The sequence below is a fragment of the Kitasatospora purpeofusca genome (genome assembly GCF_000718025.1).
GTDB lineage: Bacteria > Actinomycetota > Actinomycetes > Streptomycetales > Streptomycetaceae > Kitasatospora > Kitasatospora purpeofusca.
The window spans coordinates 1-57,671 of record NZ_JODS01000042.1 but is presented as its reverse complement, the minus strand read 5'-3'; the positions used below and the strand labels follow the sequence as shown (position 1 = coordinate 57,671).

At 74.3% G+C, this 57,671-nt stretch carries 42 protein-coding genes, 1 tRNA gene, 3 pseudogenes and 1 riboswitch (1 of these 47 running past the window's edge); of the genes and pseudogenes, 34 read left to right on the top strand and 12 right to left on the bottom strand.

From position 1 onward, the window contains the following. Together IF01_RS0137130 and IF01_RS0137125 are read left to right on the top strand one after the other, a co-directional pair. On the top strand, positions 1 to 121 hold the end of the coding sequence (locus IF01_RS0137130) for a LuxR C-terminal-related transcriptional regulator (RefSeq protein ID WP_030398045.1). 917 nt of this gene lie to the left of the window's left edge; only the last 121 of its 1,038 coding nucleotides appear in the window; its start codon lies beyond the left edge, outside the window; its stop codon occupies positions 119 to 121. 66 nt (positions 122 to 187) lie between these two features. Continuing rightward, on the top strand, positions 188 to 1,819 hold the full coding sequence (locus IF01_RS0137125; protein ID WP_233290195.1) for a polysaccharide biosynthesis protein: 1,632 nt from the start codon (positions 188 to 190) through the stop codon (positions 1,817 to 1,819). Positions 1,820 to 1,880: 61 nt separating this feature from the next. Here IF01_RS0137125 and IF01_RS0137120 read toward each other — a convergent pair whose 3' ends face one another. Beyond that, entirely contained in the window at positions 1,881 to 2,375 is a 495-nt protein-coding gene (locus IF01_RS0137120; protein WP_030398043.1) for a MarR family winged helix-turn-helix transcriptional regulator, read from the bottom strand. Positions 2,376 to 2,484: 109 nt separating this feature from the next. Here IF01_RS0137120 and IF01_RS0137115 point away from each other — a divergent pair, with 109 nt between their 5' ends. After that, positions 2,485 to 3,279 (top strand): methyltransferase domain-containing protein, encoded by a 795-nt coding sequence (locus IF01_RS0137115; RefSeq protein WP_030398042.1) that lies wholly within the window; start codon positions 2,485 to 2,487, stop codon positions 3,277 to 3,279. A gap of 102 nt (positions 3,280 to 3,381) precedes the next feature. Here IF01_RS0137115 and IF01_RS0137110 read toward each other — a convergent pair whose 3' ends face one another. Beyond that, complete coding sequence (locus IF01_RS0137110) at positions 3,382 to 3,984, bottom strand: TetR/AcrR family transcriptional regulator (RefSeq protein ID WP_030398041.1); 603 nt, start codon at positions 3,982 to 3,984, stop codon at positions 3,382 to 3,384. Positions 3,985 to 4,157: 173 nt separating this feature from the next. Beyond that, positions 4,158 to 5,207 (bottom strand): acyl-CoA desaturase, encoded by a 1,050-nt coding sequence (locus IF01_RS0137105; RefSeq protein WP_078880646.1) that lies wholly within the window; start codon positions 5,205 to 5,207, stop codon positions 4,158 to 4,160. Between the two features lie 244 nt (positions 5,208 to 5,451). Here IF01_RS0137105 and IF01_RS0137100 point away from each other — a divergent pair. The 8 genes from IF01_RS0137100 to IF01_RS0137060 all read left to right on the top strand — a co-directional run bounded on the left by IF01_RS0137100 (position 5,452) and on the right by IF01_RS0137060 (position 11,970). Beyond that, positions 5,452 to 5,525: transfer RNA gene (locus IF01_RS0137100), tRNA-Gln, on the top strand. Positions 5,526 to 5,697: 172 nt separating this feature from the next. Continuing rightward, positions 5,698 to 7,167, top strand: a complete 1,470-nt coding sequence (gene glmU, locus IF01_RS0137095) for a bifunctional UDP-N-acetylglucosamine diphosphorylase/glucosamine-1-phosphate N-acetyltransferase GlmU (protein WP_078880645.1) — start codon at positions 5,698 to 5,700, stop codon at positions 7,165 to 7,167. Positions 7,168 to 7,370: 203 nt separating this feature from the next. After that, positions 7,371 to 8,348 (top strand): ribose-phosphate diphosphokinase, encoded by a 978-nt coding sequence (locus tag IF01_RS0137090; protein WP_030398038.1) that lies wholly within the window; start codon positions 7,371 to 7,373, stop codon positions 8,346 to 8,348. 284 nt (positions 8,349 to 8,632) lie between these two features. After that, a complete protein-coding gene (locus tag IF01_RS0137085) occupies positions 8,633 to 9,223 on the top strand; it encodes a 50S ribosomal protein L25/general stress protein Ctc (RefSeq protein WP_030398037.1) in 591 nt (196 codons plus the stop codon). Positions 9,224 to 9,410: 187 nt separating this feature from the next. Next, positions 9,411 to 9,992 carry an aminoacyl-tRNA hydrolase gene (gene pth / locus IF01_RS0137075; protein ID WP_030398036.1) on the top strand — a complete coding sequence of 194 codons (582 nt, stop codon included), beginning with the start codon at positions 9,411 to 9,413 and terminating at the stop codon, positions 9,990 to 9,992. A gap of 228 nt (positions 9,993 to 10,220) precedes the next feature. After that, positions 10,221 to 10,511 (top strand): hypothetical protein, encoded by a 291-nt coding sequence (locus tag IF01_RS0137070; RefSeq protein ID WP_030398035.1) that lies wholly within the window; start codon positions 10,221 to 10,223, stop codon positions 10,509 to 10,511. A 99-nt stretch (positions 10,512 to 10,610) separates the two neighbouring features. Beyond that, complete coding sequence (locus IF01_RS0137065) at positions 10,611 to 11,132, top strand: SigE family RNA polymerase sigma factor (protein ID WP_149030402.1); 522 nt, start codon at positions 10,611 to 10,613, stop codon at positions 11,130 to 11,132. Then, complete coding sequence (locus IF01_RS0137060) at positions 11,122 to 11,970, top strand: hypothetical protein (RefSeq protein ID WP_030398033.1); 849 nt, start codon at positions 11,122 to 11,124, stop codon at positions 11,968 to 11,970. Before IF01_RS0137065 ends, IF01_RS0137060 begins: the two co-directional genes overlap by 11 nt. 97 nt (positions 11,971 to 12,067) lie before the next feature. Here the strand turns inward: IF01_RS0137060 and ppc are convergent, their stop codons facing one another. Beyond that, positions 12,068 to 14,866, bottom strand: a complete 2,799-nt coding sequence (ppc, locus tag IF01_RS0137055; RefSeq protein ID WP_030398032.1) for a phosphoenolpyruvate carboxylase — start codon at positions 14,864 to 14,866, stop codon at positions 12,068 to 12,070. A 345-nt stretch (positions 14,867 to 15,211) separates the two neighbouring features. Between ppc and IF01_RS0137050 the strand changes: the two genes are divergently transcribed. Beyond that, positions 15,212 to 16,483: a histidine kinase gene (locus tag IF01_RS0137050; protein WP_037782606.1), complete on the top strand. Its 1,272-nt coding sequence runs from the start codon at positions 15,212 to 15,214 to the stop codon at positions 16,481 to 16,483. Positions 16,484 to 16,517: 34 nt separating this feature from the next. Here the strand turns inward: IF01_RS0137050 and IF01_RS0137045 are convergent, their stop codons facing one another. Beyond that, a complete protein-coding gene (locus tag IF01_RS0137045; protein ID WP_051756933.1) occupies positions 16,518 to 17,063 on the bottom strand; it encodes an SUKH-3 domain-containing protein in 546 nt (181 codons plus the stop codon). Positions 17,064 to 17,143: 80 nt separating this feature from the next. Next, complete coding sequence (locus IF01_RS0137040) at positions 17,144 to 17,608, bottom strand: YwqJ-related putative deaminase (protein ID WP_051741262.1); 465 nt, start codon at positions 17,606 to 17,608, stop codon at positions 17,144 to 17,146. Between the two features lie 429 nt (positions 17,609 to 18,037). On the opposite strand from IF01_RS0137040, the gene IF01_RS0137035 reads away from it, so the two are divergent. The 7 genes from IF01_RS0137035 (at position 18,038) to IF01_RS0137005 (ending at position 28,741) form a co-directional block, all read left to right on the top strand. After that, entirely contained in the window at positions 18,038 to 19,318 is a 1,281-nt protein-coding gene (locus IF01_RS0137035) for a Gfo/Idh/MocA family protein (protein WP_078880644.1), read from the top strand. Further along, a complete protein-coding gene (locus IF01_RS0137030; RefSeq protein ID WP_030398027.1) occupies positions 19,315 to 20,295 on the top strand; it encodes an NAD-dependent epimerase/dehydratase family protein in 981 nt (326 codons plus the stop codon). The genes IF01_RS0137035 and IF01_RS0137030 overlap by 4 nt, the downstream gene beginning before the upstream one ends. Positions 20,296 to 20,454: 159 nt before the next feature. Next, positions 20,455 to 21,567 (top strand): DegT/DnrJ/EryC1/StrS family aminotransferase, encoded by a 1,113-nt coding sequence (locus IF01_RS0137025; protein ID WP_030398026.1) that lies wholly within the window; start codon positions 20,455 to 20,457, stop codon positions 21,565 to 21,567. Positions 21,568 to 21,714: 147 nt separating this feature from the next. Continuing rightward, positions 21,715 to 22,830 carry a DegT/DnrJ/EryC1/StrS family aminotransferase gene (locus IF01_RS0137020; protein WP_030398025.1) on the top strand — a complete coding sequence of 372 codons (1,116 nt, stop codon included), beginning with the start codon at positions 21,715 to 21,717 and terminating at the stop codon, positions 22,828 to 22,830. A 260-nt stretch (positions 22,831 to 23,090) separates the two neighbouring features. Continuing rightward, on the top strand, positions 23,091 to 24,092 hold the full coding sequence (locus IF01_RS0137015) for an HNH endonuclease (protein ID WP_030398024.1): 1,002 nt from the start codon (positions 23,091 to 23,093) through the stop codon (positions 24,090 to 24,092). A gap of 102 nt (positions 24,093 to 24,194) precedes the next feature. Beyond that, the gene (locus tag IF01_RS0137010) at positions 24,195 to 27,011 is read left to right on the top strand and encodes an SUKH-4 family immunity protein (RefSeq protein ID WP_030398023.1); all 2,817 of its coding nucleotides are present in this window, start codon (positions 24,195 to 24,197) and stop codon (positions 27,009 to 27,011) included. A 287-nt stretch (positions 27,012 to 27,298) separates the two neighbouring features. Then, the gene (locus tag IF01_RS0137005) at positions 27,299 to 28,741 is read left to right on the top strand and encodes a coiled-coil domain-containing protein (RefSeq protein WP_030398022.1); all 1,443 of its coding nucleotides are present in this window, start codon (positions 27,299 to 27,301) and stop codon (positions 28,739 to 28,741) included. 132 nt (positions 28,742 to 28,873) lie between these two features. On the opposite strand, the gene IF01_RS0137000 is transcribed toward IF01_RS0137005, so the two are convergent. Then, the gene (locus tag IF01_RS0137000) at positions 28,874 to 30,190 is read right to left on the bottom strand and encodes a nucleotide sugar dehydrogenase (protein WP_030398021.1); all 1,317 of its coding nucleotides are present in this window, start codon (positions 30,188 to 30,190) and stop codon (positions 28,874 to 28,876) included. Positions 30,191 to 30,896: 706 nt separating this feature from the next. Between IF01_RS0137000 and mfd the strand changes: the two genes are divergently transcribed. Then, positions 30,897 to 34,526 (top strand): transcription-repair coupling factor, encoded by a 3,630-nt coding sequence (gene mfd, locus IF01_RS0136995; protein ID WP_030398020.1) that lies wholly within the window; start codon positions 30,897 to 30,899, stop codon positions 34,524 to 34,526. 156 nt (positions 34,527 to 34,682) lie between these two features. On the opposite strand, the gene IF01_RS0136990 is transcribed toward mfd, so the two are convergent. Continuing rightward, the gene (locus IF01_RS0136990) at positions 34,683 to 35,345 is read right to left on the bottom strand and encodes a DUF4352 domain-containing protein (protein WP_051756928.1); all 663 of its coding nucleotides are present in this window, start codon (positions 35,343 to 35,345) and stop codon (positions 34,683 to 34,685) included. 216 nt (positions 35,346 to 35,561) lie between these two features. Here IF01_RS0136990 and IF01_RS0136985 point away from each other — a divergent pair, with 216 nt between their 5' ends. The 5 genes from IF01_RS0136985 to IF01_RS0136965 all read left to right on the top strand — a co-directional run bounded on the left by IF01_RS0136985 (position 35,562) and on the right by IF01_RS0136965 (position 42,778). Next, positions 35,562 to 37,799, top strand: a complete 2,238-nt coding sequence (locus IF01_RS0136985) for an N-6 DNA methylase (RefSeq protein ID WP_244215749.1) — start codon at positions 35,562 to 35,564, stop codon at positions 37,797 to 37,799. Positions 37,800 to 38,020: 221 nt separating this feature from the next. Then, positions 38,021 to 38,836, top strand: a complete 816-nt coding sequence (locus tag IF01_RS0136980; RefSeq protein ID WP_030398017.1) for a hypothetical protein — start codon at positions 38,021 to 38,023, stop codon at positions 38,834 to 38,836. Next, positions 38,833 to 40,512, top strand: a complete 1,680-nt coding sequence (locus tag IF01_RS0136975) for a protein kinase domain-containing protein (protein ID WP_279617291.1) — start codon at positions 38,833 to 38,835, stop codon at positions 40,510 to 40,512. Before IF01_RS0136980 ends, IF01_RS0136975 begins: the two co-directional genes overlap by 4 nt. Positions 40,513 to 40,611: 99 nt before the next feature. Then, positions 40,612 to 42,042, top strand: coding sequence for a sensor histidine kinase (locus IF01_RS0136970; RefSeq protein ID WP_051756926.1), 1,431 nt, complete (start codon positions 40,612 to 40,614; stop codon positions 42,040 to 42,042). A 7-nt stretch (positions 42,043 to 42,049) separates the two neighbouring features. Further along, positions 42,050 to 42,778, top strand: coding sequence for a response regulator (locus tag IF01_RS0136965; RefSeq protein ID WP_051741256.1), 729 nt, complete (start codon positions 42,050 to 42,052; stop codon positions 42,776 to 42,778). An 87-nt stretch (positions 42,779 to 42,865) separates the two neighbouring features. Here the strand turns inward: IF01_RS0136965 and IF01_RS51840 are convergent. Continuing rightward, positions 42,866 to 43,549 (bottom strand): annotated as a pseudogene (locus IF01_RS51840) (phosphatase PAP2 family protein); the annotation flags it as partial. A gap of 238 nt (positions 43,550 to 43,787) precedes the next feature. On the opposite strand from IF01_RS51840, the gene IF01_RS0136950 reads away from it, so the two are divergent. Together IF01_RS0136950 and IF01_RS0136945 are read left to right on the top strand one after the other, a co-directional pair. Further along, on the top strand, positions 43,788 to 44,465 hold the full coding sequence (locus IF01_RS0136950) for a hypothetical protein (protein WP_051756923.1): 678 nt from the start codon (positions 43,788 to 43,790) through the stop codon (positions 44,463 to 44,465). A gap of 109 nt (positions 44,466 to 44,574) precedes the next feature. After that, positions 44,575 to 45,630, top strand: a complete 1,056-nt coding sequence (locus tag IF01_RS0136945; protein WP_030398011.1) for a nucleoside triphosphate pyrophosphohydrolase — start codon at positions 44,575 to 44,577, stop codon at positions 45,628 to 45,630. A gap of 107 nt (positions 45,631 to 45,737) precedes the next feature. Here the strand turns inward: IF01_RS0136945 and IF01_RS0136935 are convergent, their stop codons facing one another. After that, a complete protein-coding gene (locus IF01_RS0136935; RefSeq protein ID WP_030398010.1) occupies positions 45,738 to 46,160 on the bottom strand; it encodes an SDR family NAD(P)-dependent oxidoreductase in 423 nt (140 codons plus the stop codon). Between the two features lie 297 nt (positions 46,161 to 46,457). Here IF01_RS0136935 and IF01_RS0136925 point away from each other — a divergent pair, with 297 nt between their 5' ends. The 7 genes and pseudogenes from IF01_RS0136925 (at position 46,458) to IF01_RS0136895 (ending at position 54,785) form a co-directional block, all read left to right on the top strand. Continuing rightward, positions 46,458 to 47,744: a cytochrome P450 family protein gene (locus IF01_RS0136925; RefSeq protein WP_030398009.1), complete on the top strand. Its 1,287-nt coding sequence runs from the start codon at positions 46,458 to 46,460 to the stop codon at positions 47,742 to 47,744. A gap of 231 nt (positions 47,745 to 47,975) precedes the next feature. After that, positions 47,976 to 48,124: riboswitch (cyclic di-AMP (ydaO/yuaA leader) on the top strand. A gap of 5 nt (positions 48,125 to 48,129) precedes the next feature. Then, the gene (locus tag IF01_RS51250; RefSeq protein ID WP_030398008.1) at positions 48,130 to 49,116 is read left to right on the top strand and encodes a LysM peptidoglycan-binding domain-containing protein; all 987 of its coding nucleotides are present in this window, start codon (positions 48,130 to 48,132) and stop codon (positions 49,114 to 49,116) included. A gap of 354 nt (positions 49,117 to 49,470) precedes the next feature. Next, positions 49,471 to 50,757, top strand: coding sequence for a phosphopyruvate hydratase (gene eno / locus IF01_RS0136915; protein WP_030398007.1), 1,287 nt, complete (start codon positions 49,471 to 49,473; stop codon positions 50,755 to 50,757). Between the two features lie 126 nt (positions 50,758 to 50,883). After that, positions 50,884 to 51,390: an FtsB family cell division protein gene (locus tag IF01_RS0136910; RefSeq protein ID WP_244215748.1), complete on the top strand. Its 507-nt coding sequence runs from the start codon at positions 50,884 to 50,886 to the stop codon at positions 51,388 to 51,390. Further along, positions 51,362 to 51,901, top strand: a pseudogene (locus IF01_RS42915) (DUF501 domain-containing protein); the annotation flags it as partial. The gene IF01_RS0136910 and the pseudogene IF01_RS42915, both read left to right, overlap by 29 nt. Positions 51,902 to 52,038: 137 nt before the next feature. Beyond that, on the top strand, positions 52,039 to 52,980 hold the full coding sequence (locus IF01_RS0136900) for a Ppx/GppA phosphatase family protein (protein ID WP_030398004.1): 942 nt from the start codon (positions 52,039 to 52,041) through the stop codon (positions 52,978 to 52,980). A 428-nt stretch (positions 52,981 to 53,408) separates the two neighbouring features. Next, positions 53,409 to 54,785, top strand: coding sequence for an NAD(P)/FAD-dependent oxidoreductase (locus IF01_RS0136895; RefSeq protein ID WP_030398003.1), 1,377 nt, complete (start codon positions 53,409 to 53,411; stop codon positions 54,783 to 54,785). A gap of 181 nt (positions 54,786 to 54,966) precedes the next feature. Here IF01_RS0136895 and IF01_RS0136890 read toward each other — a convergent pair whose 3' ends face one another. Both IF01_RS0136890 and IF01_RS47160 read right to left on the bottom strand, forming a co-directional pair. Next, on the bottom strand, positions 54,967 to 57,525 hold the full coding sequence (locus IF01_RS0136890; RefSeq protein ID WP_030398002.1) for an ABC transporter permease: 2,559 nt from the start codon (positions 57,523 to 57,525) through the stop codon (positions 54,967 to 54,969). A gap of 54 nt (positions 57,526 to 57,579) precedes the next feature. Further along, a pseudogene (locus IF01_RS47160) lies at positions 57,580 to 57,671 on the bottom strand (ABC transporter ATP-binding protein); the annotation flags it as partial.

The following is a 57,671-nucleotide window of genomic DNA, read 5'->3' as shown; positions in this document are numbered from 1 at the left end:
GGTGCACTCCACCCTGGCCGCCGTAGCGGTGGCCCGCCGGGCGGGCGTCAGTCCGTCCGAGCTCGCGGCTCCCGCTGTCCCGCCGTCCGTCGCCACGACCACCTCTCCCGGCCCCGGCTGATCCGCCCGTCCGTCACCCCAGCAACACCGGTTCGGCTCCGTCAGGTCAGGGAATTCCGGAGGACAGATGTCGCCGCACAGTACTTCCGCACGCCCGCAGCCGACGCCGCAGGGCGCCGACGAGAGCTCGGACACGAACGCGAACGCTGCCCCGGGCGCCCGCCCGGAGTCACCGGAGGGCGCGCCGGGCCCGGCGGCCGGCGGCCGCGCCGCGCTGCCGACGGGGATGCGCACCCTGGTGGTCGGCGCCGGGGCGGCCGGGACCGCGCTGGTGCGCGACCTCGGCCGGGCCCCGGAGTTCGGCCTCGACCCGATCGGCCTGCTGGACGACGACCCGGCCAAGGCCGGGCAGTCGGTGGACAGCGTGCCGGTCCTCGGCACGCTCGCCGATCTGACCGCGCTCGCGGTCGAGCACCGCGCCCAGGTGGTGGCACTGGCGATCCCCGGGCTGGCCCCGCAGCGGGTCCGGGCGCTGGCCACCGCCGCCGCGGCGGCCGGGGCGGCCGTCCGCTACCTGCCGTCCTTCCTCGCCGCGCTGCGCCGCGAGGTGGTCGGCTCGGACATGCGCAGCCTGGACGTCAACCGGCTGATCGGCCGGCACGAGGTGCACGTGGTCTCCGCCGACGTCCGGGACGTGATCGAGGGCCGGCGGGTGCTGGTGACCGGCGCGGGCGGCTCGATCGGCAGTGAACTCTGCCGCCAGGTGCACGCGTTCAACCCGAGCGCGCTCTACATGCTGGACCACGACGAGTCCAATCTGCACCGGCTCCAGCTGGAGATCTGGGGCGAGGCGCTGCTCACCGACGACTCGCTGGTGATCGCCGACATCCGGGACCGGCCGCGGATCCAGCAGATCTTCCGGGACCTGAAGCCCGAGGTGGTCTTCCACGCCGCCGCCCACAAGCACCTGCCGCTGCTGGAGCGCCATCCCAGCGAGGCGGTGAAGTCCAATGTGCTCGGCACCGACCACCTGGTGGAGGCGGCGCTGGCCACCGGCGTCGAGCGGTTCGTGCTGATCTCCACCGACAAGGCGGCCGACCCGACCTCGGTGCTCGGCGCCAGCAAGCGGCTGGCCGAGCTGATCGTCCAGGCCAATGCCAGGGACGCCCGCAACCTGGGCACCGGGGTGTTCTCCGCGGTGCGGTTCGGCAATGTGCTGGGGTCGCGCGGCTCGCTGCTCTCGGTCCTGGCCGAACAGCTGCGCAGCGGCGGGCCGGTGACCGTCACCCACCCCGATGTCACCCGGTTCTTCATGACCATCGAGGAGGCGGTCGGCCTGGTGCTGGAGTCCGGCCGGATGGCGCGCGGCGGCGAGGTGTTCGTGCTGGACATGGGCGAGCCGGTGCGGATCGTCGACCTGGTGCACAACTTCGCCGAGCAGGTGCAGCTGGCCCGGGACGAGGTGGAGATCCGCTACACCGGGCTGCGGGCCGGGGAGAAGCTCAACGAGGCGCTGTTCTCGGAGGACGAGGAGCGGCTGGCGACCGAGCACGCCCGGATCTACGCGACCGTCGCGGACACCGCGGGCGGCCCGGAGGACCTGGCCGGCGGGCTGACCGGGCTGTACGGGGCGGCGGCGGTGAACAGCGACGACGAGGTGCGCCGTCGGCTGGCCGAGCTGCTGCCGGGCTACCGGACGCCGGAGCCCGCACCCGCCCCGGTGCCGGCGCTCAGCACGCCCTACCCGGACGGTTTCTGACCGGACGGGGCTCCGGCCGGACGGCTGCGGGTCGTACGGCCGCCGGCCGGGCCGGGGCCGCTCAGGGGATGTTGTCGAAGGGGGCGACCAGCTGCCTGAGCAGTCCGGCGAGCTCGCCCTGCTGGGTGGAGGTCAGCTGGGCGAGCAGCTCGCGCTCGTGGGCGAGCAGTCCGGCGAGTGCCTGGTCGGCGCGGTCGCGCCCGTCGTCGGTGAGCCGGACCAGGACGCCGCGCCGGTCGTCGGGGTCGGGCAGCCGCTTGACCAGGCCCTTGCCGGTGAGCCGGTCGATCCGGTTGGTCATGGTGCCGGAGGTGACCAGGGTCTGGGTGAGCAGCTGGCCGGGGGAGAGCTGGTACGGGGAGCCGGCCCGGCGCAGGGCGGTCAGGACGTCGAACTCCCAGGGCTCCAGCCCGTGCTCGGCGAAGGCGGTGCGGCGGGCGCGGTCGAGGTGACGGGCGAGCCGGCTGACCCGGCTGAGCACTTCGAGCGGTTCCACGTCGAGGTCGGGGCGCTCTCTGCGCCATGCCGCGACCAGTCGATCGACCTCGTCCTCCATGGCGATCAGTGTATCGGGGGTTGTGTCGATGTGAAGTCTCTTGACATCGAGAAATCCAGCCTGAAAGCTGGGGATATATCTTGATGTCGAGATACTTGCGAGGCCGATCATGACTTCCCCCGTCTGGGACCCGCAGCAGTACCTGCGCTTCGCCGACGAACGGACCCGCCCGCTGCGCGACCTGCTCGCCCGCGTCCCCGCCCTCCCGCACGAACCGGCCGCCACCGTCCTGGACATCGGCTGCGGGCCCGGCAACTCCACCGCCGTCCTGCGCGAGCGCTGGCCCGGGGCCCGGATCACCGGGATCGACAACTCCGCCGAGATGCTCGACGCCGCCCGCCGCGAGGGCGAACCCGGCGCCGACTACCTGCTCGCCGACGCGGGCGACTACGACCCGGCCGGGGCGGCGCCCGACGCGATCGTCTCCAACGCGACGCTCCAGTGGATCCCCGGGCACCTCGGGCTGCTGCCGCGCTGGGCCGGGGCGCTCCGGGCCGGCGGGGTGATCGCCTTCCAGGTGCCCGGCAACTTCGGGGCGCCCAGCCACCTGGCCCTCGCCGAACTGCGCAGGTCCCCCCGCTGGCGCGGACTGCTCGGCGCGGACGCCACCCGGGCCGGCGTGCACGAGCCCGGCGTCTACCTGGACGCGCTCACCCGGGCCGGCTGCGCCGCCGACGTCTGGGAGACCACCTACAGCACCCTGCTCACCGGGCCGGACCCGGTGCTGGAGTGGGTCAAGGGCACCGCCCTGCGCCCGGTCCTCACCCGGCTCACCGACGGGGCCGAACGGTCCGCGTTCCTCGCCGAGTACGGGGCGCTGCTGCGCGAGGCCTACCCGGCCGGGCCGCACGGCACGGTCTTCCCGTTCCGGCGGATCTTCGCCGTCGGGGTGAAGCAGGTCTGACCGTCGGGGTCGGGCGGCCCCGGCCGCAGTGGTCGGGCGGGCCCGGCCCCGGGCGGAGCGGGGTGCTGCCGGCCTGGCCCCGGACGGCGCCGGGGCGGGGCCTCAGGCCTTGCGGTCGCCGACCAGCTTGGGGTGCCGCTCCATCCCCTCCAGGCCGTGCCAGGCCAGGTTCACCAGGTGGGCGGCCACCTCGGCCTTGTCCGGCTTGCGCACCTCCAGCCACCACTGGCCGGTCAGCGCGACCATGCCCACCAGCATCTGCGAGTACATCGGCGCCAGCCGCGCGTCGAAGCCCCGGGCCTTGAACTCCAGGCCCAGGATGTCCTCGACCTGGGTGGCGATGTCGCTGATCAGGGAGGCGAAGGTGCCCGTCGACTGGGCGACCGGGGAGTCCCGGACCAGGATCCGGAAGCCGTCCGTCGAGGTGTCGATGTAGTCCATCAGCGCGAACGCCGCCTGCTCCAGCAGCTCGCGCGAGTGCCCCCCGGTCAGCGCCCCCGTCACCATGTCCAGCAGCAGCTGCATCTCGCGGTCGACGACCACGGCGTACAGCCCCTCCTTGCCGCCGAAGTGCTCGTACACCACCGGCTTGGACACCCCGGCCCGCTCGGCGATCTCCTCCACCGAGGTGCCGTCGTAGCCGCGCTCGGCGAACACCGTGCGGCCGATCTCGAGCAGCTGCTCCCGGCGCTGCTTGCCGGTCATCCGCACCCGGCCGCCCCGCCGGCGCGGTGCCGACGCAGCGCCGTCCGCCCCGGCGGTGGCACGCGGACGGTTCTGCGCCGGGCCGGGCGCGGCGTCCGTCCGCGTGCCCCGGTGGCCGCCTGTGCTGTCTGCGCTGCTCCCGTTCACCCCTACATCATGCTGCAGGTGCGCCCTCATGCGGCGCGGCGGGCGGCGATCCGCTGCGCGTCCGGCCAGCGGACGTCCCGGACCCAGCCCGCCAGCTCGAACCAGCGGATCAGCCGGGCCGAGGAGTCGATCTGACCGCGCAGGACGCCGTGCCGGGCCGAGGTGGGGTCGGCGTGGTGCAGGTTGTGCCAGGACTCGCCGCAGGAGAGCACGGCCAGCCACCAGACGTTCCCGGAGCGGTCCCGGGAGCGGAACGGCCGGCTGCCGAGCGCGTGGCAGATCGAGTTGATCGACCAGGTGACGTGGTGCAGCAGCGCCACCCGGACCAGCGAACCCCAGAAGAAGGCGGACAGCGCCCCCTGCCAGGAGAGCGTGACCAGCCCGCCGACCAGCGGCGGCAGCAGCATCGACACGGTGGTCCAGAGCCAGAACAGCCGGGAGATCCGCCTTATGGCCGGGTCGTCGATCAGGTCGGGCGCGTACTTGAGCTGCGGGGTCTGCTCTTCGTCGAAGAGCCAGCCCATGTGCGCCCACCACAGGCCCTTGAGCAGCGCGGGGACGGTCTCGCCGTAGCGCCAGGGCGAGTGCGGGTCGCCGTCCTTGTCGCTGTACCGGTGGTGCTTGCGGTGGTCCGCGACCCAGCGCACCAGCGGGCCCTCGATCGCCAGCGAGCCGGCCACCGCCAGGGCGATCCGCACCGGCCGGTTGGCCTTGAAGGCGCCGTGGGTGAAGTAGCGGTGGTAGCCGACGGTGATGCCGTGGCAGGTGAGGAAGTACATGACGGTGGCGATCGCGAGATCGGTCCAGCCGAGGCCCCACCCCCAGGCCACCGGGACGGCGGCGACCAGGGCGGCGAAGGGAACGGCGATGAACAGCCCCAGCGCGATCCGCTCGGCGGCGCCCTGCCGCTCCCCGCCGCGGGTGGCGGAGAGCAGCTGCGGGTCGGTGCCGTCGGCCGGGGCGCCCGCGGGGGCGGCCGGGGCCGGTACGACGTGGTCGGGGTTGTCGGGTCCGGGGGGTGAGGTGTCGAGGGGGCGCGCGGAATCGGCGTGCGCCTCGCCGGCCTGGATGGTCATGGGTGTCCCTTGAAGGGGAGAGGACGGAGGCTACGTGTGCGTAACCTACGGAATCGTAGGTTGTTCGCCGCCGCCGAGGGAATACGCCGCCGGGCGGCGCTTGAGTGAATTCACCCGACTGGATGGATGACCTCCCGCGCGCGGGAGGGCCCCCGGGGGAGAGCCGCGAGGAGGTAGATGTGACGGCCCATACCCCGTAGTCTTGGCGCAGCGCGCCCCCCGGTGACGGGAGCGGATGCGCCGGTCCCGGATCGTCTAAGGGCAGGACAGCTGGTTTTGGTCCAGCTTATGGGGGTTCGAATCCTCCTCCGGGAGCCATCTGCGGGCCGGCCGGCCCGGCCCGGTTCGTGGCGGCTCCGTGACGACTCCCGGGGCCGGGGGGCCGGAGATCCTCCGCGCACTATCCTCGAAGCCGCCGGGTCGCCGACGTGCGGGTCCCGTCCCCGGCTGCTCTGCCCTCCCCGTGTAACCGAATGAGGAGCCTCCCCCCGTGAGTGCCAATTCGCCTGCCGCCGTTGTCGTGCTCGCCGCCGGTGGCGGGACCAGGATGAAGTCGAACCGTCTGCCGAAGGTGCTGCACGAGGTGTGCGGGCGGTCGCTGGTCGGCCACGCGGTGGCGGCGGCGGAGGAGTTGACGCCCGGGCAGCTGGTCGTGGTGATCGGGCACATGCGGGAGAAGGTGGCCGAGCACCTGGCGGCACATCACCCGGGTGCCCGCGCCGTGGTCCAGGCCGAGCAGAACGGCACCGGCCACGCCGTGCGCACCGCCCTGGAGGCGCTGGCGGCCGACGGGATCGAGCTCGACGGCACCGTGATCGTCACCACCGGGGACGCCCCGCTGCTGACCGGCGGGACGCTGCGCGCCCTGGCCGGGGCGCACGCCGAGCAGGGCAACGGCGTCACCGTGCTCACCGCCGTGGTGCCGGAGCCGTTCGGCTACGGCCGGATCCTGCGCGACGAGGCGGACGGCGCGGTCGCCGCGATCGTCGAGGAGAAGGACGCCTCGGACGCCCAGCGGGCGATCGACGAGATCAACTCCGGGGTCTTCGCCTTCGACGCCAAGCTGCTGGTGGGCGCGCTCGCCGAGGTCACCACGGACAACGCGCAGGGCGAGGAGTACCTCACCGACACCCTGGAGATCCTGCGCCGGGCCGGGCACCGGGTGGGTGCCGTGGTCGCCGCCGACTACCGGGACATCCTCGGCATCAACGACCGGGTGCAGCTGGCGCACGCCCGCCGGCTGCTGAACGACCGGCTGCTGGAGCGGGCGATGCGGGCCGGCGTGACCGTGGTGGACCCGGCGACCACCTGGTTCGACGTCCAGGTCTCCTACGAGCCGGACGCGGTGGTGCTGCCCAACACCCAGCTGCAGGGTGCGACCCACCTGGGCGAGGGCTGCGAGGTGGGCCCGAACTCCACCCTCAAGGACACCCGGATCGGCGCCGGCGCCCGTGTGAGCAACACCACCGCGGACAGTGCCGAGGTCGGCGAGCTGGCCACCGCCGGCCCCTACGCCTACCTGCGCCCGGGCGCCCGGCTGGCCCGCAAGGCCAAGGTCGGCACCTATGTCGAGGTGAAGAACTCGGAGCTGGGCGAGGGCGCCAAGGTGCCGCACCTCTCCTACATCGGCGACGCCACCATCGGCGAGGGCACCAACGTCGGCGCGGCCTCGGTCACCGTCAACTACGACGGCGTCAACAAGCACCGCACGGTGATCGGTGCGCACTGCCGGACCGGCTCCGACAACATGTTCATCGCCCCGGTGACGATCGGCGACGGCGCCTACACCGCGGCCGGTTCGGTGATCACCAACGACGTGCCGGCCGGCGCCCTCGGGGTGAGCCGGGCGCAGCAGCGGAACATCGCCGGCTGGGTCGAGCGCAAGCGCCCCGGGACCACGTCGGCGCAGGCCGCCGCGGCGGCGGCGGGGACCGGCGCCGAGGCCCCGGCGGAGGCCTGAGCGGAGGGGCGGTGGGCCGGCCGACGGTCCCGGGGCGGACGGTTCGGGCGCGGGCGCGTAACCTTGGGGTCATACGTGCGCCATAGGGCCTATCGCCCCTGTCCCGGCGTACCGACCATTCCCCCGACCCCACTCGCCGGCTGGCGGAAGCCTGCCCTCGGTGCGGTCGGGACCGGTGTCAGCAACGCGAGGAGACGGTGGCAGTGAGCGGGATCACGACGTCGGGCGAGAAGAAACTGAAGCTCTTCTCCGGCCGTGCCCACCCGGAGCTGGCGAGGGAGGTGGCCGCGTCGCTGGGGACCGAACTGGTTCCGACCAAGGCCCTCGACTTCGCCAATGGTGAGATCTACGTCCGCTTCCTGGAGTCGGCGCGTGGCGCCGACTGCTTCGTGATGCAGAGTCACACGGCTCCGATCAACCAGTGGATCATGGAGCAGTTGATCATGATCGACGCTCTGAAGCGGGCCTCCGCCCGGAGCATCACCGCGATCCTGCCGTTCTACGGGTACGCCCGCCAGGACAAGAAGCACCTGGGCCGCGAGCCCATCTCGGCCCGGCTGGTCGCCGACCTGCTGCGCCAGGCCGGCGCCGACCGGCTGATGGCCGTGGACCTGCACACCGCGCAGATCCAGGGCTTCTTCGAGGGCCCGGTGGACCACCTGTTCGCGCTGCCGCTGCTGGCCGACTACGTGGGCGAGCGGGTCGACCGCTCCAAGCTCACCGTGGTCTCGCCGGACGCCGGCCGGGTGAAGGTGGCCGACCAGTGGTGCGACCGGCTGGACGCCCCGCTGGCGATCATCCACAAGCGCCGGGACATCACCCAGGCCAACACCATCCTGTCGGCCGAGGTCGTCGGTGACGTCCAGGACCGGGTCTGCGTCCTGGTCGACGACATGATCGACACCGCCGGCACGATCTGCGCCGCCGCCGACGCGCTGTTCGAGAACGGCGCTGCGGACGTCCTGGTCGCCGCCACCCACGGCGTGCTCTCCGGCCCGGCCGCGGACCGGCTGAAGAACTCCCGGGTCAGCGAGTTCGTGTTCACCAACACCCTGCCGACCCCGGCCTCGCTGCAGCTGGACAAGATCACCACGCTGTCGATCGCCCCGTCCATCGCGGCCGCGATCCGCGAGGTGTTCGAGGAGGGCTCGGTCACGAGCCTCTTCGAGGGCGTGCACTGATCCCAGGCCCCAGGGCGGCGCCCCCGGTCCCCTCGGGGCCGGGGGCGCCGCCGATTTCGCGGGAGGCCTCGGTAGCGGTTAGACTCGTGAAACTGCTCGGCGAGGGATGCCGTGCGCCCGCTTCGCGGGTGCGCGATCCGTGATCGACGCGCTGCCGGCTCCGGTAATCCGGGCCTTCCGGCAGAGTCGTTGCGCCGCCGAGTGACCCCCGTTATGAGGGTGTGGTCCCGGCGGTTTTTCGCGTTGCCTGCACCCCCGCGCCAGCTTTCACGAGGAGTGCAGTCGTGTCCGAGATCCGCCTTGCCGCCGAGTCCCGCAACGAGTTCGGCAAGGGTGCCGCCCGTCGCGCCCGCCGCGCCGGCTTCGTCCCCGGTGTCGTCTACGGTCACGGCCACGCGCCGGTTCACCTGAACCTGCCCAGCCACGACCTGATGATGGCCCTGAAGACCCCGAACGCCCTGCTGGTCGTGCCGATCGACGGCAAGGACGAGTACGTGCTGCCGAAGGCCGTCCAGCGCGAGGCCATCAAGCGCACCATCGAGCACGTCGACCTGCTGCTGGTCAAGCGCGGCGAGAAGGTCACCGTCGAGATCCCGGTCCACACCGAGGGCGAGCTGGCCCCGGGCGGCAACCTGCTGGAGCACGTCCTGCAGGCCCTCCCGATCGAGGCCGAGGCCACCCACCTGCCCGAGTTCGTGACCGTCTCGGTCGAGGGCCTGGAGGCCGGTGCCTCGATCACCGCCGGTGACATCGAGCTGCCCAAGGGCACCACGCTGGCCGTCGAGGCCGACGCCGTCGTGCTGCAGATCATCGGCGCCCAGGCCTCGCAGGCCGACGCCGACGCCGAGGCCGCCGAGGCCGGCGCCGAGGCCTGAGCCTCCCGCACAGCTTGGTACCGCTGCCCCGGCCGCTCCTCTGGAGCGGCCGGGGCAGCGGCGTGTCCGGGATGATGGCGGTGAACATGACCACGAGGAGCGGTGGCCCGGTGAGCGGGCGCGGCGAGCGGACGGTCGAGAGGTGCGCGCGGGCGGATGCCCTCGCCGAGCGGAGCGGGACGGGCGCATGAGCGACGAATCGTACGAAGGGCCCTGGCTGGTGGTGGGCCTGGGCAACCCCGGGGAGCAGTACGCCCGGAACCGGCACAACATCGGCTTCATGGTGGTCGACCTGCTGGCCGAGCGGATCGGCGCCAGGTTCAAGGCCCACAAGAGCCGGGCCCAGGTCGCCGAGGGCCGGCTCGCGGGCCGGCGCGTGGTCCTGGCCAAGCCGATGACGTTCATGAACCTCTCGGGCGGCCCGGTCACCGCGCTGCGGGACTTCTACAAGGTGCCGGCCTCCGCGCTGATCGCCGTCCACGACGAGCTGGACATCGACTACGCGGCCCTGCGGCTGAAGACCGGCGGCGGTGACAACGGCCACAACGGGCTGAAGTCGATCACCAAGTCCCTCGGCCCCGACTACCACCGGGTGCGGTGCGGGATCGGTCGGCCGCCGGGCCGGATGGAGGTCGCCGACTTCGTGCTCAAGGACTTCTCCAGCACCGAGCGCAAGGAGCTGGACTGGTTCGTGGACCGCTCGGCGGACGCCGTGGAGGCCCTGCTCACGGAGGGCCTGGAGCGGGCCCAGTCGACGTACAACTCCTGACCGGGCGTCAAGGATCCGTTCGCCGGGGGACGGGCGGCGGTCCGGCCGCACAACAGTCGTGCAACTTCTGGCCGTCCAAACCTGAACAGGTGTGAGAAGTCGGGACGCATCGGATAGCGTCGGGACAGTACGCGAACGGGGTCTGGGGAGTTCTCGATGCGGAGTTTGCGGCCGGTCCGGCGGTTTCGGCGGATCCGGGTGGTACGGCTGAGGAAGCTCGGTCGGCGGGTGGGCACGGCCGGTGCGCTGGGCACCGCGGGCGCGCTCGGCGCCGCCGGGGTGCTGCTGGGCGGTGCCGGTCCGGCCCACGCCGACCCGGTGTCCGAACCCGGACCGGGTGTGGTGTCCCCGGAGCCGGTCTCGGCGCAGCTGGACCTCGACCTCGATCTCGGCCCCGTGCTCGGCGGCTCGGTCGGCGGTGACGCGGGCCTGCTGGCCGTCGGCGGCGGTCTGGTCGTGGCGGCGGGCGGCGCGGCCCTGTGGGTCCGGCGCCACCGCGCGGGCGACGCCGGGGAGTGACGAGGACCGGAGGGGCCGGGTCCGGGCGACGGACGCCGGCCCCTCCGGTATTTTCCCGGGGCTGTCATCCGTTTTCGCGGGCCGGTGCGTCCTGTGGACATGAAGCGCGAATCGATGCGGCCGGACGGCACCCGGAGTGACCCGTTCGACGATTTCGTCGCGGCGCGGTACCAAGCGCTGCTGCGGGGCGCGTTCCTGATCACGGGGGACGTCCACGACGCACGTGACCTCCTGCACGACGCCCTGGCCCGGGTGTACGCCCGGCGCGGCGCGATACGGGACCCGGGGGCGGCCGAGGGATACGTCCGCAAGGCGATGGTCCGCACCCACGTGTCGCGCTGGCGGCGGACCCGCCGGGAGGTGCTGACACCCCTGCTGCCGGAGACCCCGGTGGCGGCGGTCGACGCGCGGGACGAGCAACTGGAGGCGGCGCTGAGATCGTTGCCCCCGCGTCAGCGGGCGGCCGTGGTCCTGCGGTACTACACCGACCTGCCAGTCGCCCGGGTGGCCGAGGAGCTCGGCTGTTCGCCGGCGACGGCCCGGACCCACCTGGCCCGCGCGACGAGGGCGCTTCGGGAGCGGCTGGCACCGGAGAAGGAGGTTGTGGGTCATGGAGGTTGAGAGCGGGGACGGTCGGGGCGGCGGGGGCCGGTTCGAGGACGAGCTGGTCGTCCGGCTGGGGGCGCGCGCGCAGGAGGTGGGGGGGAGCCCGCCGCTGGCGGAGCTGAGAGCCGCCGGACGGCGCCGGGTGCGGCGGGGGACCGCGCTCCGGGTGGCCGCGGGGGCGGTGGTGCTGGCGGTCGGCGTGGGGGCGCTGACGCAGCTGGGGACCGGTGGGGGCGGGGGGCCGACGGTGCCGTCCGGGGCCGGGGAGAGTGAGTCCGCCTCCGTGAACAGCCTCTACGAGGTCTGTTCGTTCGGGCCGGGCTCGCTGCGGCTCTACACGTGGGAGCAGCAGCACAGTCTGGCGCCGACTCCCTCGCGCACGAACACCTACCCGCCGGAACTGGTCTCCCCGCGCCCGGGGATGAGTGCGAGCCAGGAGCAGGCCAACCGCGAAACGATGGCGGTGGCCGACGCCATCAGGCGCTTCGGGGCCCAGCGGTACCCGGACCAGTGGTTCGGTGCCTGCACGGATCAGGTGACCAGGACGGTCTACGTGATGCGGACACCGGGGAGCGACCTCGACACGGTGCTCCCGCAGTCCGTTCCGCACCCCGGTGTCGTCATCGAGTTCGTGGAAGCGGTCGGTTCGCGGAGGTTCTTCGAGGCGCTGGCGGTCCGGATCGAGGTGGAGGACGCCGCCTTCTGGGCGCAGCGGGGCGTGAAGATCTCCGGTGTCCGGATCTCGGAGGACGGCGCCGGGGTCGTCGTCGAGACCGAGCAGGCGACGACGGCCAGGGCCGACATCGTGGCCCGGTACGGGGACCTGGTGATCGAGGTGAGGCCGTACTACTGACGGGGGCACCTGGACCACGGGGGAGCACGGGGGCGAAGGGCCCCGCGGCACGCGCCGCGGGGCCCTTCGGTGTTCCGGCGGGTCGCCCCGCGGCCGGTCAGCCGGTGTTGCGCAGACCGGCGGCGATGCCGTTGACGGTCAGCAGCAGCGCGCGGGCGCGCAGCGGGTCCTCCTGGCGGCCGGTGGCGGCCTCCTCGCGCTGCCGGCGCAGCAGCGCGACCTGCAGGTAGGAGATCGGGTCGAGGTAGGCGTCGCGGACCGCGAAGGTCTGCTTGAGCACCGGGTTGTGCTCCAGCAGCTCGTTCTCCCCGGTCAGTCGCAGCACCTCGCGCAGGGTGAGGTCGTGCTCGGCCTGGATCTGCTCGAAGACGTGCTGCAGCTCGGCGGGCACCAGCTGCTCGACGTAGTGGCGGGCGATCCGCAGGTCCGTCTTGGCCAGCGTCATGGCGACGTTGGAGAGGAAGTTGCGGAAGAAGTGCCACTGGCCGTACATCTCGTCCAGCACGTCGCCCAGGCCCGCCTCGCGGGCGGCGGCCAGGCCGGCGCCGACGCCGTACCAGCCGGGGACGATCTGGCGGGACTGGGTCCAGCCGAACACCCACGGGATGGCCCGCAGGCCGTCCAGGCCGGCGCCCGAGTCGGGGCGGCGGGACGGGCGGGAGCCCAGGTGCAGCGAGGCGAGCTGGTCGACCGGGGTGGCGGCGAAGAAGTACTTCGGCAGGTCCTCCTGCTCGACCAGGGCCCGGTAGGAGGTGTGCGCGGCCTCGGAGACCCGGTCCATGGCGGCGTCCCAGCGGGCCAGCTCCTCGGGGGCCTGGCGCGGGGAGGTGTGCAGCGCGGAGGCGGCCAGCGTGGCGGAGATGGTGAGTTCGAGGTTCTCCCGGGCCAGCGAGGGCAGCAGGTACTTGTCGGAGATCACCTCGCCCTGCTCGGTCACCTTGATCTCGCCCTCCAGGGTGCCCCAGGGCTGGGCCAGGATGGCCTCGTGCGAGGGGCCGCCGCCGCGGCCGACGGTGCCGCCCCGGCCGTGGAAGAGCCGCAGCCGGATGCCGTACCGGTGGGCGACGTCGCGCAGCCGGCGCTGGGCGCGGTGGATCTCCCACTGGGAGGTGGTGATGCCGCCGAACTTGGAGGAGTCGGAGTAGCCGAGCATGACCTCCTGGACGTCGCCGCGCAGCGAGACGAGCAGCCGGTAGGAGGGGTCGGACAGCATCTCGTCGAGGATCCGGTCGGCCTGCTGGAGCTCGTCGGTGGTCTCCAGCAGCGGCACGATGCCGATCTTGGCGATCCCGGCGTGCAGGTCGATCAGGCCGGCCTCGCGGGCCAGTACGGTGGCGGCGAAGACGTCGTCGGCGCCCTGGCACATCGAGATGATGTAGGACTCGACGATCTCGTCGCCGAACCGCTCGAAGCCCTCGCGGACGGTGGTGAAGACGCCGAGGGTCTTGGCGCCGGCGGGGTCCAGCGGGGCCGGGCTGGGGGCGAGCGGGCGGCGCGAGCGCAGCTCCTTGGCGAGCAGCCGCTGGCGGTACTCGCGCGGCATGTCGGCGTAGCGCCAGGCCTCCTCGCCGAGCCGGTCGAAGAGCTGGCCGAGCGCGTGGTGGTGGGCCTCGGCGTGCTCGCGGACGTCCATGGTGGCGAGCTGCAGGCCGAACGCCTCGACGGTGCGGATGGCGCGGGCGAGCCGGCCGTCGGCGATCAGCCCGCCGCGGTGGGCGCGCAGCGAGTCCTGGATCAGCCGCAGGTCGGCGACGAGCTCGCGGGTGCCGAGGTAGTCGCGGCCCGCGACGTGCGGGGTGCCGCCGGCCAGCCGCTCGCGGGTGTTCTCCAGCTTGAGCCGGATGCAGGTGGCCTTGAGCCGGTACGGCTCCTCGGCGTTCATCCGCTTGTAGCGGGGGCTCAGCTCGGGCAGCAGCGCGAGGTCGGCGTTGAGCGAGGCGAGCAGCTCGGGGGAGGCGCCGGCCAGCCGCTCCGAGGTGGAGAGGGTGCTGCGCAGGTCGTCGATGGCGGCGAGGGCGTCCTTGATGCCGTACTCGTGCTGGAGGTTGAGGACGTCCCAGGTGACCTGCGGGGTGACGTTGGGGTTGCCGTCGCGGTCGCCGCCGATCCAGGTGCCGAAGGTCAGCGGGCGGACGCCCTCGGGCAGCTCCAGGCCGACCCGGGCGAGCTCCTCCTGGAGCTCCTCCAGCACCTGCGGGACGGCGTCGCGGTAGAGCTCGTCCAGGTAGTAGACGGCGTTGCGGGCCTCGTCGGTGGGCTCGGGGCGGGCGATGCGCAGCTCGTCGGTCTGCCACAGCAGGTCGATCACCTCGGCGAGGCGGCGGTCGGCCTGGCGGCGGGCGGAGGAGGTGCGGGCCGGGTCGGCGTGGGAGAGGCCGGCGGCGAGCTCCTCGCGGTGGATCCGGTCGAGCAGCTCGCCGATCCGGCGGAGCTTGTTGAGGACGCTGCGGCGGGCCGCCTCGGTCGGGTGCGCGGTGAAGACCGGGCGGACGGCGAGGTGGGCCAGGGTGTCCCGGAGGTGCTTGGGGTCGGCCTCGGCCAGCTGGTCGGCGGTCTGCGCGAGCAGGGAGCCCTCGCGGGCGCGGCGGGTGGCGAACTCGCGGCCGCGGTGCACCTGCTCGGTGACGTTGGCGAGGTGGAAGTAGGTGGAGAAGGCCCGGACCAGCTTGGCGGCGGTCTCCAGGTCGATGTCGGAGAGCAGTTCGGCAGTGGCCTCGCCGTTGGTGCGGCTGAGCAGTCGGACCTGTTCGACCAGGCCGAGCAGCTGGGGGCCTTCCTGGCGGACCAGGGTTTCGCCGAGCAGGTCGCCGAGGCGACGGATGTCCGCGCGCAGCGCGGCGTTGTCGGCGTCGACGGGGGTCGGGCTGTCCGCCGGGCTGGGGACCGGAGCGGTCACGGCTGGCTCCCTCGGGGTGGTGGGGTGTTCGGCAACGGCTCATCGTCACAGGGCCGTCCCGCGTGTGGCGGGTGTGACGCGTGCGGACCGCGCTGTCCGACGCGACCAGCATAGGTGTCGGGAGGTGCGCTGTCCGCGAAGTGGCCGGATGGCGGACAGCCATGCCCCGGGACCGTATGTGGTCTGGACCACTTGCGGTCGGGGCGGGGGCCACCGGGAGGCGGCGGGGGAGCGGTCCGGGAGGCGTCCGGGAGTGGCAGGGGGAGGCCCCGGGAGGCCGCCGCGGGGCGTGTCCGGCCGCGACCCGGTGGGGCCGCGGCAGGGGCGCGCCGTAGTCTGTGGGGCATGAGCAAGTCGCCTGGGGAGCGCGCGCGGGGCCGGTCGTCGTTCTTGTGGTGGCCGAGGCGGCGCAGCGCCCTCCTGGACGCCGGACTCGCCGCCGTGGCGGCGCTGGAGTGCACGGCCAGCTCGGTCACCTACATCGGCGGCCGGATCCACCTCAACCTGGCGGCCGAGCTCGGGATCGCGTTGTTCGGCGCGCTGGTCGGCGCCAGCCTGGTGGTCCGCCGGCGCTGGCCCGCCGTGCCGGTGGTGGTGGCGCTGATCGTGATGCCCGGGGTGCCCGGCATGGTGCTGCTGCTGGTGGCGCTGTACACGCTGGCCGCGACCTGGGAGTGGCCCTCGCGCCGGCGGCGGGTGGTGGCGCTCTCCGCGCTCGCCTACGCCGAGACCGCCGGGGTGATCCTGCTCTCGATGGTCGACCCCGGCGATCCGACGATCGAGCAGCCGCCGTTCTGGGGCCAGCTGGTGCTGGCGCTGCTGGTGGCCGCCGGCGCGACCGTGGCCCCGGTGGTGACCGGCCTCTACGTCGGGGCGCGGCGGCGGCTGATCGAGTCGCTGAAGGACCGCGCGCACGGCCTGGAGACCGAGCTGGACCTGCTGGCCGAGCAGGCCAGGGAGCGCGCCCGCCGGGCCCGGCTGGAGGAGCGCACCCGGATCGCCCGGGAGATGCACGACGTGGTCGCGCACCGGGTCTCGCTGATGGTGGTGCACGCCGGGGCGCTGGAGCGGATCGTGGCCAAGGACCCGGAGCGGGCGGCGCAGAGCGCCAAGCTGATGGGCGAGGTCGGCCGGCAGGCGCTGAACGAGCTGCGGGAGATCCTCGGCGTGCTGCGGATGTCCGAGGAGAGCGCGGTCGAACCGGACTCGCTGGCCGCGCTGCCGCGGCTGGTGGACCAGTCCCGGGCGGCCGGCATGGCGGTCACCCTGACGGTCAGCGGCAGCCGGCAGGAGTTCACCGGCGAGGCCGAGCAGACCGCCTACCGGGTGGTGCAGGAGGGGCTGACCAACGCGCACAAGCACGCGGACGGGGCCCAGGTGTCGGTGCTGCTCGCGTACGCGCCGAACGGCGTCCGGGTCAGCGTGGTGAACGCCTGTCCGGGCGGCGAGCGGACCGCGGCGGCGCTGCCCAGCGGCGGCAACGGGCTGGTCGGGATGCGCGAGCGGGTGGTCGCGCTCGGGGGCACCTTCTCGGCGGGGCCGGAGCGGGACGGCGGCTTCCGGGTGGAGGCGGTCCTGCCGTCCCGGCTGGCGGTCCGCCAGGACCGCCTGGTCTAGCGCGCCGTCCGGGCCGACCCTCGATCGGTCCGGATCAGCCCGCGTCCTCGGCGGTGCGCAGCCGTTCCGGGGCGGTGCCCAGGACCAGGGCGGAGATCGCCCGGTCGACGCTCTCGCCGAGGTACCACTCGCCGGTGTGGTCCAGGCTGAAGACCCGGCCCTCCTCGTCGATCGCCAGCAGCGCCTGCCCGTACGCCTCCTCGCCCAGCGGTGCGACCCGGGTGTCCAGGGCGCGGCCCAGGTCGGCCAGGGTGCGGGGCTGGTGCAGGCCGCACAGCGGGTCGACCAGGAACGGGGTGCGGGCGAGCTGCCGGCCGGGGCCGACCAGGTCGAAGGCGAGGCCGCCGAACTCGGCCCAGGCCTCCACCGCGGCCGGGAACACCGCGTGCGGGACGCCGGTCGGGCCGCCGTGCCCGGCCAGGGTGTCGGCCCACTCCTCGGCCTGCTGGATCTGCCAGCGCCCGGGGTGCCAGCCGGCCGCCTTCAGCTCGGCGGCGACGTCGGCCGGGAAGCGCGGGCGGGTCCGCGGCGCGGGTGCGGCGAGGGTGGCCGGGGGCGGGGGCGGGCTGGGCGGGTTCAGGACGGGCTCCGGTGGTGCGGGGACGGGGGACGGTCGGCGCGCCGGTCGGCCGGCGCGGGCCGGGCGCGGCGGCCGGCGGGTCAGCCGGCGGCGGCCGGGCCGACCGCGACGCTCTGGACGGTGAAGTGCTCCAGCAGCGGTGCGCAGGAGCGGCACGGCGGAGCGTGGGTGCCGTGGGCCGGATCGTGCTCCTCGCGGATCCGGACCGTGGTCAGCCGGGAGCCCTTGAGCGCCTTGCGGGCCTCGTGCAGGCTCATCGGCTTGCGGGCGGCGCGCTTGGAGCGCCGGCCGTCCACCGCGGCCAGGTACTGGGAGAGCAGGACCGCCTCGGGGCAGCGCCCGGTGAAGCGCTCGCGCTGCTCCAGCGGCAGCGCGGCGAGGAACTCGCCGACCAGCGGGTGCAGGGCGGGGCCGCGGTCGGACTTGGCGCCGGCCAGGGTGTGCACCTCGCCGCCCTTCAGCGACAGCGCGGCGGCGACGGCGGGCAGCAGGCTGTCGCGGTGGTGGCGCAGTAGTGGCGGTCCGGCCGGTTGCCCCGTGCTCATGGCGTCGTTCTCCTCCTCGTCTTCCCGCCGGCGTTCCCGTACGTTCTCCCGCTCGCCCTCCGCGTGGTGCAGGGGCCGACAGGGGTCAGCCTGTCAAACGACACTGACAACGTCACAACCGGGGTGCGGGGCACGGCCGGTCGGACCCGGTCCGGAGGCCCTGGCGGTGGACGGTCACGCAACGTTGGCCGGATCCGCACGGCATCGTCACGACTCGTCCCCGGGTTTCCCGAATCCGCCCCCGGGCGACTGTGGCGGCCGGTAGCGTTCCAGCAGGCGGGCCGAGGGGACGGGCGGTCCGGTCGGGGTCGCCGGTGGAAGTGGCAACTCCTTTGCCTGCCATGGTCGTTGTGGTCGGAGGGGCTGGGGGGCCCGGGCCGTGCGCCCGTGAGCCGGTGCCCTGCTCCACACAGCAAGGGGGGTCTTGCGATGACTGACACGGAAACCGCCAACGAGGCGCCCGGCGAACACGTACCCACACCCGGCGCGCCGCCGCAGCCCGCGCCGGAGCGCCGGATCGGGATCGCGGTGGTCGGGGCCGGCTACTGGGGCCCGAACCTGGTCCGCAACGCGCAGCAGACGCCGGCGCTGCGCCTGCACTGGCTCTGCGACCTCGACCCGGCGAAGTCCCGCCGGGTGCTCGGCGAGTACAGCACCGTCCGCTCCACCACCTCCTTCGAGGAGGTGCTGGCCGACGAGCGGGTCGCCGCGGTCGCGGTCGCCACCCCGGCCGCCGCGCACTACCGGCTGGTCAGGGCGGCGCTGGAGGCCGGCAAGCACGTCCTGGTGGAGAAGCCGATCACCACCTCCGCCGCGGAGGCCGCCGAACTGGTGGCGCTCGCCGAGGAGCGCGGGCTGGTGCTGATGTGCGACCACACCTTCTGCTACACCCCGGTGGTGCGCCGGATCCGCGAGCTCGTGCACGGCGGGGAGATCGGCGACGTCCAGTTCTTCGACTCGGTGCGGATCAACCTCGGACTGGTCCAGCCGGACGTCGACGTGCTCTGGGACCTCGCCCCGCACGACCTGTCGATCCTGGACTTCGTCCTGCCGCCGGGCGTGGAGGCGGTCGGCGTCTCCGCCCAGGGCGCCGACCCGATCGGCGCCGGCCGGGCCTGCGTCGCCTACCTGACCGTCCGGCTGAGCAACGGCGCGCTGGCGCACTGCCACGTCAACTGGCTCTCGCCGACCAAGGTCCGCACCACCATGATCGGCGGCTCGCGGCGCACCCTGGTCTGGGACGACCTCAACCCGCAGGCCCGGCTGGCGGTCCACGACCGGGGCGTGGACCTCACCCCGCCGGACGAACTGACCGACGCGATCCGCCACCAGGCCCTGATCTCCTACCGGGTCGGCTCGATGGTCGCCCCCGCCCTGGTCGAGCAGGAGGCGCTGCGCAATGTGATGGCCGAGTTCGCCGCCGCCATCACCGAGGGCCGGGCCCCGCTCACCGACGGCCGGTCCGGCCTGCGGGTGCTCCAGCTGCTGGAGGCGGCCTCGCTCAGCCTCGAACTCGGCGGCGCCACCGTACCGGTGGGCGTCGGCCTCGACTCCGAGCCGGCCGAGCCGCACACGCCGCACGAGTCGGCCGAGCCGCGCGAGCGGTCCGCCGGGCACGACCGGCCCGCCGGCCACGAACCGTCCGCCGGGCGCGACCTGCCCGGCACGTCCGCCATGTCCGAAGCTCAGGAAAGGGCCGCCGCGCGGTGAACGCTGTACAGATCGAGGGCTCCCGCTGCCTGGTGACCGGCGGGGCCGGCACCATCGGCTCCACCGTGGTGGACCAGCTGATCGAGGGCGGCGCCCGCGAGGTGGTCGTGCTCGACAACTTCGTCCGGGGCCGGCAGGCCAACCTCGCGTACGCCCGCGAGATCGCCGCCCCCGGGCAGCTGCGGGTGGTGGACGGCGACATCCGCGACCGCGCCCTGCTGCGCGAACTCCTCGACCCGGGCACCGACCTGCTCTTCCACCTGGCCGCGATCCGGATCACCCAGTGCGCCACCGAGCCCCGGCTCGCCCTGGAGATCATGGTGGACGGCACCTTCGACGTGGTCGAGGCCGCCGCCGAGGTCGGCGTCGGCAAGGTGATCGCCTCCTCCACCGCCTCCGTCTACGGCCTCGCCGAGGTCTTCCCGACGCCCGAGAACCACCACCCGTACAACAACGACACCCTGTACGGGGCGGCCAAGGTCTTCAACGAGGGCCTGCTGCGCTCCTTCCACGCCATGTCCGGCCTGGACTACGTCGCGCTGCGCTACTTCAACGTGTACGGGCCCCGGATGGACGTGCACGGCCGGTACACCGAGGTGTTCATCCGCTGGATGGAGCGGATAGCCGCCGGACAGCCGCCGCTGATCTTCGGCGACGGGACCCAGGCGATGGACTTCGTCTACACCGAGGACATCGCCCGGGCCAACCTGCTGGCCGCCGCCGCCCCCGTCACCGACCGGGTCTACAACATCGCCAGCGCCAGTGAGGTCTCGCTGCGCGGCCTGGCCGACGCCCTGCTCACCGCGATGGACCGGAGCGACCTGGACGTCGAGCACGGCCCGGCCCGGGGGACCGCCGGCGGCGTGGTGCGGCGGCTCGCGGACATCGGCGCCGCCGAGCGCGACCTCGGCTGGAAGCCCGAACTGGGCCTCGACGACGGTCTGCGCCGGCTGGTCGCCTGGTGGCGCGAGCAGTAGCCGTTCCGGGCCGCCGCGGTCCCGCGGTCCTCCGGTCCCGCTCGGGGCCGCCCCTGCTCGCGTCCGCGTCCGGCCGGGTGTCCGCGCCCGGCCGGGCGCCCCGTCGACCGATCACGTCCGCGCCACGTTCGGAGCACGCCTGTGTCCAGCATCCCCGTCATGATCCCCTGGCTCGGCGAGGAGGAGGCCGAGGCCGCCGCCGAGGCGGTCCGCTCCGGCTGGGTGGCCCAGGGCCCCCGGGTCGCCGCCTTCGAGCGGGCCTTCGCCGAGCACCTCGGCGTCGAGCACGCCGTCGCGGTCTCCTCCTGCACCACCGCGCTGCACCTGGCGCTGATCGGCGCGGGCGTCGGCCCGGGGGACGAGGTGGTCGTCCCCTCGCTCTCCTTCGTCGCCACCGCCAACGCCGTCACCTACGCGGGCGCGGTACCGGTGTTCGCGGACGTCGACCCGGCCACCGGCAACCTCACCCCCGCCACCGTCGAACCGCTGCTCACCGGGCGGACCAGGGCGGTGATCGCGGTCGACCAGGGCGGGGTGCCGGTCGACCTGGACGGCATCCGGGCCGCCGTCGGGCCGCACGGAGTCACCGTCGTCGAGGACGCCGCCTGCGGGGCCGGCTCCGTGTACCGGGACCGGCCCGTCGGCGCGGGCGCCGAACTCGCCGCGTACTCCTTCCACCCGCGCAAGCTGCTCACCACCGGCGAGGGCGGCATGGTCACCTGCCGGGACGGCGAACTCGCGGCCCGGCTGCGGCGGCTGCGCGAGCACGGGATGAGTGTCTCGGCGGCCGACCGGCACGCGGGGGCCGGCGGCGCGAGCGTGCTGGAGACCTACGACGAGATCGGCTTCAACTACCGGATGACCGACATCCAGGCCGCCATCGGCCTGGTGCAGCTGCGCAAGCTGCCCGCCATGGTCGCCCGCCGCCGCGAACTCGCCGCCCGCTACCGGGAACTGCTCGTCGGCACCGGTGTCCGGCTGGTCGACGACCCGCCGCACGGCACCACCAACTACCAGTCCTGCTGGGTGCTGCCGTCGGACGGCGCCCCCGAGCGGGCCGAGCTGCTGGTCCGGCTCGCCGAGGCCGGCGTCTCCGCCCGGCGCGGCATCATGGCCGCCCATCTGGAGGCCCCGTACAAGGGGACGGCCCGGGTCCCGCTGCCCGCCACCGAGCTGCTCACCCGGCGTTCGCTGATCCTGCCGCTGCACCACGCGCTGACCGAGGAGCAGCAGGACCGGGTGGTGGCCGCCCTGCGGTCGGCGCTCGGCTGAGGCCGCTGCACCTCTGTTCCGCTGTTCCTCTGCTCCGTCCGCTCCGCTGCTCGTCCGTACCTCCGCCCGTCCGCACCGCTGCTCGTCCGTTCCGCTGCTCGCAGGTTTCGTACCGACAGGTTCCGACCGGCCCAGGGAGACCACAGGATGACCACCGACCAGCCCGTTCCGCTCGTCGACCTCGCCGCCGCGCACGCCGAGATCGAGGCGGAGGTCAGGGCCGGCTTCGACCGGGTGCTCGCGAGCGGGGGCTACATCAAGGGGCCGGAGGTGGCCGGCTTCGAGGAGGAGTACGCGGCCTTCTCCGACGCCCGGCACTGCGTCGGCGCGGCCAACGGCACCGACGCCCTCGAACTGGCCCTGCGCGCCCTGGACCTGCCGCCCGGCGGCGGCGTGGTGCTGCCCGCCAACACCTTCGTCGCCACCGCGGAGGCCGTCCAGCGGGCCGGTCTGCGCCCGGTCCTGGTCGACGCCGACCCCGACCACCTGCTGATCGACCCGGCCCGGGTCGCCGAGGTGCTGGCGGACGCGGTCGCGCTGCTGCCGGTCCACCTCAACGGCCAGCTCGCCCCGATGGCCGCGCTGCTCGACCTGGCCGGCGACCGCCCGGTGGTGGAGGACGCCGCGCAGTCCCAGGGGGCCCGGCAGGACGGCCGCGCCCGCCACGGCCGGATCTCCGCCACCAGCTTCTACCCCGGCAAGAACCTCGGCGCCTACGGCGACGCGGGGGCCGTGGTGACCGACGACGACGACCTGGCCGCCGCCGTCCGGCTGATCGGGGACCACGGCTCGGCCCGCAAGTACGTCCACGAGCGGTTCGGCTTCAACTCCCGGATGGACGCGCTCCAGGCCGTCGTGCTGCGCGCCAAGCTGCGCCGGCTGCCCGCCTGGAACGAGGCCCGCCGGGCCGCCGCCGCCCGCTACGACGTACTGCTGGCGGGTCTGGACGGCGTGACCCCGCCGCGCACCGCGCCCGGCAACGAGCACGTCTGGCACCTCTACGCGGTCCGGGTCGGCGCGGGCGGCGAGCGCCGGGACGCCCTGCTCGCGGCGCTGAACGAGGCCGGGATCGGGGCGGGCGTGCACTACCCGGTGCCGGTCCACCTGCAGCCGGCCTTCCGGCACCTCGGCCACGGCGAGGGGGCGTTCCCGGTCGCCGAGCGGGCGGCGGCGGAGCTGCTGACCCTGCCGCTGTTCCCGCAGATCACCGCCCAGCAGCAGGAGCGGGTGGTGGAGGCGCTGGCCAAGGCACTGGCGGCCTGAGCCCGCGTCCTGTCCCTCCCACGCCGGTCCCACGTCCGTCCCGTACCCGTACCCGTACCCGTACCCGTACCCCGTTCCCCCCGCCCGCCTCCCCGCCCCGCCGGTGGCCGCCCCGTGCCCTGCCGGTGGCCGTCCCGTGTCCGGTCGGTGCCGGTCCGGGTCCGGTCCCACCGGGCGGGGGGCCGGGCCGCAGGGGTACCCCCTACGCTGGTTCCCAACAAGCGCACCGAGAATTTGCAGCAGCCAGTGGGGGCTCCCAGATGACGACAGGTCGGCCCGGCGTCGCCGCCGCACCGAACGCGGCGTACGCAGGTCAGGTGGTGCAGTTCCCGGATCCGGTCCGCGCCGAGCGGCACCCCGCCGGGGTCAGGGTGGACGAGCACGGCCACCCGGACTTCGGCCCCTACGCCGCCGCGGCGGCCGAGGTCGCCGACCCGCCGGCCGGTTTCGGCGTCGACGAGCTGCGGCTGACCGACTACGTCTCGGCGAACGCCGCGCTGTTCACCCAGGGCCACCCGCTCTGGGCCGACCTGGACACCGCCGTCGCCACCCCGCCCGGCTGGACCTGGCACCACGTGGTCGGCCGGGCCGCGCCCGGCTGGCGGCGGATGGAGCTGGTCCCGGTCGAGGTCAAGGCGCTGCTGCGGCACCACGGCGGACTGGCCACCTCCTCCGCCGACCACAGCCGGCGCGGCACCCGTCCGCTGCAGGAGAAGCGGGCGGTGCACTTCCCGCTCGCCCTGGACGGCAGCGACCCGATCGGCGTCCCCGAGGACCTCGTGCAGCGGGCCGAGCAGCGGTTGGGCTACCGGCTGCCCGGCGCCTACCGGACCTTCCTCAAGCTCGGCGGTGGCCGCGTCCCCGCAGGGGTGGCGCTCGACCCGGACCTCGGGCTGCTGGTCGACCAGCCGTTCCTGACGCTCACCGAGGAGTACGGCACCGAGGACGTCGTCTACGCCAACAAGTGCCTGCGGGACCACTTCACCAAGGACTACCTGGGCATCGCGTACGCCCAGGGCGGCATCCTGGCGCTGAAGGTGCGCGGCGACCGGGTCGGTTCGGTCTGGCTCTGCCTCTACGACGACGCCCGCGACACCGGCGCCGCGGAGTCCCCCGAGGACCGGGTCGAGCGGCTGCTGCTGCCCTGCGGCGACGACTTCGACGCCTTCCTGCTGCGGCTGGCCGGGAGCCCGCCGGAGCTGGAGACGGTCGCCGAGCTGATGGTGAACGGCGGGTTCGCCCGGGCCGTTCCGGTGGGCTGACGTGGCGTTCGCGGTGGAGCGCAGGACGGGCCGGCGGACGGACCGGCCGGTCGTCGACGGTGTGGAACGAGCGGGGACGATGGGGACAGGGGTGAACCGGGCGTGGTGACGTACGCGCAGGCGCAGGAGCTCGCCGAGGAGTGGATCAACGGCGGGGTGTCCCGGGAGCGGCAGCGCGAGGTGCGGGTCCGGGAGTTCGACCTCGGCTTCGTCTGCTGGGCGGTGCAGTCCGCCGAGGGCGGGACCGAGGCCGAGGGCGAGGCCCGGCTGGTGATCGCCCGCGACTCCGGCGCGAGCACCCTCTGGCCCGCGCTGCCCGTCAACGAGGTGGTCCGGCAGTACGAGGAGACGTACGGACGGCCGGTCGCGGCCAACCCGGCCGGAGCGGCCCGGCCCGCGCCGGGGCCGGTGGAGGCGACGTCCTTCCTGCTGAGCCCGCCGCAGTGGCTGCAGGAGGCCGGGCAGGCGGCGCTCGCCGCCGAGGCGGAGCGGCTGGGCGCACCGGCGGCCGCCGGGACGCCGGCCCCGGGGGTGCCGGTGGCCGCCGAACCCGCCGCTGCGGCGGTTCCGGCCGAGCCGGCCTTCCAGCCACCGGCGCAGCCACTGGTCCAGCCGGTGGCCCCGCCCGCCCCGCCGCTCGATCCGGCGCCCGCCGTGCCGCCGGCCCCGGGGGTCCGGTTCGGGCGCGCCGACACGCCCGGGCCCGCCGTGCTGACCACACCGCCGGTCTCCGAGCGCCCCGCCGGGGACGCGCCGACCATGCTCGCCCCGCCGCCCGGCCACGACGAGCCGGCCGGTCCGCCCGTGCCCGGCCCGGGTGCCGAGGCGGCGACCGTCCTGCTGCCCGACGGCCTGCGCACCAACGGCGCCGGGCTGTCCGGCGAGCCGCGGGCCGGTTCCGAGGCGGCCACCATGCTGCTGCCCGAGGGCGCTCGGCCGGGCCTCGCGGGTCTGCCGGGTGCGCCGGGTGGTCCGGGTACGCCGGTGCCGGGGACTCCGGTGCCGCCGTCGCTTCCGCCGGTGGTGGAGCCCGCGCCGACGCTGCTGGCGCCGCCGGACGGCCTGCCGGGTCTTGCGGGTCTGCCGGGTGCGCCGGGTGGTCCGGGTACGCCGGTGCCGGGTACGCCAGTGCCGGGGACTCCGGTGCCGCCGTCGCTTCCGCCGGTGGTGGAGCCCGCGCCGACGCTGCTGGCGCCGCCGGACGGCCTGCCGGGTCTTGCCGGTCTGCCGGGCGCGCCCGGCGGCCCCGGCACGCCCGCCCCGGGGACGCCCGTCCCGCCGCCCGCCGGGCCGGGGGTCGAGCACGCCGCCACCATGCTGGCCTCGCCCGACGGCCTGCCCGGTCTTGCGGGTCTTCCCGGCGCGCCCGGGGCCCCGGTCCCGCCGCCGGTCGGCCCGCCCGCCGAGGCCGCGCCGCCCGGCGCGCTCGGCCGCGCCCCGGGCTCCGCCCCGCCGCCGCCCCCGCCCGCCGCACTGCGCGGTGGTGCGGCCGGTCCCGGTGCGGGTCAGGCACCCGCCGCGCTCGGCCGCAACCCCGGCTCGGCCCCGCCGCCGCCCCCGCCCGCCGAGCTGCGCGGCGGCTCCGGCCCGGCGGCCTCCGCCGGTGCCGGCGGCCGCGGCGCCTCCAGCGCCCCGCCGCCCCCGCCGCCGGCCGGTCTGCGTCCCGCGGACGCCCCGGCGGCACCGCCCGCCGCCCCCGCCGCGTCCGGCGGGGTGGCGTACGAGCGCACCCAGCTGGCGGGCGCGATCGACCCGGGCACCCCGCCGTCCGGCGGTCCCGCCGTCCCGCCGCCGCCCGGCGCCGGCGCGCCCGTCGCACCCGTGGCCGGTTACGGCTACCCGGCCGGGCCCGCGCCCGCCGCCGCCCCGGCGCCGGTGCCGGTCGCCGCGCCCGTCCCGCCGGCGCCCGTTCCCGGACCGCCGCAGGGCGCCCCGGTGCCGCCCGGTGTGCCAGCGGTCGGCCCGGGCTACTTCGCCGCGCTCAGCTACCGGGGCCCGGACGGGTCGGAGCAGAAGCTGCTGCACCGCAGCGAGCCCGGCACCCCGCACCCGGAGTGGAAGATCCTCCAGGACCTGCGGCGGCTGAACGTGCCGCCGGAGCAGGTGCTGGAGCTCTACACCGAGCTGGAGTCCTGCGACCTGCCCGGCGGCTACTGCCACCGGATGATCGCCGCCTCCTGGCCGAACGTCCGGCTCACCCACACCGCCGACTACGGTCGGGAGCACCACTCCCGGCAGGCCGGCATGGCCCAGCTGCTGGACCACCTGGACGAGCTGCACCAGCTGGCCTCCGGTCCGCAGCGGGTCCGGCCGTTCCGGGTGCCGCTGCCCGCCCCGGGCACCGTCCCGGCGCCGCAGCCGGTCCCGCCGCAGCAGCTCGGCCAGGAGCTCGGCCAGGCCTTCGGGGCGAACGTGTTCCGCTTCGAGCAGCGCGCGGTGGCCCGGCAGGGCGTTCCCGAGCCGGTGGCGCAGACGCTGATGTGGGCGGGTCTGCCGCGCGAGTTCGGACCGTTCTTCTGGGCGCAGGCCCAGGAGGGCCGGCCGATCCCGACGCTGGCCGAGCTGGCCGCCGAGCGGGGCCTTGCGGGCGGCACCGACTTCGGCGGCTACCTGGTGCTGGGCAACGACTACGGTCGGCAGCTGTGTGTGCAGTACGGCACGGCGCACGTGGTCGCGATCGATCTCGAAGGAACCGGGGAGCCGCCCCGGTTCGTCAACACGGGTGTACCGGAGTTCGTCCGCGCGCTGGCCCTGCTGGGCCGGATGTGGCGGCTGCGGTACGGGCTGACCCCGGACCAGGCCGGTCGCTGGACGACCGACTTCCAGGCTCAGCTGGCCGCGATCGACCCGGCTGCGCTCCAGTCCGCGGACACCTGGTGGGCCGTGCTGCTGGAGCAGTTCTGGGACGGCCTGCTCTAGGGATTGTCGGACAAGCCCTGGCGGGTGGCCCCGGATCCACGCAGGTGGCTGGGGGTCGTTCCGGTGTCCGGAACGGCCCCTTCGGCGTACCGGTGCGGCGGTGCCTCATTGGGGTTTCGCCATGATCTGCGCAAAATAGGTCAAGAGGATGGTCGCAATCGTCCATCCTCGACATGTTTCGATCCGTTCGACGTTCGACTCCCGACCGGGTTCGTCGACCCGGTTCCCGAGCGGACCGATCCGTCCGATCATGGGCTCCGCAGCCCGCGACACGAGGGGAAGAGCCCATGAGCGACGCCGTCCCCCAGTACGGCTTCACCGTTGCCCGACGCGGTTACGCGCCCGAGCAGGTCGACCGAGCCCTGACCGCCTACACCGCGCAGCGGGACGAGGCGTGGGAGCGGCTGAGCGTGCTCGGGTCCGGAATCCGGGAGATGGAACGCCGGCTGGCCGAGGTCCGGCAGGCCGCCGCCGATGCCCCGGAACCGGACTACGAGGTGCTCAGCGAGCAGGCCGCCGGGCTGGCCCGGACGGCCGAGAACGAGGCCCGCGCCGTCCGTGACAAGGCCGAGCGCGCGGCCGAGGACCTCCGCGACGAGGTCTACGAGGCCGGCCAGGCGGCCGACCGGGCCGCCAAGGAGTACGCGGCCGTCACCCGGAGCGAGGCCGACGCGGCCGCGCGCCGCACCGAGGAGCGCACCCGGGCCGAGGCCGAGTCGATCCGGGCCGACACCGACCGCGAGGTCCGGGCCGTCCGGGACGCCGCCACCGCGCACGCGGCCCAGGTCCGGGTCGCGGCCGCCGAGGCCTCCGAGCGGGCCGAGGCCAAGCTGGCCGAGCTGCGCCGCAAGGCCGACGAGACCTTCGCCGAGGCGCAGGCCAGGGCCGACAGCGAGGACGCGGCGATCTCCTCCACCGCCGAGCGGCGGGTCAAGGAGGCCGAGCAGTTCCGGGACGGGGTGCTCGGCCGGATCAAGCAGAGCGACGCCGAGGCGCAGGCCAGGGCGGACGAGCTGATCGAGCAGGCCCGGCGCGAGGCCGAGCGGATCAACGCGGCGACCGAGCGCGAGCACCGCGAGTTCTCCGCCAGGCTGGAGACGGTGCAGCAGCACCTCGACCACATCAAGGCGACGCTGGCCTCGCTCACGGGTGCCGCGGTGGGTGCGATCGAGCCGCTGCCGGCCCCGGTGGCCGAGGCCCTGGCGGCCGAGGTCCGGGCCGGGCAGGAGATCGCCGACGGCGCCCCGGCGGACGCCGCGCCCGTCGACAAGGCTCCGGTCGACAAGGCTCCGGTCGACGCCGCGCCCTCGGACGCGCCCCCGGTGGACTCGGAGGCCGACACCGGGGAGATCCCGCTGCCCGTCGCCGTCCCCGCCGCCCTGTCCGTCCCGGTGCCCGCGGCCGCCGACCCGCGGGCCGTGCTCCGCAAGGAGCCCGTCCCGGCCCGGCCGGTCGGCCCGGCGTCCGGCTCCGGCGAGGCGGCCACCGCGATGCTCCGGGTCACCCCCGGGCGGGTCGCCCCGGTCGTCGCCACCGGCCCGGTGCCGCCGAGGCCCGCCACGCCCCCGCCGGTCCCGGCGGCGGACGGTGGCGAGGCGGCGGGCGGCGAGTCGGCCGGTGCCGAGCGCCCGGCCGAGGAGGAGACCAGGATCATCCCGAAGATCGTGATCGTGGACGACGGCGCCGAGTACGGCACCCCGAACACGGTCGCCTACCGCCGCCGGCGCTGACCGCCCGCCGCCGGCCCCGTACGTACCGGGCCCCGAACGCCGCGACGCGTTCGGGGCCCGGCGCGTTCGGGCCCGGCCGGAGGCGGATCGGACTGGACCGGACTGGACCGGCGGCGGACCCGGCGGGACGGCTCAGAGCACCTCGACCGCGGCGCCGCCGGCCAGCCGGCGCCGGCAGTCCAGCACGTAGCGGGCGTGGGCGCTGATCGCCCCGTAGTCGAAGTCGTCGTGGTCGGCCAGCAGCACGACCGCGTCCGCCGCCGCCAGCTCCTCCGGGCTCGCCTCCACCCGGTGGACGGCGGCGAAGGGGTCGCCGTGCGGGTCGTGCTCGGCCGCCCGCTGGCCGGGGATCACCGGCTCGGGCACATGCACCCCGACCACCACGTGCGGATCGGCGGCGCGGACCTCGGCGCCCATCCGGACCAGCAGCTCGGCGACCCGGGCGGCCGGCGTCTCCCGGGCGTCGCCGGTGTTCTTCTTGTACGCCAGCCCCAGCAGCAGCACCCGCGAGCCCTTGACCGAGCGCTGCCGCTCGTTCAGCGCCTCGGCGAGCCGCCGGACCACGTAGTCGGGCATGTGGCTGTTGACGTCGTTGGCCAGCTCGACGAAGCGGAACGACTGGCCGAGCGCCCGCTCCACCCGCCAGGACAGGTAGGACGGGTCGATCGGCAGGCAGTGCCCGCCCACCCCCGGGCCGGGGGTGAAGCGCAGATAGCCGAACGGCTTGGTGGAGGCGGCGTCGATGGCCTCCCAGACGTCGATCCCCAGATCGTGGGCGAACATCGCCAGCTCGTTGACCAGGGCGATGTTCACATGGCGGAAGGTGTTCTCCAGCAGCTTGGTCAGCTCGGCCTCCTTGCAGGAGGAGACCGGTACGGTCCGGTCGATCAGCCCGCCGTAGAAGCCCTCGACCGCGGCCAGGGAGGCCGGGTCGATCCCGGAGACCACCTTCGGGGTGTTCTCCAGCCGCCAGGTCGGGTTGCCCGGGTCGATCCGCTCGGGGCTGTAGCCGAGGTGGAAGTCCCGTCCGACGGTCAGCCCCGACCCCTGCTCCAGCAGCGGCGCGAGCAGCTCCTCGGTGGTGCCGGGGTAGGTGGTGGACTCCAGCACGACGGTCGCCCCCGGCCGCAGGTGCTGGGCGAGCAGGGCGGCCGAGGACTCGATGTACGACAGGTCGGGCACCCCGTCGCGCAGCGGCGTCGGCACGGTGATCACCGCGACGTCGAACTCCGCGACGTCGGACGGCTCGGCGGAGGGCAGATAGCTCCCGTTCTCCAGCAGCGGCCGCAGCCGCTCGGCCGGGATGTCCTCTACGTAGGACTCGCCGACGGCCAGCCGTTTGATCCGGCGCTCGTCCACGTCGTAGCCGACCACCCGGTGCCCGACCTCGGCCGCGCGGACCGCGAGCGGCAGCCCCACATAACCCTGGCCTGCGATGACAACGCGCATGACGAAGAACCCCCTCCATCGCGACGCCCCTGGCCCCTCCGGGCGTCTCCACACGGTCTTCACCACAGGGTAGGGAGCGGGGCCGGACGGCGCGGGCTTTCCCGGGATTGCGCCGAAAGGGGCCGGAAAGGGACGCGGCGCCGCGCGCGGGGCCGGGCGGCACGCGATCGTGACACCGGGTGTGTGGACGGGAGGGTCGGGCGGGGAAAAGAATGAGGCCGAGACCCGTGGCGTCCTCCAGGAAAGGACGCCACGGTTCCCGGCGTGTGGGCGGGCGCCCCCACCCAGGGCCGCCCGGCCTCGCACTCCCGACCCCCATCGGGTGTGCGACCGTGCCCCTCGCAGCCATCCCCCACGGTTGGGTGCGGCGGGCACATTCACCATGGTGCGCGATCTCCATGGACGGGCAGTGACAGGAGTATGTCCAGATCGTGGCAGAACGCGACGATGGGGAAACGGCCCGGCGGAACGGCAGGACCGGCAGCGTGCGGGCGGTGGTTCGTCCGCACCGGATCGCCGGCGCACCGCGTGCGGTTCGTGCGCGGGTCGTGCGCCGCTCCGCCCCCGGCCGTGTGCCGCGTGCGCGTCAGCCTCGCGGCGTAGGCTGGACACCCCCGGCCGCACGGCGTGCCGGGCCGTTCGCGTTGCCCCAGCGGGCCCAGGGCCCCTGGGCAGCACCTTCCTCGGGACGAAGAAGAGACTCCAGATGAGCCTGACCGGACTGCTCGATGTCGTCGCGCGGGACGCGGCCCTCGCCGAGGCGATCGAGGCCGCCACCGCCACCGGTGCGGCGGCCGGGGGCCGCCGCCACCTAGACCTGGTCGGACCGCCCGCCGCCAGGCCGTTCGCGATCGCCGCGCTGGCCCGCGCGCTCGCCGGGCAGGCGGCCGGGGAACGGGGCCGTCCGGTGCTGGCCGTCACCGCCACCGGCCGGGAGGCCGAGGACCTCGCCGCCTCGCTCCGCTCGCTGCTGCCGCCGGACGCCGTCGCCGAGTTCCCGGCCTGGGAGACGCTGCCGCACGAGCGGCTCTCGCCGCGCTCGGACACGGTCGGCCGCCGGCTCGCGGTGCTGCGCCGGATCGTCCACCCGCGGGTCGACGACCCGGCGGCCGGGCCGGTGCAGGTGATCGTCGCGCCGGTCCGCTCGGTGCTCCAGCCGCAGGTGAAGGGGCTGGCCGAACTGGAGCCGGTGGCCGTCCAGCGGGGCGAGTCGCACGATCTGGAGCAGGTCGCCCGTCGGCTCGCCGCGGCCGCCTACTCCCGGGTCGAACTCGTCGAGAAGCGCGGCGAGTTCGCGGTGCGCGGCGGCATCCTGGACGTCTTCCCGCCGACCGAGGAGCACCCGCTGCGGGTGGAGTTCTGGGGCGACGAGGTCGAGGAGATCCGGTACTTCAAGGTGGCCGACCAGCGGTCCCTGGAGATCGCCGAGCACGGTCTGTGGGCGCCGCCCTGTCGCGAGCTGCTGCTGACCGACGAGGTGCGGGTGCGGGCCGCCGAGCTGTCCGCCGAGCACCCCGGCCTGGCCGAGATCCTGGACAGGATCGCCGAGGGCATCGCGGTCGAGGGCATGGAGTCGCTGGCGCCCGTCCTGGTCGACGACATGGAACTGCTGGTCGACGTGCTTCCGCTGGGCTCGGTCGCGGTGGTCTGCGACCCCGAGCGGGTCCGCACCCGTGCCACCGACCTGGTGGCGACCAGCCAGGAGTTCCTGCACGCCTCCTGGGTGGCCGCGGCCTCCGGGGGCGACCGGCCGATCGACCTGGAGACCATCGACGTCTCGGCCGCCTCGCTGCGCTCGCTCGCCGAGGTGCGCGAGCACGCCGCCGAGATCGGCCTGCCGTGGTGGTCGGTCAGCCCGTTCGCGACCAGCGACGCCTCGGTGAGCGGGCTGCTGGAGTTCGACACCAACACCCTGACCCTCGGCATGCACGCGGTCGAGGCGTACCGGGGCGACACCGCCCGGGCGATCGCCGACGCCAAGGAGCGGCTGGCCGCCGACTGGCGGGTGGTCATGGTGACCGAGGGCCACGGACCGGCCTCCCGGCTCGCCGAGGTGCTCGGCAACGAGGGCATCGCGGCCCGGCTGGTCGCCGACCTGTCCGAGGCCCCCACCCGGGACGTCGTGCACGTCTCCTGCGGCTCGATCGAGCACGGCTTCGTCGACGAGACGCTCAAGCTGACCGTGATCACCGAGACCGACCTGTCCGGCCAGCGGTCCTCCACCAAGGACATGCGGCGGATGCCGTCCCGGCGCCGCAACGCGATCGACCCGCTGGCGCTGGTGCCCGGCGACTACGTGGTGCACGAGGCGCACGGCGTCGGCCGGTACGTGGAGATGGTGCAGCGCACCGTGCAGGGCGCCACCCGCGAGTACCTGGTGCTGGAGTACGCGCCGGCCAAGCGGGGCCACCCCGGCGACCGGTTGTTCGTGCCGACCGACCAGCTCGACCAGGTCACCAAGTACGTCGGCGGCGAGGCCCCGACGCTGCACCGGCTCGGCGGCGCGGACTGGGCGAAGACCAAGCAGCGGGCCAAGAAGGCGGTCAAGGAGATCGCCGCCGACCTGATCAAGCTGTACTCGGCCCGGATGGCGGCCCCCGGCCACACCTTCGGCCCGGACACCCCGTGGCAGCGCGAGCTGGAGGACGCCTTCCCCTACGCGGAGACGCCCGACCAGCTGACCACCATCGCCGAGGTCAAGGCGGACATGGAGAAGTCGGTCCCGATGGACCGGCTGATCTGCGGCGACGTCGGCTACGGCAAGACCGAGATCGCGGTCCGGGCGGCCTTCAAGGCGGTGCAGGACGGCAAGCAGGTCGCGGTGCTGGTGCCGACCACGCTGCTGGTGCAGCAGCACTTCTCCACCTTCGCCGAGCGGTACGCCAACTTCCCGGTGACCGTGAAGGCGCTGTCCAGGTTCCAGAGCGACAGCGAGGCCAAGGCCGTGCTGGAGGGGCTGTTCGAGGGCTCGGTGGACGTCGTCATCGGCACCCACCGGCTGTTCTCCTCGGAGACCCGCTTCAAGGACCTCGGCCTGGTCATCGTCGACGAGGAGCAGCGCTTCGGTGTCGAGCACAAGGAGCAGCTGAAGAAGCTGCGGGCCAACGTCGACGTGCTCACCATGTCCGCGACCCCGATCCCGCGCACCCTGGAGATGGCGGTCACCGGGATCCGGGAGATGTCCACCATCACCACCCCGCCGGAGGAGCGGCACCCGGTGCTGACCTTCGTCGGCCCCTACGACGAGAAGCAGATCTCGGCCGCGATCCGGCGTGAACTCCTGCGCGAGGGCCAGGTGTTCTACATCCACAACCGGGTCGAGTCGATCGACAAGGCGGCCGCCCGGCTGAAGGACCTGGTGCCGGAGGCGCGGATCGCCACCGCGCACGGGCAGATGGGCGAGACCCAGCTGGAGAAGGTGGTCGTCGACTTCTGGGAGAAGGAGTTCGACGTCCTGGTGTCGACCACGATCGTCGAGTCCGGCATCGACATCTCCAACGCCAACACCCTGATCGTCGAGCGCGGCGACACCTTCGGCCTCTCCCAGCTGCACCAGCTGCGCGGCCGGGTGGGCCGGGGCCGGGAGCGCGGGTACGCGTACATGCTGTACCCGCCGGAGAAGCCGCTGACCGAGACTGCGCACGAGCGGCTGGCCACCATCGCCCAGCACACCGAGATGGGCGCCGGCATGTACGTCGCGATGAAGGACCTGGAGATCCGCGGCGCGGGCAACCTGCTCGGCGGCGAGCAGTCCGGGCACATCGCGGGCGTCGGCTTCGACCTCTACATGCGGATGGTCGGCGAGGCGGTGGCCGAGTTCCGGGAGTCGCTGTCGGGCGGCGGCGAGCCGGAGGAGGAGCCGCTGGAGGTGAAGATCGAACTGCCGGTCGACGCCCATGTGCCGCACGACTACGCGCCGGGGGAGCGGCTGCGGCTCCAGGCCTACCGCTCGATCGCGGCGGTCAACTCGGAGGAGGACATCACCCAGGTCCGGGACGAGCTGGCCGACCGGTACGGCAAGCTGCCCGAGCCGGTGGAGAACCTGCTCATGGTCGCGGCGCTGCGGCTGTACGCACGGCGGTGCGGCATCGCGGACATCACGCTGCAGGGCGCCAATGTGCGCTTCGGCCCGGTCGAGCTGAGGGAGTCGCAGCAGCTGCGGCTGAACCGGCTCTACCCGCGCAGCCAGGTGAAGGCGGCGACCAACCAGCTGCTGGTGCCGCGGCCGTCCACCGGGCGGATCGGCGGCAAGCCGCTGGTCGGGCGGGAGCTGCTGGCCTGGTCCAGGGAGTTCCTGTCGTCGATGTTCGACGACCTGGCGGGGGCGAAGAAGTAGCGGATCCGGTCGAGGTCGAGGGCCCCTGACGGGTCCTCGCCGGGTACGGCGGTCTCGGGCGGTGCTGCCCGAGGCCGCCGTTCGTGTTGCTGCGGGCGTTCGCGTTCTTGGTTCTGTGTTCGGTGGCGGGAGCGGTGGCGGGGGTGCCGCCACCGGTCAGCCGAGCTTCCACTGGCCGACCTGGTCGGCGAAGCCGTTGTCCAGGGAGAACTGGACCTTGTCGAGCTTGGTGCCGTTGGGCACCTCGAAGACGACGAAGCCCTTGCCCGTCTCGCCGGAGGCGATGTTGGTCGGGGTCTGGAAGGACGGGCCGGCCTTGGTGTCGGCGAGCGTCGGGCCGTACGCCTGGCCCTGGTCGTCGATCACCTTGGCGGCGCTCCACGGGGCCTCGCTGTAGGCCTTGGCGCCGGTCGGCTTGATCTGGAACTGCACGGCGACGTAGTGCTTGCCGTCCGCCGCGGTCAGGTACTCGTTGGTGCTCTGGGCCGGGTCGACCACCTTCAGCGCGGTCACGTCGGCGGTGTTGCCCTTCTCCAGGGTGCTCTTGAGGGCGATGGTGTCGCCGACCTTCGCCGGGGCCTTGGCCGCCTCGGCGGGCTTGCTCTCCGCCGGCTTGCTCTCGGCGGGCTTGCTGTCGGCCGGCTTGCTGTCGGCCGGCTTGGCCGGGGCGCCGGCCGCCGGGGCGGAGGTGGCGGCGGCGGTCTGCTTGGCCTCGGTGGAGACGGACGGGCCGCCGGTCGAGTTGCAGGCCGTCGCGGTGAGGGTGACGAGCGTGGCGCCCAGCAGCAGGGCGGCGGTGCGGCGGGTGGTCGCGGACATCGGGGTCTCCTGTCGTGTTGCCGGGTACGGACCGGCGCTTCTCGTCCTGTGCGGTGTCGATCTGACGTGCTGTCGACAGGACAGATCACATCATCTGCTGTGAACGATGTCAACGGCCTTTCATGAAACGTCTCCGTTCACGTGTGAACCGTCGGAACGGCGCTGCTGACTATGCTGTGTGGCCACACCAGTGCCGTCGCCGACGAAGGAGCCCCCATGCCGGACCGTCTCGAGGTGACCGCGGTCGAGATCGCCCGCCTCGCCGGGGTGGGCCGCGCCGCCGTCAGCAACTGGCGCCGCCGCCACCCCGACTTCCCGCGCCCCGTCGGCGGCACCGACAGCAGCCCGGCCTTCGCGCTCGCCGAGGTGGAGGCCTGGCTCCGGTCCCAGGGCAAGATCGCCGAACTGCCGCTGCTGGAACGGGTCTGGCGGCTCGTCGAGACCCTGCGCGACCCGGCCGGCCATCCGGCCGCCCCGCTGGTCCGGGCCGGCGCCGTCCTGCTGCTGCAGCACCGCGAACCGGACCGCTGGGCCGCCCTCGCCGAGCAGCCGGACACCAGGCTCGCCACCGCCCTGCCGCGCGCCCTCGCCGACACCGCCCGCACCGTGTTCGGCCCCGATGCCGTCACCGGTGGTGGGGCCGGTGGTGGGGCCGGTGTCGGGGGCGGGATCGCGGCCGGGATCGGGGCCGACGGCTCGGACGGGACCGCCGGCCCCGGGCGGCCCGGCCTGTTCGGCTCCACCGAGCTCGACCTCGCCCGGCTGCTGGCCCGGCTGGCCGACGAGGCCGGCCCGGCCGCCGCCTACGAACAGCTCCTCACCCGGTACGCCGAGGCCAACACCCGCCAGCTCAGCCCCACCCCGCCGGAGGCCGCCGAACTGCTCGCCGCCGTGGCCGGCGTCCCCGCCACTGTGTTCGACCCCGCCACCGGCCTCGGCGCCCTGCTGCTCGCCCTGCCGTCCACCACCGACCGCTACGGCCAGGACACCGACCCGGTCACCGCCGCGCTCGCCCGGCTCAGGCTCGCCCTGCACGCGCCCGCCGCCGACCCCGCCCCGCTCCCGGTCGACCTCCGCCCCGGCGACGCCCTGCGCACCGACGCCTACACCGGGCACACCTTCGACGCGGTGCTCTGCCAGCCGCCCTACAACGAGCGGGACTGGGGCCACGACGAGCTGCAGTTCGACCGGCGCTGGCCCGGCGGACTCGTCCCGCCGCGCGGCGAGTCCGAACTCGCCTGGGTGCTGCACTGCCTCGCCCACACCCGTCCTGGCGGGCTCACCACCCTGCTGCTCCCGCCGACCGTCGCCGCCCGCCGGGCCGGCCGCCGGGTCCGCGCCGAACTGCTGCGCTCCGGGGCGCTGCGGGCCGTCGTCGCCCTCCCGGCCGGCGCCGCGCCCCCCTACGGGGTGCCGCTCCACCTCTGGGTGCTGCGCGCGCCCCGCCCCGGCGACGACTTCCGCCAGGTGCTCATGCTGGACGCCGCCGCCACCTCGCCCGGCTCCGCCGAACTCGCCGAGGGCGGCCGCGACAAGGTCCGCTGGCCCGAGCTGCGCCGCACCGTCCTGGACGCCTGGCGCGCCTTCGACCTCGCCGCCCGCGAGGGCCTCCCGCTCCCCGAGGACCGGCCCGGCCGCTACCGGACCGTGGCGGCGATCGACCTGCTCGACGACGAGACCGACCTCTCGCCCGCCCGGCACGTCCCGCCGGCCGCCCCGGCCGGCGGCGCCGCCGGACTCTCCCACCTCGGCGGCCGGCTGACCGAACTGCTGGACGGGCTCGCCGACCCCGGCACGCTGCTGCCCGGCCCGGCGGCCGACCCGGCGCCGGGCGCGGGTGGGGGCGGGGCCGGGGGCGGAGGCCCGGTCGTCACCCTGGGGGAGCTGGTCCGCTCCGGACTCCTGGAGGTGCACTCCTCCGGGGCCGGCGCCCCGACCCGGCCCGTCGGCACCGATCCGTCCGGCACCCCCGTCCTGACGGACCAGGACCTGGTCACCGGCCTCGCGCCCGGCGCCGTCCTCGACCGGGCCGCCGCCGAAGGCACTCCGCTGACCCGGCCCGGCGACGTGCTCGTCCCCGCCCTCGGCGGCGGCGTCGCCCGGGTGGTCGGCCCGGACGGCCCGCCCGCCGGCGCCGCCCTCGGTCGCCAGCTGCACCTGCTCCGCCCCGACCCGGCCGCCCTCGACCCGGACTTCCTGGCCGGCCACCTGCGTTCCACGGCCGCCGCCCGCCGGGCCGCCAGCCACGCCTCGACGACCACCCGGCTGGACATCCGCCGGGTCGAGCTGCCGCGACTGCCGATCGCCGAACAGCGCCGCCTCGGCGCGGCCTTCGCCCGGCTCGCCGCCTTCGACGCGACGCTGCAACAGGCCGCCGCCCTCGGCCACGCCCTCGCCCAGGCCGCCACCGACGCCCTCGCCGCCGGCACCGCCGAGCCCCCGCCCGCCCCCTGACGGTCCCTGACGATCGGTCCCCGGCGGCCCCCGGAGCCTGCCTGCGCCCGTCGCCGACCGGCTCCGGACGTCGGACCGGCCGACTTCCCGCTCCGCCCCGGTGCCGCCGGAGCGGTGCGGGCACGACGGAAGGACTCCGGCCCGACCGGTGCTGGCGGTACGGTGTGCGGAACCGGTTCCGTGATCCGGACGGCCGTCGTCCTCACCGCTCAGGAGCGCGCATGTCAGGGCAGTACCCCGGGCAGTTCGGCCCACCGCCCGGTGGCGCGCCCGCCGGTGGCATACCCGGCGCCACGCCCCCGCCCTACGGCCGGACCCTGGTCGCCCGGCCCGCGGGCCCCGGTCGGCCGGCCGGCCCGTACGGCGTGCCCGGCCGGGTCCTGGTGGTCCTCGCGCCGCTGCTGAGCGTCGGCCTGCTCGGCATGGTGCCGTCGCTGCTGCTGGCCGTCCGCCGCCGCCGGGCGTACGACATCCTGGGCGCGGTGGTGTACGCCGGGCTCTTCCTCACCTTCTTCATCTGCATCGGGGTGGCCGGCAGCTTCGGAAAGGGCGAGGCGCCGGTCGCCGACGCGGTCGGCACCACGACGATGGTGCTGATGTGGTTCACCCCGCCGGTGCACTTCCTGCTGATGGACCGCCAGGCGGTCTGGTCGGCGGGCCGCCCGGCCGCTCCGGCCGGGGTAGGCGGGCACCCGCAGCCGGCCGGGTACGGCTACCCGTCCGCCCAGCCGTACGGCGCCGCCCAGCCCTACCCCTCCGCCCAGCCGTACGGGACGCCGCAGCCGTACACCCCCGCCCCGACCTACGGTGCGGCCCAGCCGTACGGGACCCCGGCCCCGGCCCCGTACCCGGCACCCGCCCCGGGTCCCTACCCGCAGGCCGGGCAGCCCGGGCAGGCCGCCCAGCCCCCGTACCAGTCCCACCCGCCGACCCGGGCCGTGGGCCAGGGTGACTCCGGCGCCGGTCCCGCCACCTCCGACGAACTGCGCGAGCTCGGCGAACTGCTGCGCCGTCAGGCCCGCGAGGACCGCCCGTGACCCTCGCCCGGGTGATCGGCGGCCGCTACCACCTCACCGAGAAGATCGGCCACGGCGGCATGGGCCAGGTCTGGGCCGGCCACGACGAGCGGCTCGCCCGCCCGGTCGCCGTCAAGCTGCTGCGCACCGACCTCCTCCTCGCCGCCACCGGCGGCACCGACCCGACCACCGCCGACCGGCTCCGGCACGGCGACGACCTGCGCCGCCGCTTCCTCCGCGAGTGCCGCACCACCGCCGCCCTGGACCACCCGGGTCTGGTCACCGTCTTCGACGCCGGCGAGGAGGGCGGCGAGCTGTATCTGGTGATGCAGCGCGTCCCCGGTGTCAGCCTGGCCGACCTCATCGCCGAGGACGCGCCGTTCCCGGTCGAGCGCGCGGTCGCCGTGGCCGCCCAGCTCTGCGCCGCGCTGGCCGCCGTCCACGCGGTGCGGGTGGTCCACCGCGACCTCAAGCCCAGCAACGTGATGGTCCGGGAGGACGGCCGGACCGTCCTGCTGGACCTCGGCATCGCCACCGCGCTCGACCCCGAGGCCACCCGGCTCACCCTGACCGGCGTCCCGATCGGCAGCCCGTCGTACATGGCGCCGGAGCAGGCGCTGTCCGCCGCCGTCGACCCGCGCAGCGACCTGTACGCGCTCGGCTGCCTGCTGCACGAGATGCTGACCGGCGAAGGGCCGTTCCGGGCACCCACCGCGCTGGGGCTGCTGCGGCGGCACGTCGACGACCCGCCGGTGCCGCTGCGCGACCTGCGGCCCGAGGTGCCCGCCACGCTGGAGCGGCTCGTGCTCGACCTGCTCGCCAAGCGCCCGGGGGACCGGCCGGCCGACGCCCAGGAGGTGTACGGGCGGCTGCTGCCGCTGCTGCCCGCCGCCGTCTCGGTGCCGCAGCCCCGGTTCGGACCGCTGCCGGACCCGGCCCGGCCCTACCGCTACCCGCTCCAGCCGCAGCCGCGTCCGGAGGGCGTCGCCCCGGCGGCGCCGCCCCGGGTCGAACCGCCGCCGTTCCTGCTCGCGGCCGTGCCGAACCCGCCCGCCCCGGCAGTGCCGCAGGGCCCGCGGCCCGCACCCGCACCCGCACCCGCATCCGCCCCGCCCGTCCCGGCGGAGGAGGACTTCGCGGCGGCCTGCGCCCGGCTCTCCGACCTGGTCGACGCCGGCCGGCGCCCCGAGGTGCTCGACCTCGCCGCCCGGCTGCTGGCCCGCGGTCGGTCCGAACTCGGCGACGGCGCGGGGATGGTCCGCACCGTCCGGACCATCTACGCCCGCACCCTCCTCCAGGAGCGGCGCCACCACGAGGCCCTGGCCGAGTACCGGGCGCTCGCCGCCACCGCCGAGGGCGGTCCGCACGGCCGACGGGCGCTCGAACCGCGCCACCGGGTGGCCGAGTGCCTCGAACAGCTGGGCCGGGGCGCGGAGGCGCTCACCGAGTACCAGGCCCTGCTCGCGGTGTGGCCGGAGACCGAACCCGAGCGGCTGCTCGACCTCCGGGAACGGGTCGGTGTGCTGCTGGCCTCGCTCGGCGAGACGGAGGCGGCCTGGTCGTGGCTGCTCCAACTGCTCTTCGACCGCGAACGCCGCGACGGCCCGCACCACCCGGCGGTCCGCCGCCTGCGGCAGACCCTCGACACCCTCCAACCGCACCGCACCAACGCCACCCCCTGGCCCCCGCGCGCCTGACCTGTGCCCGCCTGACCTTGCGCGCCTGACCTGTGCCCGCCTGACGGGCATGACTTTCGACAGATCCGCAGCACCGGTGAGGTCCGTAGGGTCGGGCGGATGTGGACGAGAACGTGGTGGGACCGGGGGCTGCTGGCACTGGCGGCCGGGGCGTTCGGGCTGAGCGCGGTGTCCCTCTGGTGGACGGTGCCGGGCATCGGGGCGGCGTTCGCGGCCGGGGTGCGGATGGAGCGGGTGCGGGAGGCGGTCGCCCTGCTCGCGGCGCTGGTCACGGCCGGGGCCCTGGTGACGGTGGTCGCCCCGGACCTGGCGGTGCAGGCGACGTCGGTCGTCTCCGTCCTGGTCTGCGCCGGAATGGCCCCGTGGATGGTGGGCCGGTTCTGGCGGCAGTCGCAGGAACTGGTGCGGGCCGGGTGGGAGCGGGCCGAACGGGCCGAGCACGAGCAGCGGTTGGTGGCCGAGCGGGCGCGGCTGCGCGAACGCGCCCGGATCGCGCAGGACATGCACGACGCGCTGGGCCACGACCTGAGCCTGATCGCCCTGCGGGCCGGTGCGCTCAAGCTGGCGCCCGACCTGGCCCCGTCGCACCGCGAGGCGGCGCAGGAGATCCGGGCGGGTGCGGCCGCCGCCGTCGAACGCCTCGGCGAGGTGATCGGCATCCTGCGGGACGACACGGACCCCCACACAGGCCGGGGCCCGGTCGACGCGGGCGTCCCGCAACTGGTGGCGGAGGCGGCCGCGGCGGGGCTGGACGTCCGGCTGACCGTCGACGGCCGGCCGGACGGGCTGCCGAGGGCGGCCGAGCACGCCGTGTACCGGGTGGTTCAGGAGGCGCTGACCAACGCTGCCAAGCACGCCCCGGGGGCGTCGGTCACGGTGCTGGTGGCCTACACGACGGACGGTGCCCGCGTCCGGGTGCTCGACGGTCCCCGATCGGCGGGCGAGCCGCCGGCCCGAGCCGGGGCGGGAACCGGCGTCACGGGAACGGGCGGTCACGGTCTGCTCGGGTTGGCCGAGCGGGTACGGCTGGCGGGTGGCACCTTCCGCTACGGGCCCCGGGCCGACGGCGCCGGCTTCGAGGTGAGCGCCCATCTGCCGCGGACGGGTGCCCCGACCGTGGCTCCGGCGACGCCGGTCGCGGTGTCGCCGACCCGTGAACTGCGCCTGGCCCGCCGCCGGGTGGGCCGCATGGTGGTCGCGATCGTCCTGGTGCCGCTCTCCGTCGCGGTGCTGCTGACCGCCGTGCTGCGGGGCTGGACGATCCACACCGCCGGGCGGTCCGTGCTCGATCCTGCCGACTACGCCGAACTGCGGGTCGGCCAGGACCGGTCCACCGTGCAGCGATTTCTGCCGGAACATCAGTTTCCGTACCATCCGTCCGTGGGCAACCCGCCACCCGGTGGAGAGGGAGTGACGTGCGAGTACTACGCGATGACGGCCGAGGCGTTCAACAACGACCGCTCGGGGGACGCGTACCGGCTCTGCTTCCGGGACGGCGTGCTGATCTCCCTGGACGCCCTGGTCCAGTGAGCGCCCGATGAGCGACGGGGAACCGGAACACGGAGCCCCGACGCGGATCAGGGTGCTGATCGCGGACGACGAACCGATGGTCAGGGCCGGGGTGCGCGCGGTGCTCACCACCGATCCGGGGATCGAGATCGTCGCGGAGACCGGGGACGGGCGGGAGGCGGTCGAGCTGCTCCGCCGCCACCGGCCGGACGTCGCGGTGCTGGACATCCGGATGCCGGGCACGGACGGCATCACCGCCGCCGCCGAGATCCGGCGGGTGGGCGTCACCACCAGGACCGGAGCGGCTCCTGGGATCGTCATGCTGACCACCTTCGGTGAGGACGACTACATCCTGCGCGCCCTGAGCGGGGGCGCCAACGGATTCCTGATCAAGTCCGGCGAGCCGGAGGAGCTGATCGCCGGGGTGCGTGCGGTGGCCGACGGGGCGGCCTATCTGTCACCCAAGGTGGCCGCCCGGGTGGTGGCCCACCTCGCCGCCACCCGGTCCGGCGGTCCGGCCGACCGCCGGGCCGCGGCCCAGCGGCAGGTGGCCGGACTGACCGCCCGTGAGCGGGATGTGCTGACGCTGGTCGCCGCCGGACTGTCCAACGGTCAGATCGCCCGCCGGATCGGTGTGGTGGAAGGCACGGTGAAGGCGCACGTCAGCTCCGTCCTGGCCCGGCTGGGAGTGGCCAACCGGGCGGCCGCCGCCGTCCTCGCCCACGAGGCCGGCCTGGTGGCGGGCCCGGCCGGCTGAAACCGGAACCGGGCCCGGAACCGGAACAGGGGCCGAGGTGCGGGCAGCGGCCGGGGGAGCCAGCAGCAATGGACCGAGCAGCCGAACCCGGCCCGCCGCGCCGACCGCAGCCGTCGCCGAGGGCAGCAGCGCCACCACCACAGCCGCCGTGACCGCCCCGCCCAGCGCAGCCCCGGCGGCCACGTCGTGCGGGTAGTGCACGCCTGCGGCCACCCGGAGGGCGGCCGTACCGAGGCCGGCCGGGACGACCAGCCACGCCCAGCGCGGTCGTAGCAGCACCAGGCCGGTGGCCATGGCGACGGCGAGGGTGGCGTGGTTGCTGGGGAACGACCAGTCGCCCGGCGGCGGGCAGTCGGCGCGTGCGGCGGCCGGAAGTCCGGCCAGGGCCCGGCAGGGGCGCTCCTCGTCGAGCACCAGCTTCAACGCCTCGCTCGCCCCGTACGCGAGCACCGTGCCGAGGCCGGTCAGCACCACGCCCGCGACGGTGTCGGCGGCCCGCCGCCCGCGTGCCGTCCACCAGACCAGCGCCAGCAGCAGGCCCAGCACCAGCAGGCCGGCCTCGGTGGCGGGCTCCAGCAGGGCGGCGAGGCGGGGCGGGGCTTCGGCGACGGCCTCGGCGACCCGGCGGTAGCCGACCGACGACCACCCATGGGCCGGCGGGCCCGCCCCGGCTGCACCACCGCCGGCCGGAGCAAGCCACCCGACCGCACCGGCGCCGGTGCCGAGGAGCGCCACCGCGAGGACTGTCCTGTTCCTGATCGTGTTCGTCATGACACGGACGGTAGGAGTCGGAGGTGGCTCCCGACCCGACCCGAAAGACAGGGTCCGACCTTGACGATCGTCAGGGTTGACGCGAGCCCGGTGCCGTGTCGGCGCCCGGCCCGGCTGGGCCGTTCGGGGGACGGTCCGCAGCGCCCCGGGCACCCCGCCCTACGCTCGGGGGATCCGCGCCGCCCGCACCCGTCGCCTGCCCCGCCGCCCCGCAAGCGCCCGCACCCGGAGACCCGCCATGCACCGTCGCCGGACCCCCAGGAGCCCCAGCACCGCCAGCACCCCCAGCACCGCCAGCACCGCGAGGACCCCCAGGACCGTCACGACCACGACGACCGTCGTCGCCGTCCTGTTCGCCGTCCCCGGGCTGGCCGGGTGCGGCGGGGGCGGGCTGACTCCGGGCACGGCGGCGGTGCTGGACGGACGACGGATCCCGGTGGACGCGGTGGAGGCCAGGGTGGCGGCGCTGCGGCACGCCCCGGGCGGGGTGTCGGCGGACGCGCGGTGGGAGACGGAGGGCCCGGCCCGGCGGGCGGTCACCGAGCTGGTGCTCGACGCGGTGGTGGCCCGCGCGGTCGCGGACCGGGGCCCGGCGGTCGCGGAGGCCGAGGTGGCGGCCGCCCGGGCGGAGGAGGAACGGCGCCTCGGCGGCGCCGGGCGGCTGGCCCGGGCCCTGGCGGAGCAGGGTGTTCCGGCCGAGGCGATCGACGACCGCCTCGGCCGCGAGCTGGGGATCCGCCGACTCGCCGCGGCCGCCGGGGCGGACGCCGACACCCCGGCGGGCGACGCCGCCGTCCGCCGGATCCTCGCCGCCACGGCCACCGCGTTCCACCTGCGGGTGAACCCCCGCTACGGCACCTGGGACCCGGACCGCGCCGCCCTCGCCCCGGCCGGCCGCTCCCGGCCCACTGGCTGAGGCCGCCGCGCGGCCCGACGGGAGTACGGCAGCAAGGGGTGCCCCGACCCGCGCCGGCCGCGCGGAAACCCGGCGGCGGGGCCGTCGGGCGGACGGGTAGGTTCGAGGGGTGACGACGAATCCTCCGGGCGCGAAGCTGATCCTCCTCATCACGACCCACCGGGTGGCCCCCGGCCTGCTGTCCTGGCCGGCCTGGGAGGCCCTGCGCTCGGCCGGGCGGGTACTGGCCGGCGACGCCGGTCACCCGCAGCTGCCGGCCCTGCGGCAGGCGGGTGTCGAGGTGGAGGTCGTGGCGCCGGGCTCCGCCCCCGCGCTGGCCCGGCTGCTGACCGGTGCCCCGGCGGACGGCGCCGCCGGAAACGGGAACGGGAACGGGAACGGGTCGACGGTCTGGCTGGGCGGCCCGGACGGCGACCCGGGGCTGACCGACGCGCTGGCCCGGCTCGCGGTCGAGCACGCCGGCGAGGTGCCGGAGATCGAGGTGCTGCCGGGCTCGTACGACCTGCCGGGCTCCCGGCTGCTGGACCTGGTGTCCGTGATGGACCGCCTCCGCTCGCCCGGCGGCTGCCCGTGGGACGCCGAGCAGACCCACGCCAGCCTGGTGAAGTACCTGGTCGAGGAGGCCTTCGAGCTGGTCGAGGCGATCGAGGAGGGCGACCGCGACAGCCTCCGCGAGGAGCTCGGCGACGTGCTGCTCCAGGTCTTCTTCCACTCCCGGATCGCCGAGGAGCACCCCACCGGGGCGTTCTCGATCGACGATGTGGCGGGCGACATCGTCGAGAAGCTGATGTACCGGCACCCGCACGTGTTCGGGGACACCGAGGCGGACGGCGCGGCCGAGGTGGAGGCCAACTGGGAGACGCTGAAGGCGGCCGAGAAGTCGGACCGCGAGTCGGTGCTGGACGGCGTCCCGGCCGGGCTGCCCTCGCTGGCGTACGCGGCGAAGCTGGTGTCGCGGGTGCGCCGGTCCGGGTTCGCGGGCGTGCCGGACGAGCCGTACGAGCTGCCGGCCGAGCTCACGGCGGAGTCCGCGGGCCGGCTGCTGCTCGCGGTGGCGCAGCGCGCGCACGATGCCGGGCTCGACGTGGACGCCGCGCTGCGGGCGGCGGCGCGGGGGTACCGCGACACGGTGCGCGCAGCCGAGGGCCTGAAGCCCGCCGAGTGACCCGGCTGCCAGACTGACCCGGCCGCCCGACTGACCGGGCAGCCCGGGCAACCGAGCGACCGGGCAGCCCCGAGCCGGCCGAAGCAGCCCCCCGACCGCCCCGGTCCTCAGGCCGCGGCGACGTCCGCCACCGGACGGCGCTGCGGCGGAACGACCTCACCGATCGCCTCGCCGACCAGCGCGACGAGTTCGGCGAGCCGCTCCAGGTCGAGGTGGGCGGGCAGGTCGGAGAGGGAGACGATCCGCTCGCCGTCCGGTCCGGCCACGCAGAACAGGTCGATCGGGCCGAGGTGCTTCTCGGCGGTGTCGACCAGTGCGGCGACATCGCTGGGGCGGCGGACGTCGCCGCACACCCCGACGACCGGGCAGCCCGGCCGGTCGAGTTCGGTGGCGAGGTCCTCGGCGACCCCGCTCCGCTGGTCGGCGATCAGCATCCCGGCGGCTCCCGCCGCGGTGAAGCGGCGGGCGAGGCCCGCCCCCGACCCGCCGTCGAGTACCGCGATCACGATGACCGCACCGGTGACCCGCATGGCCCTGCTCCTCCCTGTGGGCGGCTCCGCACCGGCGCCCACGGACATCTTGCGGAGGATCGTAGGCACGACCTGATCCTCCGCAACAGGAATTACCCCTCAGGTGACCAGGCTCACGCCTGCTCCGGCCCACCATCACCGGAACGATCACCGGAACGACCGGCGGGGCGGGAACAGCGGCAGCAACGGCGGCGCGAACAGCGGCACGAACGGCGGCAGGAACAGCGTCGCGAACGGCAGCGGGACCGCGCCGCCCACGGTGCGGTGCCGGTGACGCGCCCGGGATACCGTCGACCCATGCCAGCTCAGCCCGCCTCCGCCCGCCCGCCCCTGTTCACCTGGGAGTTCGCCGCCGACCCCTACCCGGCGTACGCGTGGCTGCGCGAGCACGAGCCGGTGCACCGGACCACCCTGCCCAGCGGTGTGGAGGCCTGGCTGGTCACCCGGTACGCCGACGCCCGCCAGGCGCTCGCGGACAGCCGGCTCTCCAAGAACCCGGCGCACCACAGCGAGCAGGCCCACCGCACCGGCCGGGTCGGCATCCCGGGCGAGCGCCAGGCCGACCTGATGACGCACCTGCTGAACATCGACCCGCCGGACCACACCCGGCTGCGCCGCCTGGTGTCGAAGGCCTTCACCCCGCGCCGGGTGGCCGCCTTCGAGCCCCGGGTGCAGCAGCTCACGGACCGGCTGATCGACGGCTTCGCGGCGCGCGGATCGGCCGACCTCATCCACGAGTTCGCCTTCCCGCTCCCCATCTACGCGATCTGCGACCTGCTCGGGGTGCCGGCCGAGGACCAGGACGACTTCCGGGACTGGGCCGGGATGATGATCCGGCACGGCGGCGGCCAACGCGGCGGTGTGGGGCGGGCGGTGAAGCGGATGCGGGCCTACCTCGCGGAGCTGATCCACCGCAAGCGCGCGGACCCCGGGGACGATCTGATCTCGGGGCTGATCCGGGCCAGCGACCACGGTGAGCACCTCACCGAGAACGAGGCCGCGGCGATGGCCTTCATCCTGCTCTTCGCGGGCTTCGAGACGACGGTGAACCTGATCGGCAACGGCGTCTACGCGCTGCTGCGCAACCCGGGTCAGCGGGCCCTGCTCCAGGAGTCGATCGGGCGCGGCGAGAGCGCGCTGCTGGAGACCGGCATCGAGGAACTCCTCCGCTACGACGGCCCGGTGGAGCTGGCCACCTGGCGGTTCGCGACGAGTCCGCTGACCATCGGCGGGGTGGAGATCCCGGTCGGCGACCCGGTGCTGGTGGTGCTGGCGGCGGCGGACCGGGACCCGGCGCGGTTCGCGGACGAGAACACCCTCGACCTGGCCCGGGCGGACAACCCGCACCTGGGCTTCGGGCACGGCATCCACTACTGCATCGGCGCCCCGCTGGCGCGTCTGGAGGGGCGGGCCGCGCTGACCACCCTGCTGTCCCGGCTGCCGGACCTCCGGCTCGCCGCGGACCCGGAGGAACTGCGCTGGCGCGGTGGTCTGATCATGCGGGGACTTCGTGAACTTCCGGTGGAATTCACGCCGGAATCGACATCGGGGGCAACCTCCGCCGACCCCTCGGCAGTTCACTGAGGGGGACTCACGACACGCTGACGCGCAGTCTCCCCAGCGCGACTTCGTCGGGTGTGAACCTCCATCAATCCGGACATACCTCTTCGGTTGGTAGGCAATCCATCACGTGACGTGATTTCCGTGTGATAGCGGCGATATGAGCTTGTGATTGCTCTGAAGATCTGTCTACTCTCCGGGGAGCCCGCGGAAGCGGGTCCCGTGCGCGGAACGCCGAGTCCTGCCCGCCGCGTCACCGGAAACCGACCAGAACCCTGGGCAGGGGCGGGGGAACCAGGTCTTGCGCCGTCTCCCACGGCTTGGGGTGAAGCCGCCTCCGCGCGGCCGGGCCACCTCCCGGTCCGAACCCGACAGCTCACCTCGCAGGCGTGCGGAGAGGGACTTCTTCATGCTGTTCGTCGGAACCGGCCGTCACCGTCGCCGCACCCAGACCGAGAAGGCCATCGCCGTCGCCGGTGTCGCCGGTGTCGGACTGGCGATGCCGATCCTCACCGCCACCGGCGCCTCGGCCGCCCCGGCCTCGACCTGGGACGCGGTCGCCCAGTGCGAGAGCGGGGGCAACTGGAGCATCAACACCGGCAACGGCTTCTACGGGGGCCTGCAGTTCACCTCCAGCACCTGGAAGGCGTTCGGCGGCACGTCCTACGCGCCGCAGGCCAACCAGGCCTCGAAGGCGGCGCAGATCACCGTCGCCGAGAAGGTGCTGGCCTCGCAGGGTCCGGGCGCCTGGCCGGTCTGCTCCAAGAAGGCCGGTCTGAGCAAGGGCGGTGCCCCGGCGGCGGTCGACGCCTCGGCGGACGCAGCCCCGGCCGCCCCGGCCGCCCCGAAGCCGCAGGCACCGCAGGCGCAGATCGAGCAGCAGGCCCCGAAGGCCGCGCCGAAGCACGCCGCCCCCAAGTCGCAGGCCCAGCAGGCCCAGTCGGCCCCGCAGACGCAGCAGGCCCCGCAGTACGCGCCGAAGCACGCCCAGCCGGCTCCGCAGGTCCAGCAGCAGGCGCAGCAGCAGACCCAGTCGCAGGCGCCGTCGTTCTCCGGCCGGGCCGGCTGGGACGCCGACGCCAAGGTGTTCTGGTACCAGAACAACGGTGCCTGGTACTGGACCAGCCACCAGGGCGTGTACCAGCAGTACGCGGGTCAGGGCACCGCTCCCGCGCCGCAGCAGGCGCGGCAGGCCCCGCAGGTCCAGCAGACCCAGCAGACCCAGCAGGCGCAGGCCGGCCCGGGCTACACCGTCCGCTCCGGCGACACGCTCGCCGGGATCGCGACCGCGCAGGGTGTCCAGGGCGGCTGGCAGGCCCTCTACGACGGCAACCGCGGCACCGTCGGCGGCGACCCGGACCTGATCGTCCCCGGCCAGGTCCTCGCCCTCGGCTGACCCTCCCGCACGTCCCGGCGCCCGGCGCCCGGCACCCGGTGCTCAGCGCCCGGCGCCCGGCGCCCACCGCCGACCGGTTCACCGCCCACTGCCCGCCTGTCCGTCACCGGACCGGCGGGCAGGGCGGCGTGACCGCTCCGGCCCGGTCCGCCCCCTTCGTCCGCCCCGGGGCGTCCGAGGCCGGGCAACCAGGTGAACTACCGGTGGGTAGCACAGCCACACGCTGAGACGGAGCCGAGGTCGACGTGGCCCGGACAGCCGGTGCGGTTAGGCTCTGGTCGTAACGACTCCGCAATCGTCCGGTCGACGGCACCCCACTGTCAGCCGGTACCTGCTTCCGCTAGGAGATGCCTCGTGCCGTCCATCGATGTCGTCGTAGCCCGTGAGATTCTCGACTCGCGCGGCAACCCCACGGTCGAGGTCGAGGTCGGCCTCGACGACGGCAGCACCGGCCGTGCCGCTGTCCCGTCGGGTGCCTCCACCGGTGCCTTCGAGGCCCTGGAGCTCCGCGACGGCGACAAGAACCGCTACTTCGGCAAGGGCGTGGAGAAGGCCGTCCTGGCCGTCATCGAGCAGATCGGCCCGGAGCTGGTCGGCTACGACGCCACCGAGCAGCGCCTGATCGACCAGGCCATGCTCGACCTGGACGCCACCCCGGACAAGTCCTCGCTCGGCGCCAACGCCATCCTGGGCGTCTCGCTGGCCGTCGCGCACGCCGCCTCCGAGGCCAGCGACCTGCCGCTGTTCCGCTACCTGGGCGGCCCGAACGCGCACGTCCTGCCGGTCCCGATGATGAACATCCTCAACGGTGGCTCGCACGCGGACTCCAACGTCGACATCCAGGAGTTCATGATCGCTCCGATCGGCGCGGAGTCCTTCTCCGAGGCCGTCCGCTGGGGCGTCGAGGTCTACCACACGCTCAAGGGCGTGCTGAAGGAGCGCGGCCTCTCCACCGGTCTGGGCGACGAGGGCGGCTTCGCCCCGAACCTGGACTCCAACCGCGAGGCCCTCGACCTCATCGTCGAGGCCATCCAGAAGGCCGGCTACGTGCCGGGCAAGGACATCGCGCTGGCCCTGGACGTCGCCGCCTCCGAGTTCTACGAGGACGACGCCTACCAGTTCGAGGGCAAGGGGCTCACCTCCGCCGAGCTCATCGAGTACTACGCCGGCCTGGTCGCCGCCTACCCGCTGGTCTCGATCGAGGACCCGCTGGACGAGTCGGACTGGGACGGCTGGAAGGCCATGACCGAGAAGCTGGGCGACAAGGTCCAGCTGGTCGGCGACGACCTGTTCGTCACCAACCCGGCCCGCCTGGCCCGCGGCATCGAGACCGGCACCGCCAACGCGCTGCTGGTGAAGGTCAACCAGATCGGTTCGCTGACCGAGACCCTGGACGCCGTCGAGCTGGCCCAGCGCAACGGCTACCGCTGCATGATGTCCCACCGCTCCGGCGAGACCGAGGACGTCACCATCGCCGACCTGGCCGTCGCCACCAACTGCGGCCAGATCAAGACCGGTGCCCCGGCCCGCTCCGAGCGCGTCGCCAAGTACAACCAGCTGCTGCGCATCGAGGAGATCCTCGACGACGCCGCCGAGTACGCCGGCCGCGGCGCCTTCCCGCGGTTCAAGCACGAGGGCTGACCCGCCCGGCCGCCCGAGTGGCGCACGCCTGACCGGTGCCCCGCCGTTCACCCCGTAGGGTGGACGGCGGGGCACCGTCGCGACCAGGAGGGGACACCGGAGATGGCAGGCTGGAGGATCCCGGGCTTGGCGGCCCGGCCTCGGTTCACGAGCCGGGCGACCGTCCTGGTCCTCGTGCTCTGCTCACTGGTGGCGATCCTGGCCTACCCGACCCGGCAGTTCATCTCGCAGCGGTCCGAGATCACGGCGCAGCGCGCCCGGGCCGATCACGCCCGGCAGCAGGTCGAGCAGCTGCGCCGGGAGAAGGCCCGCTGGCAGGACCCGGAGTACGTCAAGGCGCAGGCCAGGACCCGGCTGCACTACGCGATGCCGGGGGAGACCCCGTACATCGCGGTGGACCCGGCGGCCCAGGACCCGGCGAAGTCCTCGCTGGGCGCGCCGCCGCCCGCGCAGGGCCCGGCGACCGGGACGGTCAAGGCCGCCCGGCCCTGGTACGCCAGTGTCTGGGACTCCGTGGACGCCGCTGCCGCCGCTCCCGTTGCCCCCGCGACCCCCGCTGCCCCGGCGCAGCCCGCCCCTTCCTCACCACCCGCCCCCGTCCCCGCTGGAGACAGCCCCTCCCATGACCACTGAGAACCACCCCTCCGTCTCCGACCAGGACGTCGCGGCCATCGCCGCGCAGCTCGGCCGGGTCCCGCGCGGTCTGCGCGGCGTCGCCCACCGCTGCCCGTGCGGCAACCCGGACGTCGTGGAGACGGCGCCCCGACTGCCGGACGGCACGCCGTTCCCGACGCTCTACTACCTGACCTGCCCCAAGGCCGCCTCGCTGATCGGCACCCTGGAGGCGGACGGCGTGATGAAGGAGCAGAGCGCCCGGCTCGCCGAGGACCCGGAGCTGGCCTCGGCCTACCAGAAGGCGCACGAGGACTACATCGCCCGCCGGGACGCCATCGAGGTGCTGGAGGGCTTCCCGAGCGCCGGCGGCATGCCGGACCGGGTCAAGTGCCTGCACGTGCTGGTCGGCCACTCGCTGGCGGCCGGCGAGGGCGTCAACCCGCTGGGCGACGAGGCGATCGGGATGCTGGAGGACTGGTGGGCCAAGGGCCCGTGCGTGTCCCCGGCGGAGGTCGAGGCGGCCGGTGAGCGGGTACTCCGCAACCGGGCCAAGGAGCAGGACCACCAGGCCGTGATCGCGGCCAAGGAGCAGAAGACCGCCGACCGTGCCGCCAAGCGCGCGGCGCAGGAGGCGGACGGGGTGGACGAGGCAGGGGAGGCCGAGGCATGAGTACAACCAGGGTGGCCGCGATCGACTGCGGGACCAACTCGATCCGGCTGCTGGTCGCGGATCTCGATCCGGAGACCGGGGAGATCACCGACCTGGACCGGCGGATGATCATCAACCGGCTGGGCCAGGGCGTGGACCGCACCGGCCGGCTGCACCCGGACGCGCTGGAGCGCACCTTCGCGGCCTGCCGGGAGTACGCCGAGGTGATCTCCGGCTTCGGCGTCGGCCCGGAGCGGATCCGCTTCGTCGCCACCAGCGCCTCCCGGGACGCCGAGAACAGCGCCGAGTACGTCGACGGCGTGCGGGCGGCCCTGGGGGTCGAGCCCGAGGTGGTCAGCGGCGAGGAGGAGGCGCACCTCTCCTTCGTGGGCGCCACCAAGGAGCTCACCGGCGGCACCTTCGCCACCCCGTACCTGGTCTTCGACCTGGGCGGCGGCTCGACCGAGTTCGTGCTCGGGGCCGAGGACGTCGAGGCGGCCCGCTCGGTCGACATCGGCTGCGTCCGGCTGACCGAGCGGCACTTCGGCGGCGCCGAGCTGCCCTCGGACGAGCAGATCGCCGAGGCGCGGGCGCATGTGCGGGCGGAGCTGGACCGTGCCGAGGAGGCCGTCCCGCTGACCGGTGCGGCGACCCTGGTCGGCCTGGCCGGGACGGTCACCACCATCTCGGCGATCGCCCAGGACCTGCCGCGGTACGACTCGGAGGCGATCCACCACTCGCGGATCTCCCGCGAGCGGGTCGCCGAGATCGCGGACCGGCTGCTGCGCGCGACCCACGCGGAGCGGGCGGCGATCCCGTCGATGCACCCGGGCCGGGTGGACGTGATCGCGGCCGGCGCGCTGGAGCTGCTGGAGATCATGGCGCGGACGGGCGCCGCCGAGGTGGTCGTCAGCGAGCACGACATCCTGGACGGCATCGCCTGGAGTATCGCCCGCTGACCAGGCACGAGGCTTACCGTTCCGGCCCCGGAGGCCCCTTGCGGGTCCCGGGGCCGGGGCGCGCCCGGGGCCGTGCGGAAAAGTTCGTGAATTTCTTCACATGGGGATCCGCCCGTTCGCCGCGCTGGACGGTCCGGTCCGTCCGATATGTGGGACCGAAGGCTCGCTCGGCGTGATAACCGCTGGATCGTAGGTTCTGACCCGCCAGGGGTTTGAAAATCGAAATCCCGTGTGGGAACCAGGCCCCGTCATGGATCGTTGCTGCTCAGCGGGGCCGTCGTCACGGGTCCGTCCGCCGGGGGGTCGGGATGGCCGTGAAGTGTCGGCCGGGGGGTCGAAACGGGGGCGCGAAGTGTAGCAGAGGGGGTCCGTCCGCTTGTGAGCGGGCTCACGAAGGCTGCTCCGAACGGTGCTGGATACTTTCGGATATGAGCACCACGGAGCGTCCTCGCATCCTCATTGTCGGCGGTGGTTACGTCGGCCTGTATGCCGCGATGCGCATCCTCAAGAAGATGCGCTACGGCGAAGCGACCGTCACGGTCGTGGACCCGCGGTCGTACATGACGTACCTGCCCTTCCTCCCCGAGGCGGCCGGCGGCAACGTCGCGCCCCGCAACCTCGTCGCGCCCCTGCGCACCGCGCTGAAGAACGCGGAGGTGCTCACCGGTGCGGTCACCGGTGTGGACCACGAGCGCAAGATCGCGACCATCCAGCCCTCGGCCGGCGACTCGTACGAGCTGCCCTTCGACTACCTCGTCGTCGCCACCGGGTCGGTCTCCCGCACCTTCCCGATCCCGGGTCTGGCCGAGCACGGCATCGGCATGAAGACCGTGGAGGAGGCCATCGCCCTCCGCAACCACGTCATGGCGCAGCTGGACAAGGCCGAGTCCACCACGGACGAGGCCATCCGCCGCAAGGCGCTGACCTTCGTGATCATCGGCGGCGGCTTCGCCGGCGTCGAGACGATCGCCGAGATCGAGGACATGGCGCGCGACGCCGCCAAGATCTACAAGACGGTCAGCCGCGACGACATGCGCTTCATCGTGGTCGAGGCCGCCAACCGGATCCTCCCGGAGATGGGCCCGGACCTCGGTCTGTGGACCAAGGAGAAGCTCGAAGAGCGCAACATCGAGGTCTACATCGAGACCTCGATGGACTCCTGCGTCGACGGCCACGTCGTGCTGAAGAACGGCATGGAGACGGACGCCTCCACCATCGTGTGGACGGCCGGCGTGAAGCCGAACCCGGTGCTGGCCCAGTTCGGCCTGCCGCTGGGCCCGCGCGGCCACGTCGACACCGCGCCGACCCTCCAGGTCCAGGGCTTCGACTACGTCTGGGCCGCCGGCGACAACGCCCAGGTGCCGGACCTCGCCGCGGGCGAGGGCGCCTGGTGCCCGCCGAACGCGCAGCACGCCGTGCGCCAGGCCGCCGTCCTCGGTGACAACGTGATCTCCGGCATGCGGGGCTTCCCGCAGCAGGAGTACAAGCACAAGAACCTGGGCGCGGTCGCCGGCCTCGGCCTGCACAAGGGTGTCGCGATCCTCTTCGGCAAGTACAAGCTGAAGGGCCGTCCGGCCTGGTGGTTCCACCGCCTGTACCACGGCGCCATGGTCCCCACCTTCAACCGCAAGGTCCGCGTCTTCACCGACTGGACCCTCGCCGTCTTCCTGAAGCGCGAGATGGTCGGCCTCTCCCAGATGGAGAACCCGTACCAGCCGATCCAGGAGGTCACGGCGCCCACCAAGCGTCCCGCCGTCGAGGCCGCGAAGCCGGCCGCCGACAAGGAGCTGGCCACCAGCAAGTAGCGACTACGGCCCGGTGTGGGAGCACCGGGTATGAGTCGGAGGCTCTCCGCCCGGCAGCGTTGCCGGACCACGACCTCCGTGGTGCTCAGCCGGCTGTGCGAGTCGGGCGGAGTACAAGAAGTAGCAGGAAGGCCCCCGCCGAACCCTCCGGCAGGGGCCTTCTCGCTGTTCGCACAGTGCGTCAGTCGGTCTTGATGCTGTCCAGGATGTCCAGCCCGGCGGCCCGGCGGGCCGGCCAGAAGGCGGCCACCACACCGACCAGGCCGGCCAGGGCCAGGAAGAGCAGCAGCTGCCCGAACGGGAGCACCGTGGTCATGCTGGGCAGGGCGGACTTGAGGGTGCCGTTGATCGCCCAGGCCGTGAAGCAGCCGAGCAGGATGCCGATGCCGGCGCCGAACACCGAGATCACCACGGACTCCAGCCGGACCATCCGCTTGATGCCGCGCCGGTCCAGGCCGATCGCCCGCAGCATGCCGATCTCGCGCTTGCGCTCGAAGACCGACATCGCCAGGGTGTTGATCACCCCGAGGACCGCGACCACCACCGACATCGCCAGCAGCCCGTACATCATGTTCAGCGCGAAGGTGATGTTCTGGCTGAAGCCGTCCCGGACGTCCTGGCGCGACTTGACCTCGATCACCGGGTTGGCGCCGGTGGAGTCCTTGAGTGCCTTCCGCAGCGACTCGCTCTCCCCGTCGGTGCCCTTGACCAGGACGCTGTCCAGGGACGGCTGGGGGTCGTGCTTGAGGATCTCGCTGTTGGCCAGCATGGCCCCGCCGAGCAGGTCGTTGGTCTCGTAGACGCCGCCGACGGTCAGGGTGCCCTTGGCGTCGCCGGGGTAGCCCATCTCGACGGTGGAGCCGGTTCCGACCCCGAGCTTCTTCGCCAGGTCGTCGCCGAGCAGCAGCTTGCCCTGGCCGAAGGAGGCCGTGGAACCGCTCTTCATCTTCACCGTGAGCAGCTTGTCCAGGCTGTCCGCGTTCAGGCCGGTGATCTTGTTGGACTTGCCGTTGAGGTCCCACTCGACCTCCACCAGCGGCGAGGAGGCGGCCACCCCGGCGGCCTTCGCGGCCTCGGCGGGGACCTTGTCGGACAGGCTCATCCCGTTCGCCGCGGAGATCAGGTAGTCGGCCTTCATCGAGCTGGTGATGGCCCGGTCCACGGTGTCGGAGACCGAGGCGCCGATCACCGTCAGACCGCTGACCAGGGTGAGGCCGATGGTGATCGCGGCGGCGGTGGCGGCGGTGCGGCGCGGGTTGCGCACCGCGTTCTGCCGGGCCAGCTTGCCGGGCATCCCGAACAGCTTGCCGAGGGCCGGTCCGACCAGCGCGATCACCGGGCGGGAGAGCAGCGGCAGCAGGACGAAGACGCCCAGGACGGCGAGCACGGCGCCCAGCGCGACCGGCATCCGGCCGTCCGAGTTGCCCTTGGAGGCGCCGAAGGCGACCAGGGCGATACCGGCGGCGGCCACCAGCGAGCCGAGCACGTTCCGGACCAGCAGGGACTTCTGGGTGGCGGGCTGGTCGCCGCTGCTCATCGCGGCGACGGGGGCGATCCGGGCGGCGCGGACGGCGGGCAGCAGTGCGGAGAGCACCGTCACCAGGACGCCGACCACCAGGGTGACCACCACGGTCAGCGGCTTGACCACCAGTGCGCCGGTCGGGAGGCTGTCGTTCAGCGAGGCGATCAGGGACTGCAGGCCCGCGCCGATGCCGAGGCCGGCGACCAGGCCGGCCGAGGCCGCGACGGTGCCGATGGCGAACGCCTCGATCAGCACCGAGCGGGTCACCTGCTTGCGGCTGGCGCCGATCGCCCGGAGCAGGGCCAGCTCCTTGGTGCGCTGGGCGACCAGCATGGTGAAGGTGTTGGCGATGATGAAGATGCCGACGAACAGCGAGATGCCGGCGAACGCGAGCAGCATGGTGCGCAGGCTGTCGGTGCCCGCGGCGATCATCCGCTCTTCCTCGGCCTTGAGCTCGGCCCCGGTGCGGGTCTCGATCTGCTGCTCCGGCCGGATCTTCTGGTTCACCTCGGCGAGCAGGGCGTCCTGGCTGGTGCCGGGCTTGGCGGTGAGCACGATGCTGCTGTAGCGGCCGGGCTCCAGCAGGATCTGCTGGGCGGTCGCGCGGTCGAACAGGGTGAGCGTGCCGCCGCTGTTCACACTCGGGTCGTCGGTGGTGAAGACGCCGGTGAGCTTCGCCTCGAGGACCGGGCCGTTGGAGCCGATCCGGACGGTGTCGCCGACCTTGTAGCCGCCCTTCTCGGCGGTCTTCCGGTCGAGGGCGATCTCCTTGCCGTTCTTCGGCCCCTGGCCCTCGACCATCGGGTAGCGGGCGTCCTTGCCGTCCGGGCCGGGCGCGAAGTTGGCGCCCTTGGCCGACCAGGCCGGGCCGATCAGCTCGCCCTTCTTGTCGGCGACACCGGTGAAGCCGCTGGCCACGCCGCGGGCGCCGGCGGTGCCGGGCAGCGCGGCGAGCTGCTGGACGGTGGCGTCGGTCAGGGTGACCGCGCTCTTGTCGCTCTTGTCCCGGAGGGACGCGGTGGCGCCGGCCGAGTAGTCGACGATCTGGACCGAGACGTCGGAGTAGCTCTTGGAGTTGCTCTCCCGCATGGCCTTGCCGAAGGTGTCGGAGAAGACCATGGTGCCGGCCACGAAGGCGGTTCCCAGCATGACGGCCAGCGCCGTCATCAGCAGTCGGCCCTTGTGGGCCAGCACGTTGCGCAGTGCGGTGCGATACATGGGGTTTCCTGGGTCCTGGGGTCTGCGAAGGGACGGGCGGCGGCGCGTGCTGCGTCAGCTGGTGCGGCCCTTGGCGTCGAAGCGGCGCATGCGGTCCAGGACGGTGTCGGCGGTGGGGTTGGTGAGTTCGTCGACGATGCGGCCGT

Bases quoted from the DNA above. Each gene is read 5' to 3' on its own strand.
- IF01_RS0136890 (WP_030398002.1), bottom strand. From the start codon at position 57,525: ATGTATCGCACCGCACTGCGCAACGTGCTGGCCCACAAGGGCCGACTG.
- IF01_RS0136980 (WP_030398017.1), top strand. From the start codon at position 38,021: ATGTCAGGGCAGTACCCCGGGCAGTTCGGCCCACCGCCCGGTGGCGCG.
- IF01_RS51250 (WP_030398008.1), top strand. From the start codon at position 48,130: ATGCTGTTCGTCGGAACCGGCCGTCACCGTCGCCGCACCCAGACCGAG.
- IF01_RS0137120 (WP_030398043.1), bottom strand. From the start codon at position 2,375: ATGGAGGACGAGGTCGATCGACTGGTCGCGGCATGGCGCAGAGAGCGC.
- IF01_RS0137000 (WP_030398021.1), bottom strand. From the start codon at position 30,190: ATGCGCGTTGTCATCGCAGGCCAGGGTTATGTGGGGCTGCCGCTCGCG.
- IF01_RS0136985 (WP_244215749.1), top strand. From the start codon at position 35,562: ATGCCGGACCGTCTCGAGGTGACCGCGGTCGAGATCGCCCGCCTCGCC.
- IF01_RS0137065 (WP_149030402.1), top strand. From the start codon at position 10,611: ATGAAGCGCGAATCGATGCGGCCGGACGGCACCCGGAGTGACCCGTTC.
- IF01_RS0137110 (WP_030398041.1), bottom strand. From the start codon at position 3,984: ATGACCGGCAAGCAGCGCCGGGAGCAGCTGCTCGAGATCGGCCGCACG.
- IF01_RS0137050 (WP_037782606.1), top strand. From the start codon at position 15,212: ATGAGCAAGTCGCCTGGGGAGCGCGCGCGGGGCCGGTCGTCGTTCTTG.
- IF01_RS0137025 (WP_030398026.1), top strand. From the start codon at position 20,455: ATGATCCCCTGGCTCGGCGAGGAGGAGGCCGAGGCCGCCGCCGAGGCG.
- IF01_RS0137040 (WP_051741262.1), bottom strand. From the start codon at position 17,608: ATGAGCACGGGGCAACCGGCCGGACCGCCACTACTGCGCCACCACCGC.
- IF01_RS0137005 (WP_030398022.1), top strand. From the start codon at position 27,299: ATGAGCGACGCCGTCCCCCAGTACGGCTTCACCGTTGCCCGACGCGGT.
- IF01_RS0136965 (WP_051741256.1), top strand. From the start codon at position 42,050: ATGAGCGACGGGGAACCGGAACACGGAGCCCCGACGCGGATCAGGGTG.
- pth (WP_030398036.1), top strand. From the start codon at position 9,411: ATGAGCGACGAATCGTACGAAGGGCCCTGGCTGGTGGTGGGCCTGGGC.
- IF01_RS0137060 (WP_030398033.1), top strand. From the start codon at position 11,122: ATGGAGGTTGAGAGCGGGGACGGTCGGGGCGGCGGGGGCCGGTTCGAG.
- IF01_RS0137015 (WP_030398024.1), top strand. From the start codon at position 23,091: ATGACGACAGGTCGGCCCGGCGTCGCCGCCGCACCGAACGCGGCGTAC.
- IF01_RS0136895 (WP_030398003.1), top strand. From the start codon at position 53,409: ATGAGCACCACGGAGCGTCCTCGCATCCTCATTGTCGGCGGTGGTTAC.
- IF01_RS0136970 (WP_051756926.1), top strand. From the start codon at position 40,612: ATGTGGACGAGAACGTGGTGGGACCGGGGGCTGCTGGCACTGGCGGCC.
- IF01_RS0137105 (WP_078880646.1), bottom strand. From the start codon at position 5,207: ATGACCATCCAGGCCGGCGAGGCGCACGCCGATTCCGCGCGCCCCCTC.
- IF01_RS0137115 (WP_030398042.1), top strand. From the start codon at position 2,485: ATGACTTCCCCCGTCTGGGACCCGCAGCAGTACCTGCGCTTCGCCGAC.
- IF01_RS0137035 (WP_078880644.1), top strand. From the start codon at position 18,038: ATGACTGACACGGAAACCGCCAACGAGGCGCCCGGCGAACACGTACCC.
- IF01_RS0136935 (WP_030398010.1), bottom strand. From the start codon at position 46,160: ATGCGGGTCACCGGTGCGGTCATCGTGATCGCGGTACTCGACGGCGGG.
- IF01_RS0136900 (WP_030398004.1), top strand. From the start codon at position 52,039: ATGAGTACAACCAGGGTGGCCGCGATCGACTGCGGGACCAACTCGATC.
- IF01_RS0136925 (WP_030398009.1), top strand. From the start codon at position 46,458: ATGCCAGCTCAGCCCGCCTCCGCCCGCCCGCCCCTGTTCACCTGGGAG.
- IF01_RS0136990 (WP_051756928.1), bottom strand. From the start codon at position 35,345: ATGTCCGCGACCACCCGCCGCACCGCCGCCCTGCTGCTGGGCGCCACG.
- mfd (WP_030398020.1), top strand. From the start codon at position 30,897: ATGAGCCTGACCGGACTGCTCGATGTCGTCGCGCGGGACGCGGCCCTC.
- IF01_RS0137125 (WP_233290195.1), top strand. From the start codon at position 188: ATGTCGCCGCACAGTACTTCCGCACGCCCGCAGCCGACGCCGCAGGGC.
- IF01_RS0136950 (WP_051756923.1), top strand. From the start codon at position 43,788: ATGCACCGTCGCCGGACCCCCAGGAGCCCCAGCACCGCCAGCACCCCC.
- IF01_RS0137020 (WP_030398025.1), top strand. From the start codon at position 21,715: ATGACCACCGACCAGCCCGTTCCGCTCGTCGACCTCGCCGCCGCGCAC.